Origin of the sequence: Peptoanaerobacter stomatis (assembly GCF_000238115.1) — a bacterium.
In the GTDB taxonomy this organism is placed as follows: Bacteria; Bacillota; Clostridia; order Peptostreptococcales; family Filifactoraceae; genus Peptoanaerobacter; species Peptoanaerobacter stomatis.
The window spans coordinates 1-57,671 of record NZ_JH414551.1; the positions used below are offsets into that span (position 1 = coordinate 1).

The 57,671-nt window shown below is 28.6% G+C and carries 44 protein-coding genes, 1 tRNA gene and 1 pseudogene (1 of these 46 running past the window's edge); 13 read left to right on the forward strand and 33 right to left on the reverse strand.

From position 1 onward, the window contains the following. Positions 1–46: 46 nt before the first annotated feature. The 5 genes from HMPREF9629_RS05030 to HMPREF9629_RS05045 all read right to left on the reverse strand — a co-directional run bounded on the left by HMPREF9629_RS05030 (position 47) and on the right by HMPREF9629_RS05045 (position 4,580). On the reverse strand, positions 47–964 hold the full coding sequence (locus HMPREF9629_RS05030) for a hypothetical protein (RefSeq protein WP_009525281.1): 918 nt from the start codon (positions 962–964) through the stop codon (positions 47–49). A 138-nt stretch (positions 965–1,102) separates the two neighbouring features. After that, positions 1,103–2,050 (reverse strand): hypothetical protein, encoded by a 948-nt coding sequence (locus HMPREF9629_RS05035; protein ID WP_009525282.1) that lies wholly within the window; start codon positions 2,048–2,050, stop codon positions 1,103–1,105. Positions 2,051–2,356: 306 nt separating this feature from the next. Next, a complete protein-coding gene (locus HMPREF9629_RS12745) occupies positions 2,357–2,593 on the reverse strand; it encodes a response regulator transcription factor (protein ID WP_081466040.1) in 237 nt (78 codons plus the stop codon). Then, the gene (locus tag HMPREF9629_RS05040) at positions 2,560–2,988 is read right to left on the reverse strand and encodes a response regulator (RefSeq protein WP_009525283.1); all 429 of its coding nucleotides are present in this window, start codon (positions 2,986–2,988) and stop codon (positions 2,560–2,562) included. The genes HMPREF9629_RS12745 and HMPREF9629_RS05040 overlap by 34 nt, the downstream gene beginning before the upstream one ends. After that, complete coding sequence (locus HMPREF9629_RS05045) at positions 2,985–4,580, reverse strand: sensor histidine kinase (protein ID WP_009525284.1); 1,596 nt, start codon at positions 4,578–4,580, stop codon at positions 2,985–2,987. The genes HMPREF9629_RS05040 and HMPREF9629_RS05045 overlap by 4 nt, the downstream gene beginning before the upstream one ends. A 161-nt stretch (positions 4,581–4,741) precedes the next feature. On the opposite strand from HMPREF9629_RS05045, the gene HMPREF9629_RS05050 reads away from it, so the two are divergent. Then, positions 4,742–5,023: an ArsR/SmtB family transcription factor gene (locus HMPREF9629_RS05050; RefSeq protein WP_009525285.1), complete on the forward strand. Its 282-nt coding sequence runs from the start codon at positions 4,742–4,744 to the stop codon at positions 5,021–5,023. Between the two features lie 30 nt (positions 5,024–5,053). After that, positions 5,054–7,531 carry an FAD-dependent oxidoreductase gene (locus HMPREF9629_RS05055; protein ID WP_009525286.1) on the forward strand — a complete coding sequence of 826 codons (2,478 nt, stop codon included), beginning with the start codon at positions 5,054–5,056 and terminating at the stop codon, positions 7,529–7,531. 280 nt (positions 7,532–7,811) lie between these two features. Here HMPREF9629_RS05055 and ileS read toward each other — a convergent pair whose 3' ends face one another. Continuing rightward, a complete protein-coding gene (gene ileS, locus HMPREF9629_RS05060; RefSeq protein ID WP_009525287.1) occupies positions 7,812–10,919 on the reverse strand; it encodes an isoleucine--tRNA ligase in 3,108 nt (1,035 codons plus the stop codon). Between the two features lie 999 nt (positions 10,920–11,918). On the opposite strand from ileS, the gene HMPREF9629_RS05065 reads away from it, so the two are divergent. Further along, positions 11,919–13,157 carry a uracil-xanthine permease family protein gene (locus HMPREF9629_RS05065; RefSeq protein WP_009525288.1) on the forward strand — a complete coding sequence of 413 codons (1,239 nt, stop codon included), beginning with the start codon at positions 11,919–11,921 and terminating at the stop codon, positions 13,155–13,157. Positions 13,158–13,467: 310 nt separating this feature from the next. Here the strand turns inward: HMPREF9629_RS05065 and HMPREF9629_RS05070 are convergent, their stop codons facing one another. Both HMPREF9629_RS05070 and HMPREF9629_RS05075 read right to left on the reverse strand, forming a co-directional pair. Beyond that, complete coding sequence (locus tag HMPREF9629_RS05070) at positions 13,468–14,043, reverse strand: hypothetical protein (RefSeq protein WP_009525289.1); 576 nt, start codon at positions 14,041–14,043, stop codon at positions 13,468–13,470. Positions 14,044–14,594: 551 nt separating this feature from the next. Beyond that, a complete protein-coding gene (locus tag HMPREF9629_RS05075) occupies positions 14,595–15,302 on the reverse strand; it encodes a lytic transglycosylase domain-containing protein (RefSeq protein ID WP_009525290.1) in 708 nt (235 codons plus the stop codon). A gap of 700 nt (positions 15,303–16,002) precedes the next feature. Here HMPREF9629_RS05075 and clpB point away from each other — a divergent pair. Continuing rightward, a complete protein-coding gene (gene clpB, locus HMPREF9629_RS05080) occupies positions 16,003–18,591 on the forward strand; it encodes an ATP-dependent chaperone ClpB (RefSeq protein ID WP_009525291.1) in 2,589 nt (862 codons plus the stop codon). Between the two features lie 61 nt (positions 18,592–18,652). Here clpB and rpoD read toward each other — a convergent pair whose 3' ends face one another. The 9 genes from rpoD to HMPREF9629_RS05115 all read right to left on the reverse strand — a co-directional run bounded on the left by rpoD (position 18,653) and on the right by HMPREF9629_RS05115 (position 31,214). Further along, positions 18,653–19,951: an RNA polymerase sigma factor RpoD gene (rpoD, locus tag HMPREF9629_RS05085; RefSeq protein ID WP_009525292.1), complete on the reverse strand. Its 1,299-nt coding sequence runs from the start codon at positions 19,949–19,951 to the stop codon at positions 18,653–18,655. Between the two features lie 52 nt (positions 19,952–20,003). Further along, on the reverse strand, positions 20,004–20,129 hold the full coding sequence (locus tag HMPREF9629_RS12445) for a hypothetical protein (RefSeq protein ID WP_278224214.1): 126 nt from the start codon (positions 20,127–20,129) through the stop codon (positions 20,004–20,006). Beyond that, on the reverse strand, positions 20,129–21,853 hold the full coding sequence (dnaG, locus tag HMPREF9629_RS05090) for a DNA primase (protein WP_040012681.1): 1,725 nt from the start codon (positions 21,851–21,853) through the stop codon (positions 20,129–20,131). The genes HMPREF9629_RS12445 and dnaG overlap by 1 nt, the downstream gene beginning before the upstream one ends. A gap of 293 nt (positions 21,854–22,146) precedes the next feature. Next, on the reverse strand, positions 22,147–23,718 hold the full coding sequence (gene cobA, locus HMPREF9629_RS05095) for a uroporphyrinogen-III C-methyltransferase (protein ID WP_009525295.1): 1,572 nt from the start codon (positions 23,716–23,718) through the stop codon (positions 22,147–22,149). Between the two features lie 224 nt (positions 23,719–23,942). Next, positions 23,943–27,350: a PD-(D/E)XK nuclease family protein gene (locus HMPREF9629_RS05100; RefSeq protein ID WP_009525296.1), complete on the reverse strand. Its 3,408-nt coding sequence runs from the start codon at positions 27,348–27,350 to the stop codon at positions 23,943–23,945. 219 nt (positions 27,351–27,569) lie between these two features. Continuing rightward, positions 27,570–29,045 (reverse strand): aminoacyl-histidine dipeptidase, encoded by a 1,476-nt coding sequence (locus HMPREF9629_RS05105; RefSeq protein WP_009525297.1) that lies wholly within the window; start codon positions 29,043–29,045, stop codon positions 27,570–27,572. A gap of 61 nt (positions 29,046–29,106) precedes the next feature. Continuing rightward, positions 29,107–29,201, reverse strand: a tRNA-Sec gene (locus HMPREF9629_RS11775). 29 nt (positions 29,202–29,230) lie between these two features. Beyond that, positions 29,231–29,902 (reverse strand): uracil-DNA glycosylase, encoded by a 672-nt coding sequence (locus tag HMPREF9629_RS05110; protein ID WP_009525298.1) that lies wholly within the window; start codon positions 29,900–29,902, stop codon positions 29,231–29,233. 127 nt (positions 29,903–30,029) lie between these two features. Further along, positions 30,030–31,214, reverse strand: coding sequence for a metallopeptidase TldD-related protein (locus tag HMPREF9629_RS05115; RefSeq protein WP_009525299.1), 1,185 nt, complete (start codon positions 31,212–31,214; stop codon positions 30,030–30,032). 227 nt (positions 31,215–31,441) lie between these two features. Here HMPREF9629_RS05115 and HMPREF9629_RS05120 point away from each other — a divergent pair, with 227 nt between their 5' ends. Continuing rightward, on the forward strand, positions 31,442–31,861 hold the full coding sequence (locus tag HMPREF9629_RS05120) for an RrF2 family transcriptional regulator (protein ID WP_009525300.1): 420 nt from the start codon (positions 31,442–31,444) through the stop codon (positions 31,859–31,861). Positions 31,862–32,133: 272 nt separating this feature from the next. Beyond that, a complete protein-coding gene (nox, locus tag HMPREF9629_RS05125; RefSeq protein ID WP_009525301.1) occupies positions 32,134–33,468 on the forward strand; it encodes a H2O-forming NADH oxidase in 1,335 nt (444 codons plus the stop codon). Positions 33,469–33,641: 173 nt separating this feature from the next. Here nox and murI read toward each other — a convergent pair whose 3' ends face one another. From murI to hpt, 12 genes are all read right to left on the reverse strand, one after another. Further along, positions 33,642–34,466, reverse strand: coding sequence for a glutamate racemase (gene murI, locus HMPREF9629_RS05130; RefSeq protein WP_009525302.1), 825 nt, complete (start codon positions 34,464–34,466; stop codon positions 33,642–33,644). A 353-nt stretch (positions 34,467–34,819) separates the two neighbouring features. After that, positions 34,820–36,118 carry a sodium/glutamate symporter gene (gene gltS / locus HMPREF9629_RS05135; protein ID WP_009525303.1) on the reverse strand — a complete coding sequence of 433 codons (1,299 nt, stop codon included), beginning with the start codon at positions 36,116–36,118 and terminating at the stop codon, positions 34,820–34,822. Positions 36,119–36,627: 509 nt separating this feature from the next. Next, complete coding sequence (gene mutL / locus HMPREF9629_RS05140) at positions 36,628–38,724, reverse strand: DNA mismatch repair endonuclease MutL (RefSeq protein WP_009525304.1); 2,097 nt, start codon at positions 38,722–38,724, stop codon at positions 36,628–36,630. Between the two features lie 12 nt (positions 38,725–38,736). After that, positions 38,737–41,292 carry a DNA mismatch repair protein MutS gene (gene mutS, locus HMPREF9629_RS05145; protein ID WP_009525305.1) on the reverse strand — a complete coding sequence of 852 codons (2,556 nt, stop codon included), beginning with the start codon at positions 41,290–41,292 and terminating at the stop codon, positions 38,737–38,739. 261 nt (positions 41,293–41,553) lie between these two features. After that, complete coding sequence (miaB, locus tag HMPREF9629_RS05150; RefSeq protein ID WP_009525306.1) at positions 41,554–42,981, reverse strand: tRNA (N6-isopentenyl adenosine(37)-C2)-methylthiotransferase MiaB; 1,428 nt, start codon at positions 42,979–42,981, stop codon at positions 41,554–41,556. A 117-nt stretch (positions 42,982–43,098) separates the two neighbouring features. Further along, positions 43,099–43,599 carry a GNAT family N-acetyltransferase gene (locus HMPREF9629_RS05155; RefSeq protein ID WP_009525307.1) on the reverse strand — a complete coding sequence of 167 codons (501 nt, stop codon included), beginning with the start codon at positions 43,597–43,599 and terminating at the stop codon, positions 43,099–43,101. Between the two features lie 11 nt (positions 43,600–43,610). Then, a complete protein-coding gene (gene ispH / locus HMPREF9629_RS05160) occupies positions 43,611–44,444 on the reverse strand; it encodes a 4-hydroxy-3-methylbut-2-enyl diphosphate reductase (protein ID WP_009525308.1) in 834 nt (277 codons plus the stop codon). Between the two features lie 63 nt (positions 44,445–44,507). Beyond that, on the reverse strand, positions 44,508–45,089 hold the full coding sequence (locus HMPREF9629_RS05165; RefSeq protein ID WP_009525309.1) for a lysophospholipid acyltransferase family protein: 582 nt from the start codon (positions 45,087–45,089) through the stop codon (positions 44,508–44,510). Further along, positions 45,079–45,735 carry a (d)CMP kinase gene (gene cmk / locus HMPREF9629_RS05170; RefSeq protein ID WP_009525310.1) on the reverse strand — a complete coding sequence of 219 codons (657 nt, stop codon included), beginning with the start codon at positions 45,733–45,735 and terminating at the stop codon, positions 45,079–45,081. Before cmk ends, HMPREF9629_RS05165 begins: the two co-directional genes overlap by 11 nt. Further along, complete coding sequence (locus tag HMPREF9629_RS05175; RefSeq protein WP_009525311.1) at positions 45,732–46,709, reverse strand: molybdopterin-binding protein; 978 nt, start codon at positions 46,707–46,709, stop codon at positions 45,732–45,734. Before HMPREF9629_RS05175 ends, cmk begins: the two co-directional genes overlap by 4 nt. A 69-nt stretch (positions 46,710–46,778) precedes the next feature. After that, complete coding sequence (locus tag HMPREF9629_RS05180; protein WP_009525312.1) at positions 46,779–48,548, reverse strand: GAF domain-containing SpoIIE family protein phosphatase; 1,770 nt, start codon at positions 48,546–48,548, stop codon at positions 46,779–46,781. Between the two features lie 166 nt (positions 48,549–48,714). After that, entirely contained in the window at positions 48,715–49,233 is a 519-nt protein-coding gene (gene hpt, locus HMPREF9629_RS05185) for a hypoxanthine phosphoribosyltransferase (RefSeq protein ID WP_009525313.1), read from the reverse strand. A 241-nt stretch (positions 49,234–49,474) separates the two neighbouring features. Here hpt and HMPREF9629_RS05190 point away from each other — a divergent pair, with 241 nt between their 5' ends. From HMPREF9629_RS05190 to HMPREF9629_RS05205, 4 genes are read left to right on the forward strand one after another with little or no spacing between them, the layout of a single operon-like run. Next, positions 49,475–49,657 (forward strand): DUF896 domain-containing protein, encoded by a 183-nt coding sequence (locus tag HMPREF9629_RS05190; RefSeq protein ID WP_009525314.1) that lies wholly within the window; start codon positions 49,475–49,477, stop codon positions 49,655–49,657. 26 nt (positions 49,658–49,683) lie between these two features. Next, positions 49,684–50,142: a chemotaxis protein CheW gene (locus tag HMPREF9629_RS05195; RefSeq protein WP_009525315.1), complete on the forward strand. Its 459-nt coding sequence runs from the start codon at positions 49,684–49,686 to the stop codon at positions 50,140–50,142. After that, on the forward strand, positions 50,139–51,278 hold the full coding sequence (locus HMPREF9629_RS05200) for a sensor histidine kinase (RefSeq protein ID WP_009525316.1): 1,140 nt from the start codon (positions 50,139–50,141) through the stop codon (positions 51,276–51,278). The genes HMPREF9629_RS05195 and HMPREF9629_RS05200 overlap by 4 nt, the downstream gene beginning before the upstream one ends. Beyond that, the gene (locus HMPREF9629_RS05205) at positions 51,271–51,933 is read left to right on the forward strand and encodes a response regulator (protein WP_009525317.1); all 663 of its coding nucleotides are present in this window, start codon (positions 51,271–51,273) and stop codon (positions 51,931–51,933) included. The genes HMPREF9629_RS05200 and HMPREF9629_RS05205 overlap by 8 nt, the downstream gene beginning before the upstream one ends. A gap of 94 nt (positions 51,934–52,027) precedes the next feature. On the opposite strand, the gene HMPREF9629_RS05210 is transcribed toward HMPREF9629_RS05205, so the two are convergent. Beyond that, entirely contained in the window at positions 52,028–53,365 is a 1,338-nt protein-coding gene (locus HMPREF9629_RS05210) for a butyryl-CoA:acetate CoA-transferase (RefSeq protein WP_009525318.1), read from the reverse strand. A 522-nt stretch (positions 53,366–53,887) separates the two neighbouring features. Between HMPREF9629_RS05210 and HMPREF9629_RS05215 the strand changes: the two genes are divergently transcribed. Genes HMPREF9629_RS05215 through HMPREF9629_RS05220 form a run of 3 tightly spaced genes read left to right on the forward strand, consistent with a single transcriptional unit; the run spans position 53,888 to position 56,015 of the window. After that, positions 53,888–54,907 carry an HD-GYP domain-containing protein gene (locus HMPREF9629_RS05215; RefSeq protein WP_009525319.1) on the forward strand — a complete coding sequence of 340 codons (1,020 nt, stop codon included), beginning with the start codon at positions 53,888–53,890 and terminating at the stop codon, positions 54,905–54,907. A 30-nt stretch (positions 54,908–54,937) separates the two neighbouring features. Continuing rightward, positions 54,938–55,078 carry a hypothetical protein gene (locus HMPREF9629_RS12150; RefSeq protein ID WP_009525320.1) on the forward strand — a complete coding sequence of 47 codons (141 nt, stop codon included), beginning with the start codon at positions 54,938–54,940 and terminating at the stop codon, positions 55,076–55,078. Further along, positions 55,041–56,015, forward strand: coding sequence for an HD-GYP domain-containing protein (locus tag HMPREF9629_RS05220; protein WP_009525321.1), 975 nt, complete (start codon positions 55,041–55,043; stop codon positions 56,013–56,015). Before HMPREF9629_RS12150 ends, HMPREF9629_RS05220 begins: the two co-directional genes overlap by 38 nt. A 365-nt stretch (positions 56,016–56,380) precedes the next feature. Here HMPREF9629_RS05220 and era (HMPREF9629_RS12155) read toward each other — a convergent pair whose 3' ends face one another. The 3 genes and pseudogenes from era (HMPREF9629_RS12155) to glmS all read right to left on the reverse strand — a co-directional run. Continuing rightward, positions 56,381–56,929 (reverse strand): GTPase Era, encoded by a 549-nt coding sequence (gene era / locus HMPREF9629_RS12155; RefSeq protein ID WP_330367841.1) that lies wholly within the window; start codon positions 56,927–56,929, stop codon positions 56,381–56,383. After that, a complete protein-coding gene (gene era, locus HMPREF9629_RS12160; protein WP_009525323.1) occupies positions 56,913–57,311 on the reverse strand; it encodes a GTPase Era in 399 nt (132 codons plus the stop codon). The genes era (HMPREF9629_RS12155) and era (HMPREF9629_RS12160) overlap by 17 nt, the downstream gene beginning before the upstream one ends. A gap of 57 nt (positions 57,312–57,368) precedes the next feature. Further along, positions 57,369–57,671: pseudogene (gene glmS / locus HMPREF9629_RS05230) on the reverse strand (glutamine--fructose-6-phosphate transaminase (isomerizing)) (it continues 1,531 nt past the right edge of the window).

The following is a 57,671-nucleotide window of genomic DNA, read 5'->3' on the forward strand; positions in this document are numbered from 1 at the left end:
TTTTTATTATATTAAATAAATACATTGTATCACAAATATATTACAATTATTCTATATACGTTTCAGATTTATCTTCAAAATCGTGAATAAAAAATTTTCTTTTTTTATAATCATAATCTACACTTATCCAATAATATGGATCTTCATAATTTTTATCTTTTTTTAAAAAAAATACAAAAAACTTCTTATTGTTTTCTATTACTCTTTCAGGTGAAATAAATAACTCACCATCTTCCAACTTGTAATATTCATCAATATTAATCCCATACTTATATATATCTTTTTTTATAAAGCTTACATACATCATTGTAGGCACATTATTTTTAGCCATTGTGGCTGCTATCTTATATACCACTTCTTTCGGTGTACTGTTTGCCAACATCTCTTCATTAACATAAAAGGTGATATTGCCAATTATATCATCAAACATTTGAGCCGGTATTTTTTCTATAGGTGTATCTTTAGTTATATAAATATCTGTGGCAATAGAAGATATTTTCATCCTATCTAAAGTTACGTTCTCACCGTATTCATCATACAATATTTTTTTGATGTATTTTTCATATTTTGGATATAGATAATACCCTGTATATGTATCTCCATATATGCTGTATGTGTCAAAATCTACCTGTACTTTGAATCTATGTGAATCATCCTGTGTCCTTACCACTACATATTGCTGCAAATCTCCAAACGGTACATCTCCGTCATATTCAGACATTATTACAAATTTTTCTCCGTATTTTTTTTCTAATTTATCAAGTATATCTTTATGAAATTTTTCTTTTCTTCGTTTTCTTATTTCTTTAGCGCTTAGTTTTAGTGTACTTGTTACATAATTAAATATTGTTTGTTTTTCATTACCTGTATATATTTCTATATAAAATGATGATATTAACATTATTATCAGTATCAGATATATTATGTATTTTCTATTTTTTTTATTCTCTTTATTCTCATTCATATATGTGGCTCCTTTTATATATTCAAGCTATTAGTATATATAATTTTCTTTCTTTTTTATCCATTCATATTCGTCCATAAAACAATGATATTTTTTTATTTCAACAGGGTTGCAGTCATTTTTTATATAGCATCTCAATTAATCTATATAAGTTTCATACTTATCTTTATTATCTGTGAAGTCATATTCTTCGTAATCGTGAATAAAAAATTTTCTTTTTTTATAATCATAATCTATATCTATCCAATAATATGGATCTTCATAATCTTTATCTTTTTTTAAAAAAAATACAAAAAACTTCTTATTGTTTTCTATTACTCTTTCAGGTGAAATAAATAACTCACCATCTTCCAACTTGTAATATTCATCAATATTAATCCCATACTTATATATATCTTTTTTTATAAAACCTACATACATCATTGTAGGCACATTATTTTTAGCCATTGTGGCTGCTATCTTATATACCACTTCTTTCGGTGTACTGTTTGCCAACATCTCTTCATTAACATAAAAGGTGATATTGCCAATTATATCATCAAACATTTGAGCCGGTATTTTTTCTATAGGTGTATCTTTAGTTATATAAATATCTGCGGCAATAGGAGATATTTCCATCCTATCTAAAGTTACGTTCTCACCGTATTCATCATACAATATTTTTTTGATGTATTTTTCATATTTTGGATATAGATAATACCCTGTATATGTATCTCCATATATGCTGTACGTATCAAAATCTACCTGTACTTTGAATATATGCGAATCATCCTGTGTCCTTACCACTACATATTGCTGCAAATCTCCAAACGGCACATCTCCGTCATATTCAGACATTATTACAAATTTTTCTCCGTATTTTTTTTCTAATTTATCAAGTATATCTTTATAAAATTTTTCTTTTCTTCGTTTTCTTATTTCTTTCGCACTTAGTTTTAGTGTGCTTGTTACATAATTAAATATTGTTTGTTTTTCATTACCTGTATATATTTCTATATAAAATGATGATATTAACATTATTATCAGTATCAGATATATTATGTATTTTCTATTTTTTTTATTTTTATTCTCTTTATTTTCATTCATATATGTTACCTCCTTTTATATACTTAAGTGATTACCGTAACTTTTTTAATTTATCAAATATTTTATACTAAAAGTTAATAGAACAATGGATATTCTTGTTTTTAAGAATTTATTAGCAAGTAAATTAAATATATTTGAAGGTAAAAACTTATATATATTTTTTATCCATTGATTAAACTGATGGCAGTATTAAAAAATATTTTCTTTAATCGTATTATAGCAAACAGTTGTGTATAAATAAACAAAAAAATCAATGACCAAAGTCACTGATTTTTTTGTTTAAAATATTTTTTTGTGGGTAATAGACTAAATTATATTTTGTTTTATCGCATATACTGCTAATGCTGTTCTATCTACAAGGTTCAGTTCTTTTAATATCTGTGTTATTTTATTTTTTATGCTTCCTATGCTGTAGTGCAGCTCTTCTGCTATTTCTTCATTTTTTTTGCCGTCTACTATCAGTTTTATTATCTTTTTTTGTTCGTCGGTTATATCTATTTTTTCTGATGTTATGTTTTTTGGTTTTTTACTATTTGTTTTAATTTGTTTTGTATTTTTTCTTGCATCAGTGTCATACCGTCATTTACATAATTAATAGTGCTTATTATGGTTTTTGTGTCTATGTCTTTTACGAGGTAGTTGTCTGCTCCGTTTAAAAATGCTTTTGATATGCTTTCATCTTCGTCAAATGTTGTCAGTATTATTACTTTTATGTTTTCGTTGTATTGTTTTATTTTTTTTGTTGCTTGTACTCCGTCAATTATCGGCATTTGTATATCTAATAATATTACGTTCGGATTGTATTTGATACATTTTTCTATTGCTTCTTGTCCGTTTTGTGCTGTGGATACTATATTTATTTGTTTTTCTTGTGACAGGTTGTATTTTATTGCATCTAAAAATTCTATATTATCATCTGCTATTATTAAATCTATCATTTTTTTATACCTTTAATTATTATTTTTGTTATAAATCCGTTGTTTTCGCTTGATATGAAGTTTAATGTGTGTTCATACTTTTTCAGTTTATCTGCAATTGCGTTCAGTCCATTTCCTTTTTTTATTTCTTTTGTGCCTATGCCGTTATCTATTATATGTATGTTCATTGTGTCTGATTTTTTTATTAGTATGGTTATCTTGTCGGCTTTTCCATGTTTTATTGCGTTTGTTATGCTTTCTTGTGATATATTGTATAGTATTTGTGTCAGTTCCCGGTCTATTTCATAATCTTCATATTCGTTGTAAATATCTATTTCTATATTTGCTATTTTGAATGTTTCTTTCAGTGTATTCAGTTTTTGTGACAGTTTGTTTTGATTTTGTATGTTTTTTATGTTTGTTACTGATTGTCTGAGTTTTTTTGTTGCCAATGTGCTTAATTCATAACTTTTTTCTGCTAATTTTATTACTCTTTCAATGTCGTTTTTTTCTATATCTATTATAATACTTTCTTGTATTTTTGATATGGCTGTCAGGTTATTTCCTATATCATCGTGCAAATTTGAAAATATTTGTCTTATTTGATTTTCTTTTTCTTCTTGTATATAGTGGCTTATGTCTGTTAGTGTTATTATGTGAAGTATTGTTTTATTTTTTTCTTTCATCGGGATTTTGCTCAGCATATATGTTTTTGTGTCTATTGTTATTTTTTGTTCTGCGGTTTCTTTGTTTTTTATTTCTTTTATTGTGTCTTTTTCGTTTGATATAAACCATAAAGTGGATATAAAATCATCTATAGTGTTCATATCTTTTTTTAATAGTGCTTTTAATGCTTGATTTTCTTTTATTACTGTCCCTCCGATATCTATTATTACGGTAGGTGATATAAATATATCGAATGCTTTGTTTATTCCTAATGGCAGATAGTCAAAAAATTTATATTTGAATGATAATATTGCAAAAATAGATACTAAAATAGAAAATATTGCTGATGTCAGCTCTATTTTTTGTGTATGGTTTATATTGTGTATGATATTGTATGTAGATACTATTAATGGTAAGGCTATAAGATATATTGATTGGTAGTATTCGTTTTTATTCAGTCTGTTTATTTTTATATATTTTATCATTCTTGCTATGCTTATCAATACTGCTATATGTGTTTGTATAAATAATGTGTAGTACAATATTGCAAATTTATATTCATTTTGTTTGTAGATGTAAAATAAATTATGGTATGGGTTACTCCATATAAAAAGCACTATTATGCTTGATGATATTAAAAGTATTTTTTCTAATTTTTTTGTTATTTTATTGTTATCTGATGTATAGTTTTTTACAAAATTAAAGTAGGCTACACCTAAAAAGCTGACTGCTGTATAAGATATGCTGGTAAAAATCCATATATATTTACTGTTTTTTTGAAAAATTTCAATTATGTATGCAAAATTCCAAAATATCATAAGCACATTAAATACAATAAATGATGATAATATTTTGCTTTTTCTTGCAAAAATTAAAAAATATGTTATTGTAAATAGCTGAATAATTACTGATATTATTAATATTTGTACTCTAATATGTTCACTCATTATATCTCCTATATTATTGACGATTTAATTATATATATTTTGTATTAAAATTATAGTAAATTATATTATAATTTGCAAATATTTTTATTTTATGCTTGACTTTTATATAAGTATATAATAATATTATTATATACTTATATTTTTATATTGGAGGGTGTTATATGATACTAAATCCTGAATTAACAATGGAAAAAGCTGAGTTGCTTAAACTTTTATCCAATCCGTTAAGATTATGTATTGCACATCAGCTTACACAATATGGTGAATGTAATGTAAGTCATTTTGTAAACTGTATGGACGCATCACAACCCGCAATATCACAATCTTTGTCAAAGCTGAAATCTGCAGGAATAGTAAAAATAGACAAAAGAGGCAACGAAGTTTTCTATTCTCTCACAAATGAGGAAGTAAGAAATATTATAAATTTATTATTTAATGAATAATTTTAATTTAAGAAAGGACATTTTTATATTATGAAGATTGTAATCATTGGTGGAGTAGCCGGAGGTGCTACTGCTGCAGCAAGACTTAGAAGACTTGACGAAAAAGCTGAAATCATACTTTTTGAAAAAGGTGCATATGTTTCTTTTGCAAATTGCGGACTACCCTATTATATAGGTGGAGAAATAATGTCGAGAGATGCATTATTTGTATCTACAAAGGAAACCATAACTGCAAAATACAATGTAGATATAAGGGACAGAACCGAAGTTATAAAAATAGATAAAGATAATAAAAAAGTTCTTGCAAAATATATAGAGACAGGTAAAACATATGAAGAAAACTACGATAAATTAATCATATCTACCGGCTCGTCCCCTTTTGTACCTGATTTTGAGGGCAAAGATTTTGACAATGTGTTCACGCTATGGACTATTCCTGATACTGATAGAATATATAATTTTATCAAAAATAATGCTCCTAAAAAAGCTGTGGTTGTAGGCGGAGGATTTATAGGACTCGAAATGGTAGAAAATCTATCAAGAAGAGGAATAGAAGTTACACTTGTAGAAAAAATGAATCAGGTAATGCCACCACTTGATAAAGATATGGCAAAACTTGCTGAAAATCACTTGGTAGCCAAAAGTGTAAATCTTATGCTTGAAAAAGGTCTTGCAAAAATAACATCGAACGGTAGAAATGTTGTTCTCGATGACGGCTCTACAATAGAAACTGATATGGTTATATTGTCAATAGGTGTACGTCCTAACTCATCACTTGCAAAAGATGCATGGCTTAAACTTAATCAAAGAGGCGGTATAATAGTAGATGAATTCGGACAAACATCTGACAGCGATATATATGCTGTAGGTGATGTAATAGAAGTGGAAAATTATTTGACAAGAGACAAAACCATGATTCCTCTTGCCGGACCTGCAAACAAACAAGGTAGAGCTGTATGCGCAAATGTACTTGATTCATATAATAAAGAAGCTTATAAAGGCACAATGGGTACAAGTATTGCTAAAATATTCGACATAACTGTTGCAAGCACAGGTTTAAATGAAAAAATGCTAAATGCCAATGGAAAAATATATAAAAAAGATTATTTCATATCATTGGTACACCCAATGAGTCAAGCCGGATATTATCCCGGAGGTCTTCCAATGACAATAAAACTTATATTTGCAAGCAATAAAAAAATATTAGGTGCACAAATAGTTGGATATACAGGCGTTGACAAGAGAATAGATACCATAGCCACTTCAATACATTATGGAGGAGATATATATGATTTAAGCCAGTTAGAGTTGGCATACGCTCCACCATACTCATCTGCAAAAGACCCTGTAAATTTCGCAGGATTTACAGCTTGCAATATATATGAAGGTTTATCATCACCTATGAGATATGAAGAATACCTGAAAAATACAGACAAATACGTTTTGATAGATGTAAGAGAAAAAATGGAAACTATGGCAGGAACAGTAGAAAACTCAATAAATATACCACTTACTACACTTAGAGAAAGCATAAATACTCTTGATAAAAATAAAGAATATGTCGTACAATGTGCAGTGGGACTAAGAGGATATATAGCTGAAAGAATATTCAAACAAAACGGTTTTACAGCATTCAATCTACTTGGCGGATATAGAACATATTGTGATATAACAATGCCTACAAATTTATCATCTAACAACAATACTTGTTATTGCTCTACATCCAATGACACAAATCAAGATAAATTTGAAAGCGAAAAAACTGAAGATGCTCCCACGAAAATAGAAATCTTAAATGTTTGCGGACTTAGCTGTCCCGGACCTATAATGCAAGTTTCTAAATATATAGATACGATAAAAGATAGTGAATACGTCAAAGTATTATCAACAGATCCCGGATTTGCAAGAGATATAAAAAGCTGGTGCAACAATACGGGCAATACACTTATATCACAAGATATGCAAGAAAATAAATTCATCGCAACAATAAAAAAGGGAACAGATGTAAAACAATCCCAAAATACTGTTATATCGAACAAAAAAGAAAAGACCATGATAATATTTTCAGGTGATTTGGATAAAGCCATTGCGTCTTTCATAATCGCAAACGGTGCCGCATCAATGGGTAACAAAGTAAATATGTTCTTCACTTTTTGGGGACTTAACATACTCAGAAAAAATGAACATGTGCTTACAAAAAAAGATTTTATAAGCACAATATTCTCATCTATGATGCCACAGGGCAGTCAAAAACTCGGACTTTCAAAAATGAATTTTCTTGGCATAGGCGCAAAGATGATAAGAGGTATAATGAATAAACACAATGTTCCATCATTAGAAGAGCTTATACAACAAGCCAAAGAAAACAATATAAAAATATCAGCTTGCCAAATGAGCATGGATCTGATGGGAATAAAATTGGAAGAATTAATCGATGGAGTTGAAGTTGCAGGGGTAGCATCAATGCTTGATGATAATGACAACAGTAATATGAATTTATTTATTTAAGGTTAATACTATTTTCAAGTAAAATCGTGAATAACTTATATAACTATATAACATTAATATAAAATAGTTTATTGGAAAAATTAATTATTATAATTTTCTGTTATTCTATAAGATTTTAATATAATACTAAAATACAATATATTAAAGAAATTTTACTACAAAATAGAAAAAAGTTCCTAAATCATAGTAAACACTATTTTTTAGGAACTTTTTTATTTTATATTCAATCATTTTTAAATATCATAGTAGCATTATGCTAAAACATATTTCAATTAATTCACTATGCTTTTTCTATAAATATTTTTGCATTATGACCGTTTAAAACTTCTTCTTTTGCATCAGCATTTTCTTTAAATTCTACTATATTAGCCAAGGTTTCGTCTTTTATAAACTCTGTATATGCAGTTATTGCATCTTTTACTTCTTCATCTGATGTATAGCTTATAAGTATTTTATCCATCATTTCATAACCGTTATTTTTTCTCATCTGTTGTATCTTTGAGATAAACTCTCTTGCAAAACCTTCTTGTACAAGATCTTTTGTAAGATTGGTATCCAAAACTATGAATAAATCCCCTTCAGCACCTACATCATAACCTTCTTTAGCTTTTACATTTATCAATAAGTCTTCTTTTGTAAGCACAGTGTCTTCTCCATTTAAGTTGAAAGTTATCTGTCCTTCTTTTTCTACTGTATCTACTATATTTTTATGATCTGCTATTTGCAGAGCTTGTCCTAACGGTTTAAGTTTTGCACCCAATTTTTTACCCAATGTCGCAAAATTCGGTTTTATGTCATAATTCATAAAGCTTGTTATGTCTTGTGCAAATTCTACATTTTTAACGTTCAATTCTTCTTTTATAAGCTCTGTAAGCTCTCCTATAACTTCTTTTATATTCTTATCTACAACTACTTTTGATATTGGTTGTCTTACTTTTATCTTAGCTTCTTCTCTCGATGCACGTCCTAATTTTACTAAATTTTTAACCATATCCATTTTATTTTCCAAAGCTAAATCTACTTTACTTTGATCAAATACAGGATAATATGATATATGCACTGATTTTTCGCCTGTTAGTTTAGTATATATCTCATCTGATATGAATGGTGCAAGTGGTGCTATAAGCTGTGATATTCCTTTTAATACTTCATAAGTTGTAAGATATACAGATTTTTTGTCAACTGTCATCTCACTGCCCCAAAATCTTCTTCTGCTTCTTCTTATATACCAATTTGAGAATACGTCATTGACAAAATCTTGTATTTCTCGTGCAACTTTTGTCATATCATATACATCGAATTGTTTTGTTACATAATCTACCAAATTATTGTATTTTGACAATAACCATCTATCAAGCTCACTTCTTTGCTCATAAGGAACATCAAATGATTTTATATCTATATCATCAGTATTTGCATATAATATAAAGAAATTGTATATATTTTTTATAGTGCTGAAAAATTTACTTTGAACTTCTTTTAATCCGTCTATGTCAAATCTTGTAGGTGACCATGCAGGTGATACATATAATAAATACCATCTCAATGCGTCTGCACCATATTGTTCGAACAATTCAAACGGATCTACCGTATTACCTCTTGATTTACTCATTTTTTTGCCGTCTTTGTCTAATATAAGGTCATTTACGAGTACGTTTTTATATGGTGAAACTCCTTCTACATATGTCGATATTGCTATCAATGAGTAAAACCAGCCTCTTGTTTGGTCTATACCCTCACATATAAAGTCTGCAGGAAAATTTTCTTTAAATGTTTCTTTATTTTCAAACGGATAGTGTAATTGTGCATATGGCATTGAACCTGAATCAAACCAGCAGTCTATTACGTCTTTTACTCTCTTCATAGGCTTTTTACAATGTGGACACTCTATTGTAACATCATCTACATACGGTCTGTGAAGTTCTATGTTTTCATCTATATCTTCGATTGCTTTTTGTGCCAATTCAGCTCTTGAACCTATTGATTCTTTATGTCCACATTCATCGCACACCCATATGTTAAGCGGTGTTCCCCAATATCTTGAACGTGATATTGCCCAGTCATTCAGATTTTCAAGCCAGTTTCCAAATCTTTTTTCTCCTACAAATTGTGGAAACCAATTTACCGAATTGTTGTTTTCTATCAATTTTTCTTTGAATTTTGTAACTTCTATATAATAGCTCGGTTTTGCATAATATATAAGCGGAGTTTGGCATCTCCAACAATGCGGATAATTATGCTCCATTTTTTCTTTTGCATATATTTTATTTTCTTTTGCAAGATATTTTATTATATCTACTTGCAACTCATCATCTGTAACATGTCTGCCTTTCCATATCGTATCTGTATATTTTCCGTCATCTCCTACAGGATTTAAAACAGGCATATTGTATTGCTTGCTTACTTTGTAGTCATCTTCACCGAATGCAGGTGCAGTGTGAACTATACCTGTACCGTCTTCTGTGGTTACGAAATCTCCAAGCATTACAAAAAAAGCTTTGTCTTTTGTCTGAACAAAAGGCATTAACTGCTCGTACTCTTGATATTCCAAATCTTTTCCTGTTATTTCTTCAAGCACTTCATAATTTTCTTTTAATACTTTTGGTGCAAGAGTTTTTGACAGGTAATATATTTCATCATCTTGTTTTGCTTTGACATATGTTTCTGTAGGAGAAACAGTAAGCCCTACGTTAGCAGCCAATGTCCATGGAGTTGTTGTCCATGCTAAAAAATATTCGTTATCTGTTCCTTTTTTCTTGAACTTCGCTATCAATGTATTTGTCTTTACCATTTTATAGCCTTGTGCAACTTCGTGTGATGCAAGCCCTGTTCCACATCTTGGACAATACGGTAATATCTTATGTCCTTCATATATCAAACCGTCTTTGAACATTTTATCCAATATCCACCACTCTGACTCTATATAATCATTGTTAAGTGTTATATATGGATTGTCCAAATCTATGAGATATCCCATCCTTGTAGTCATTTTTCTCCAAAGGCTCTCATATTCAAAAACAGACTCTTTACAAGACTCGTTAAATTTTTGTATACCATATTTTTCTATATCTTGTTTTGATGAAAGATTTAATTTTTTTTCTACTTCTATTTCAACAGGCAGACCGTGTGTATCCCAACCTGCCTTTCTTTTTACCTGATAACCTTTCATCGTTTTATATCTGCACACAGAATCTTTTAATGTTCTTGCTATAACGTGGTGTATGCCTGGTTTACCGTTTGCTGTAGGCGGACCTTCATAAAATATAAATTTTTCTTTACCCTCTCTATCCTTGATACTCAAATCTAAGAGATCTATCTCTTCCCATTTTTGTATTATCTTATCTTCATTATTACTTACACTTTTGTCATAAAGACTTTCAAACTTCAAATTATTCTCCTCCTTAAAATTATGTTTTTATATAAAATATTTTTTATTTACTGTTGCAGTATCTTACTTCGTTAGCTTATAAGTTTAAGTTTATATTATACTGCCATATAAAATATTGATAAATACATGAATACTTCCGTTTTAAAAACTGTTAAAGCTCATTATACACAAAAAAAGTCCTGCTCTAATGCAGGACGAATAATCGCTATACCACCTACTGATAGGTATATTACTTGCCATATAATCTATTTAAAAGCAAGCATCTGTTCACTTAACGTAGCGAAAACGGAAAAATCTAATCATTTGAATACAATTTATCAAAATCAATAAGAGAACACGTCATTTTAAAAGTTCATCAAAATTAACATACGATTTGATTAAACAAGATGTAGTAAAATACTCTTATAAAAATTTATATTCAAATTTTCAAAATTTCTGCAAAAAGGTGATTTTCTATAATATTGTGCTGTCCCGTTTTTCAGCTTGTAACAGGCTCTCTGTGCAGCTTAATACTTATATACTCTTCCTTTTTATAGCATTTATATCAATATATTTTTATATTGTACACTACTAAATATAAAAAGTCAATATTGTATACAATATTTTCATTTGAAAGAGTTTATATCAATATAATATGGACTTCCTTAATATAAAAATATGTTTTTGACAATGTTTTATAGAATAAATTATATATAATATTATAAACATTTAAAGTAAATATACAAATTAATTTTTTTTGCATAAAATTTTATAAATTATATTTACAAATAAAAAAAATAATGTTATAATTCAAAAAATTTAGGTTTAAAATATTTTTTAGATAAACCTATTTTTTATGTAATTTGCTAAAGTTAATACCTTTTATTTATATTCAAAAAGTTTATGATATTTTAAAAATCTATTTGTAATTTTTACTTTATTGAATATAAACTTTCAAATATGAAATTTTATTATTTCAGCATATTACATAAATATAAACAATTTAGGAGGATTAATTTTATGTCTGAAAATAATAGTGTCGCTTTGTCTTCTGATTCGTTATTTTCTAAAATGTCTTTTAAAAGGTTAGTATTAGCTCTACAACACCTGATTGCAATGTTTGGTGCTACGGTATTAGTTCCGGTTCTTACAGGTTTTGACACTTCAATTGCTCTTGTAAGTGCAGGCATCGGTACTTTAATTTTTCATATGTGCACAAAGAAAAAAGTTCCCGTTTTTTTAGGTTCAAGTTTCGCATTTATTCCGGTTATTATTACTGTTTCTAAATCTTACGGAGATTTAAGATACGCTCAAGGCGGCATAGTAGTAGCCGGATTTCTTTATGTCTTAATTTCATTTTTGGTTTTAAAAGTTGGGGTTGATAAAATTAAACAATTTTTCCCTCCACAAGTTATAGGTCCAATGATAATTGTTATAGGTCTTAATCTTATACCTACCGCTTTTAATATGGCAAGTTCCAATTTTGTAATATCTATTATTACTCTTGCAACTGCACTTGGAATAAATTTTTTTGCAAAAGGATTTATAAAACAGCTATCTATACTAATAGGTGTTTTTGTAGGCTACGCAGTATCTCTTTCTATGAACGTAGTTGATGTTGCTACAATATCAAGTGCAAAATTTATAGCTGTACCTCATTTTACTTTGCCTAAATTTGATATTGGTGCTATCGCCATAATTACTCCTGTAGTACTTGCAGTTTTTATGGAACATGTAGGAGATATAACTACCAACGGTACAGTAGTAGGTCAAAATTTTCTAAAAGATCCAGGCCTTAACAGAACTCTTTTAGGTGATGGACTTGCAACATTATTCGCAGGTCTTATAGGCGGTCCTGCAAACACTACTTACGGAGAAAATACAGGTGTACTCGCAATAACTAAGAATTACGATCCATCCATAATAAGAATAACTGCCGTACTTGCAATTATACTTGGATTTATAGGAAAAATAGGCGGATTTATGCAAAGTATACCCACTGCTGTAATGGGTGGAATATCTTTAATGCTTTTCAGTATGATTTCATTGATAGGTGTAAGAACTCTAAAAGACAGCAATATAAAATTTGACATAAAAAATATAATAATAATATGTATAATATTAATAATAGGACTTGGCAGCAGTTTAGGATTGAATATAGCAATTCCTATAACTTCCAATGTAAGCCTTTCAGGTTTGAGCTTGGCGGCAATAATAGGTGTGATTATAAACAAAGTTCTATATTTAGGAAAAAAATAAATATAAGAAAAGTTAATTTATTACTAATGAGCTAAAATCTATTTAAAATAGCTATAATAAAAATTTGAATGTATCTGATTAATGGTACCTCTAACATCTGCATAAACAAAAGCATCATTATTCAAATACATTCAATTTAAAATTTTTATTATATATCTATGTATATTAAAAAATAATAGAATAATAGACATTCTCATTTTTAAAAATTTATTACTAATAAAAAAAATATATTTCAAATCATAAGTGTATTATAGATAATAATATATTATATATAAACTACAAAGCAAATATACAAGATATATCACTATTATTAATCTATATCTTCTTTAAATTCTATCATTATTCTTAGCTTTTCTCTAAGAGATACGATTTTATCCTTATCTACTTCAAAAATCTCTTTTGAAGACATATCTACTATTTTTTGAGCCTCTTTTTTTGTCCTTGAGTTTTGGACTGATAGCTCGACATATTTTCTCTGCTTGTCTATATCTTTAGCCTTTGACAGCATATTAGGATAATATTTTTTCATAAGACGCATATCTTCTTCACTTACTACACTACCTGACGCAATTTTTTTGTATACGGATTGAGCTTTTAGTTTTTTTAGCTCTATTTCTCTTAGCTTGTTTTGACGCTCTATTTCCTCAAGCAGTTTTTTTGACAATGATTTTACACCTACTAATTTTTTTGTATAAGAGTTTTTTGCAAGCTCTTCATCAGACATCTCATAAGTTTTTTTATCTTTTTCTTCTTCTTTTGAATCATTTTTCAGTTCTCTTAGTAGAGATGATGTTTTATCATCAAGAGTATTTTCTTTTTTAGGTAAATTATCCTTGCTGTTGTACAATCCCTTGAATATAGTTTTATCAATCATTGATATTTTCAAGAGTATTCACCTCCTTGTGAATAAATATATTGCATCATTATAAAGTAAAATTTATCGTACATCATTCATTTTTTTAATATGTCAGTGTGGTCTATCTGTTCTTTAAGCTGGTATAGCTTACCTAATTGCATCTTCTTAAATCAGTATTTTTAATATATGTGCTTGTAATCTTGATGTAGTTATTTACTTATTTAACTATCACATGTAATTCTGCTGTTTATCTAAAAAACTATAATATTTATAATATAACTCATAATATCATTAAAATTATAAAAACTATATTTTTAGTTAACAATAAATTTTTATTTCCTCTAAAATATATCGGTTTTTTTGTGTCTTATATTTAGAACATTATTGTTAATATATGAAGCAAATAGAAAGTATTAATATTATCATAAATTTATATATGAAATATTGGGACATTCCCTCCATCCGCATAGCAAATGGGTTATTGTTTTGTAAAATCTTTGCATTTACAAAACAAGCTTAAGCCTATAAAAAAAGCAGTTAAGCTCTAAAATCCTAACTGCCTTTTTATAAAAATCATTCTTCTATTTTACTTTTGACTCTATATTTGCCTTTCTTTTCAATACACTGTTTGCATATTTTGTATTATATGTCCCTCTCTTAACATTTCCGGAACCCCAGTTATATGCACTTAATGCTGTAGTATAATTTCCAAACATACTTATATTACCGGATATTTCTTTAACGCCTGCTTTTATGTTTTTATCTATATCATATACTTCATCCATTTTTATACCTAAATAAGGCAATGTTGTATAATATAGTTGCATAAGACCATATGCACCTTGATAGCTTGTATTCGGATTGAACCTACTTTCCTGTTCCATTATAGCAAAAACCAGATATGGATCTGTACCATAAGTTGAAGAGTGTTTGATTACAGAGTTATATATCTTTTGAGCATTTTCTTTAGACAAGCCTGAATTTTTTGACATCATATAGCTTACCATCTTACCGCCTTCTTTACTAAACTCCTGTTTATTATCTGATTTTTTTTGGTTTTGCTCCTGTTTTTGTACCTTTTCTTCTTTTTCTTCTTCAATAACGCCTACCTTGAAAATCTGTATTGCCAAATCTATAGATTCAAGTTCATTGCTATCTTCAAAAATCATAAAATCTCCATCACTCTTACCGCCAAGATCTTGCGCATCATCTTCAGCAAAAACACTCATCGGCATACACAGAATTGATATAAATGCCCCTAAAAATAAAAATTTTTTTATATTAAACATATTAAAACTCCTTTTTCATTTGTTACAATTTGTAATTTATTATACTACAATTTTTTACAAAAAGCAAGTTTTTTATAAAACTATTATTAACATTCTGTTTATAAACATTATAATACATCATTGTAAGCCGGTACAACAATATTGAAATTTAAATATTTTTTACAAAATATTCTTATATAGCTTTTATACTATAAAAATATTTATTTTACATTTTAAAACTTATTAATCTTAACTATTTTTATAAAAATGTAATATTTTGTTGTAATAAAATTTTAGTATTAAAATCTGCTAAAAATATATAAACTTTAAAAATAAAACCATATATTTGAAAAAAATTAATATAACACTAAAAGCTATTTAAAAAAATATCTATTTTTAATTGGATATTAATATAAGTTATATTTAAAAATATATAAAAATATTTTTTTCATATAGTATTGACAATTATAAAAATAAGACTATAATATAATTATTAGCACTCATATATAACGAGTGCTAATAAAAAGAATTTTATTAAGATATCAACATTTTATTAAAAAGAAAATATCATTACTTATTAATTTTATTTGTAAAATATTATTCTATTTATAAATAAATTTTGACATTTTTCATTTTAATATATAGATTAAATTTTAACTTGAAAAAATAATTAAATTATATGAGATTTACTAAAAAATCTTTAATAATAGGAGGTTTTGTTATGAACTTGGAAAAACTTACTCAAAAGTCACAAGAAGCAGTATTGCAAGCACAAAATACTGCATTAAATAATTCTAACCAGGAAATAGACAGTATACATTTATTAAAAGCATTATTAGAACAAGATAACGGTATTATTCCTAAAATATTAAGTCTTATGAATATAAATGTAAGTTCATTAATATCAGATGTTGATGATATGGTGAATAAATTGCCTAAAGTTTCAGGAAGCAGTATAAGCAATGTCTACGCATCAAGAAAATTGAGCGAATTATTATCAAACGCTCAAAATGAAAGTAAGAATTTTGGAGATGAATATGTATCTGTAGAGCATCTATTCCTTGCTATGTTTAAGGAAAAAGGAACAATAATAAGCGATATATTTTCAAAATTCAGCATAAAACGTCAAGATTTTATGCAAAGACTGGAAAAAATCAGAGGAAATCAAAGAGTTACAAATGAAAATCCTGAAGATACCTACAACGTTTTGGAAAAATACGGACGTGATTTAGTTGATATGGCAAGAAATGGAAAATTAGATCCGGTAATAGGCAGAGAAGATGAGATAAGACGTGCAATAAGAATATTATCAAGACGTACTAAAAATAATCCTGTGCTTATCGGTGAACCGGGCGTAGGAAAAACTGCCGTTGTTGAAGGTTTGGCACAAAGGATACTGAAAAATGATGTGCCTGATTCATTGAAAGATAAAACAATATTTGCTCTTGATATGGGTTCATTAATAGCAGGCGCAAAATATAGAGGCGAATTTGAGGAAAGGCTCAAAGCAATATTAAAAGAAATAGAAAAATCTGATGGACGTATAATAATGTTCATAGATGAGATACACACAATAATAGGCGCAGGAAAAACAGAAGGTTCTATGGATGCCGGAAACTTGTTAAAACCAATGCTTGCAAGAGGCGAATTACACTGCATAGGTGCTACAACAATAGATGAATACAGAAAGTATATAGAAAAAGATGCTGCACTCGAAAGAAGATTTCAACCTATTATGGTAGATCAACCAACTGTTGAAGATACAATTTCAATCCTAAGAGGTATTAAAGAAAAATTTGAAATACACCATGGTGTTAGGATTTCAGATTCAGCCATAATAGCATCCGCAGTACTTTCCAATAAATATATAAACGACAGATTCTTACCTGATAAAGCAATAGACCTTATGGATGAAGCCGCTGCAATGATAAGGACACAAATAGATTCAATGCCTACAGACTTAGACGATATGAGCAGAAAAATAATGCAGTTGGAAATAGAACAACAAGCATTAAAGAAAGAAACTGATGAGCAATCTAAAAAACGCCTCGTAGTTTTAGAAGAAGAACTAAGCAAATTAAAAGATGACTATAAAAATAAAAAAGCAACATGGGATGTAGAAAGACAAAGCATAGGAAAAGTAAAAGAACTACAAGAAGAAATAGAAAATATAAAACATCAAATGGATATTGCACAACGCAACTACGATTTGGAAACTCTATCAAGATTGAAATATGGTAAATTGGTAGAATTGGAAAAACAATTACAAGAGCAGATAAAATTACAAGATGAAAAAAAGACCAACTCACTATTAAAAGAAGAAGTTACAGAAGAAGAAATCGCACAAATAGTGTCACAGTGGACTAACATTCCTGTTTCAAAATTGGTAGAAACAGAAAGAGATAAATTATTAAGTTTGGAAACTATATTGCACAAAAGAGTAATAGGACAGGATGAAGCTGTAACTTCTGTTGCAAACAGTATATTAAGAGCAAGATCCGGCTTAAAAGATCCAAGAAAACCTATTGGTTCATTTATATTTTTAGGTCCTACAGGTGTAGGTAAAACAGAACTTGCAAAAGCACTTTCTCAAGCTTTATTCGATAGCGAAGACAATATCATAAGAATTGATATGTCAGAATATCAAGAAAAGCATACTGTTGCAAGATTGATTGGAGCTCCTCCGGGATATGTTGGATACGAAGAAGGCGGACAGCTTACAGAAGCAGTTAGAAGAAAACCGTACAGCATAATATTATTTGATGAAATAGAGAAAGCACATCCTGAAGTATTTAATATTTTATTGCAATTGTTAGATGACGGAAGACTTACAGATTCAAAAGGAAAAACAGTAAACTTCAAAGACACTGTTGTAATAATGACTTCAAATATAGGCTCACAAATATTACTTGACAGTGTGAAAGAAAGCGGAAAAGTAACAGATAAAGCAAAAACAGAAGTAGAAGATATGCTTAAATATTCATTTAAACCGGAATTTTTAAACAGAATAGATGACATAATTATGTTCAATCCGTTAGAGAAAAGTCAAATACTTCAAATAGTAGACCTTTGCTTAAAAGATATACAAAAACGTCTCGAGGACAGAGAGATAGTATTAAATATAACAGACAAAGCAAAAGAACTTATTGCAAACGAAGCTTATACTCCTGAACTCGGTGCAAGACCTGTAAAAAGATACTTGCAAAGAAATGTTGAAACACTTTTAGGTAAAGAAATAATAAAAGGTACAGTAACTGAAGGTTCAAAAGTAACTATTGATGTCGATGGAGATGATATAGTTATAAGATAAGATAAAAAATAATGGGCTGTTGCAAAATGATATAAAATCATAGCAACAACCCATTATTTTTTTAATCTAAGTAATCTTTAAGTTTATTTGATTTTTTTGGTCCTCTTAATTTTCTTAGCGCTTTGGCCTCGATTTGTCTTATTCTTTCTCTTGTAACATCAAACTCTTTTCCAACTTCTTCAAGAGTTCTTGCTCTTCCGTCATCTAATCCGAATCTCAGTTTAAGAACTTTTTTCTCTCTATCAGTAAGAGTTTCAAGCACTTCTTCAATTTGCTCTTTAAGCAACGAATAAGCTGCAGCCTCTGACGGTGCCAATGCATCATCGTCAGGAATAAAATCTCCAAGATGTGAATCTTCTTCTTCTCCTATAGGAGTTTCCAAAGATACAGGTTCTTGTGCAATTTTCATTATTTCCATTATTTTTTCTTGAGGCATATTCATCTGTTCCGCTATTTCATCAGGACGAGGATCTCTTCCAAGCTCTTGTACTAATTGACGGTTTACTCTTATAAGTTTATTTATTGTTTCAACCATATGAACAGGTATTCTTATCGTTCTTGCCTGATCAGCTATAGCTCTTGTTATCGCTTGTCTTATCCACCAAGTAGCATAAGTAGAAAATTTAAATCCTTTTGTATAGTCAAATTTTTCAACTGCTTTTATAAGACCTAAATTTCCTTCTTGTATTAAGTCAAGAAATAACATCCCTCGTCCGACATATCTTTTTGCTATTGATACAACCAATCTCAAATTTGCTTCTACTATTTTCATTTTGGCATATTCATCGCCTTTTACCATTCTTTGAGACAGTTCTACTTCTTCATCCGGATTCAGCAAGGCTATTTTCCCAATCTCTTTTAAATACATTCTGACAGGGTCATCCATATTGCTCTTTGCAATGGACATCTCCAAGCTTTTCAAGTCTAAATCCAACTCATCTTCTTTTTCAGACTCCACTTGCAATTTTATATAGCTTTCTGTAGGCTCTTTTTCAATATCATCCACTATATCTATATTATAATTTGCAAATGTATCATACATATCTTCTATTTTTTCTTTACCTATGTCGTAGCTGTCAAACGTGTCCATTATGGTGTCATATTCTATATATCCGTCTTTTTTCCCACGCTCAATCAGTCTTTGAATAGCTCGCTCATAGTCTTGCGTGGCAATTAATCCGTCTTTATCTCCATAATCATCATCAGTTGAATCTTTTTGAAGTTCTTCCATAAGCTTTTCTTCTGTCAAGTCTTCTACAGAAGGCTCTATATCTTCATCCAAATCATCAAAAATATCATCATCTTCAATTACAGGTTCTTCAAATACTTCATTTTCTTCTTTTACAATTTCTTTTTTCAATTTTTTTTCTTTTTTCTTAACTGCCTTTTCTTCAATATTTACAAGAGCTTTATCAGCTTTTTGTTTTTTTTCTAGTTTTTTTTGTTAATTTTTCTTCTTTGTTTACATTTTTTTTATTTTCTTTTGCTTCTTTATTTTTCAAATTTAATTCCTCATTCTTAGGGTTTTTTGTTTTCATCATATCAGCCCCTTAATATCTTCTTTAAGATTGGATATAAGTTTTATAATTTTTATTTTTTCTTCCATTATAAAACTTATTTCTTCTATGTCCGTATTTTGAGATTGCTCCAGTTTTTTTAATTTTTTTTGTAATACATCTATCTTGGTAAACAATGCCAACTTTCTAAGCATTTTATATTCTTCATTTTTCGGATTAAAGTCTATGCAAACATCACCTGAAAACTGTGAATAATACTCTCTAAAACTGTCATCTGTTATATCATCCGTATTAAGTATATCCATTATATAGCGTATGCAATCAGGTTTTTTTGATATAATATCAATTATTTTTTTTTCATTTGTCTGAGTATCGCTATTTTCTATCTTTGGAAAAACTTTTTTCACTGTTTTTTCATCTGATTTTTGATTTAATTGAAATTGTTTTGGAGAAAAATACTGCCCATATACTTTAACACCTATTGATTTTACGGACATATTCGTAATTTCAGAAAGCCTTTTTGTCTGATATTCCATTTCTACAGCATTATCGCTTGATTTTATAATCTCACAAGCTTTGTCTATAAACTCCAATTTTTGCGAATATATGTTTATATTATACTCAGATTTTATATTATCTATCAAAAAACTTAGTGGAGATATTGCATTTTCAATTTTTGCCATAAAATCCGATGTTTTATTTTTATTAAAAAATTCATCAGGATCTTTATATCCTTCAAGTGATATTATATATGGCTTTACACCTACACTTTGTAATATATCTATGGCTCTAACAGTTGCAACTCTGCCTGCTTTATCGGAATCATAGCATATATATACTTTTTTATTTTGTTTTTTTATTATTTCGCTTTGTTCTTTTGTGAGAGATGTACCGAGAGACGCAACTGCTCCTACTATACCTTTTTGGTTTAGGCGTATAACGTCCATATAACCTTCTACCAAAATTATTCTCTTTGCATTATATTTTCTTACCAAATTCAATCCATAGAGCTGTTCTTTCTTTTTAAATATTATGCTCTCAGGGGAATTGAGATATTTAGGCTCACCACTTCCGGTTATTCTTCCACCAAAGGCTACAACTCTATTCCTGTAATCAAATATTGGATACATAACTCTCGAAAAAAATATTGAGTACAGCTCATCATTTTTCTGTCTGAAAATCATACTGTCCAATAGCTCTTGTTTGGTATAACCATGATTATATAAATATTCTATTGCAGATGACTTTCTTACTTCATATCCAAGTCCGAACTTTCTTACAGTTTTTTCATCAATCCCTCTATTTTTCAAATAATCCATAGAGTTTTCAATATTTTTTTGCATATTATCGAAATAATATCTTGCTAATTCTATATGTAAATCATACATTCTTTGTTTTTTCTCGTAGTTTTTTAGGTTTTCTTCACTGCTTATATTATTTACAGGAAGTTCAATCCTCGCATTTTCACAAAGAAGTTTTATTGCTTCAAAAAAGCTTATGTTTTCTTTTTTCATGAGAAAAGTTATTACATTTCCACCTTCACCGCAACCGAAGCATTTAAAAATCTGCTTATTTTCACTTACCATAAATGACGGTGTCTTTTCATTGTGGAATGGGCAAAGTCCTTTATAACTGTCTCCTGCTCTTTTTAAATCAACATATTTTGATATTATCTCCACTATATCATTGGCATTTTTGACTTCCTCTATAAATCTGTCATCAAAATGAGTGTTATGATTTTCCAAGCCAACCCCCTCACTTACAAAAAAAGTCAAACAATTAATTATCATAAATTTACCATATTGTCTGATATAACTTTTTTATTTTGTTTTAGTATTTTAGATACTACCCATTTATCAAATATTTAAAACAGTTGTATAATTATGATATTTATAATTGAGATATGCTCAAATTGTTTTGAGAGCAAAATTGCTAACGCTTTTATAAATATATGCTTTTCAGATATTTATAAAAAAGTGTATTAGAGCATTATCTCAAAAAATATCTATGTTTAATCAGACAATGTAATTAAAATACATCAAGCATAGTATTTTTCTATACATCTTATAAGCTCCTCTATTGTTGCATTGTCTGACATAACGGTATTAAATCCATATTGTTCAGCTATTTTTTTTGTTTGCTTTCCAATGCAAAATGCAAGTCTCCCTCTAAAATGCTCTTTTTCATATGAATTTACCAAACCTGTTACAGAACTTGAACTTGTAAATACATATATATCATTTGTTTTTTCACGATATATTTTAACTTTTTTTGATTTTTTTTCATATATGTTTATTCGCACACAATCTATATTATTTTCTAAAAGCTGTGTATATAAATCGCTTTGGATATTATGAGGCAATATACAAATAACCTTTTTTGCTCTTTGATTTATTAATTCCTCCGCTAATGATTTTGCATCATATATATTCGGCATGATATCGGACATTATACCGTAAGACTTGAGTTTGTCTGATGTTGCACTTCCTACTACGCATATCTTATAGCCGAATAATTGTCTTATATCTATGCTGTTTTCTTTTAATATGTCAAAAAATATATCCACAGCGTAAGCACTTGTAAAACATATATATACATTATTTATATTTTCTAATTTTTTTAACAATTTATTGGAATTTTTCTCATTGACTTCTTTTATAATTTCTTCTTGCAAAATTTTTAGTTGTCTTTCATTGTTGTTGTCAAAAAAATTTAATATTTCTTTTCTATCATATTTTTTTTCTAAGCAGTTTGTTGATACATTTAATACTTGTGCACCTAAATTATAGAGTTTTTTTTGTAATTTATCTCCTTTTTCTTTTGGAACGTTTATTATAATTCGCTTTCCATTTAATAATTTTTTAGATGATGAATTAAGTTTATCGGAAAGCTTTACAACTTCTCCTACTATCAACATACCCGGTGTATCAAATATACCTGTATCTTCCACTTGAGATAATTCTTCAAGAGTATATTCATATTTTTTGGCATTTGCTAATGTACCATTGCTTATTATAGCAGCTTTTGTATTTTTGTCCTTACCTGCTGAAATGAGATTTTGAGCAATAATATTGACTTTTGCAACAGACATCATAAATACGAGCGTTGTATCTTTTAAGCTTGCAATTCTTTTATAATCATCTTCATTCAAATCAAAATCTCTTTTTTTTCTGCCTGTAACAACATAAAAACTTGACGCAAATTCTCTATGCGTTAAAGGTATTCCCATACTTTCAGGCACGCTTGTTACAGACGACACTCCCTGCATTATTTCAAAATCTACATCATTTTTTAAAAGCACTTCTGCTTCTTCTGCTCCCCTGCCAAAAACAAAAGGAGTTCCACCCTTTAACCTAAGTACAATATCATATTTTTTTGAAAATTCAATTAACAAATTATTTATATCTTCTTGTTTTAATTTATGAAAACTTGCTATTTTACCTACATCTACAAGCACAGCCTTTGGTGATGAAAAAGATAAAATTTCATCTGAAACTAAATTATCATAGAGTATTATATCCGCTTTTTCAATTATATCTTTAACCTTAAGAGTAAGACATCCGACATCTCCTGCTCCTGCTCCCGCTATATAAACTTTACCTTTCTTCATAATTCTCCTGTAAAACATAATAAATTATATTAATCAAAAAGCTATATTTTTTTAAAACAATAATATAGTATGAAATTTAAAAATATTATAATTTGTGATAGTATTTATACTAATTTCTAATAGAACAGTAGATAATTTAATTAAGAAATCTATAAATAGTCTTTTTATTTTATTAGATTTTTATAACACTATTTTATAATTTTAGTTTTAGTATTGAATTGTCATTATAATAAATCTAAAACTTCTTTTTTGTTTAATTTTTTGATTTTTTTATATTCAAATCCATCTATACTTTCGTCAAATTCACATATATTTTTATAATCGCAATATTCACAAGCCTCTTTAACAGGCAATGGCTTTATATTCCCTTTTAATATTTCATTTGCAGATATTTTTATAATATTTATAACGTAATCTATTATTTTTTTCATATCTTCTTCGCTGACAACGCTTTGGCTTGTAACTGTACTTTCTCCTGCTTTGTCTGTTTTCACCCTTACATCCAAAAATTTAGATTTGCCCTCTATATCATTTTCAAATGATTTTATCATATTTATATCATCAGTTATTATTCCAGCCATTTTCATATTTTCTTGTTCTTTTTGTCTTAAATGTTCTTTTTTTATTTTCTCTCCATTTTCACTTTGCTCAAAATCTTCTTCAGATAGAGCTATCTTACTGTCAATCATAGGAAAATACATAGCATAATAAGGATTGGCATCTTTATATTTTTCATCTTTTTTTGTAAGTGCATATAAATAAAATATCATTTGTATATTTATGCCTTGATATACGTCTTTTAATTCAAGTTTTTTAACACTTGATTTGTAATCTACTACGCCTAAATATGTTTTTCCGTCTTTTACCAATTTATCTACTCTGTCTATTATTCCCCTTAGAATTATATGGTTTGTTGTATCATCTTTATCATCATTAATGTCTATTTTTATATCTTTAATCTTATATTCCGCACTTTCTGTGATGAAAGATGTGCATTTTTGTTGCTCCATTATAATCTCTGTTGCTTTTTTTGAGATTTTTTTAAGATTTTTTATTATATGGAATTGCCTTTTTGAATTTGAAGTCACCATTTTCATATCATTATCTAAAAAATCTTCTTCATCATATATTTTATCTACAAAACTGTTTATTTTCTCTTTGCTGTCAAGTATAGAAATATTTTTATCTTCCAAGACTTGTTTAGATAAATTATCCATATATTTATGCAATATATTTCCGGAGTTTAAATTATCAACTTTTTGCTTTTGTCTTTTCTGAGGTCTTATGCCATAGTTCATATAATATGAAAATGGACATTTTACATATGTTTGTATTTGTGAAACAGAAGATTGCAAAGGTAAATTATACAGCTTTTGAACATAAGTTTCTTTTAGATTTTCTATGTCATTTTTCTTGAATAAAGAATTTTTTAAAGCCTTAGTTTCATCAGAAAATTCTTCATCTTGTAAAAAATAATAATATAATTTTAAAATGTCTTCGTCAAAATTTCGGTTACTTATCATATCTCTAAGATCTGTCTTCAATTTTGCAAATGCAACTTTATGCGTTATGTTGTCAAAATAGTTTGAATTTATTTCTTTATTTTGTAAAGTTTCACTTGATATATATCGTGTTTTTAAATTTGGAAATATATTTTCTATTGTATGTAAATATGACGATTTACCTGCACTTTGCTCATTTACATCACTTATATTGTAAGTTAAATACAGCTTTTCTCTCGTCTTTGATAATATTATATAAAGAGCTGTATTTTCTTGTGACAACATATTAACTGATGTAGACATCATATTTATATCATTTTCAAGTAGAATTTTTTTGTCTTGTTCAGCAAAAATCACATCTTGTTTAAATGTCTGCGGTAACAATGTATCATTCATACCTACCGAAAATAAAACTTTATATCCGAGCGATTTGCTGCGTTGTATATCCATTATCATAACACCGTCCATAGTTGGAGGTATAAGTGCTATTTTTTGTGTACTCAAACCTTGATAAAGCATTTTTTTATAATCATCTACGCTTATTTCATAGTCATCCAAAATATTATTTACCTTATCTAATGTAGATAATAAAATATTCCATATCTGAGATATTTCTGATGCTATTTCATAGTTTCCTGTAAGCTTTAACTCTTCTACAAGATTTTCCAATTTTTGTTGGCAATTCAATTCTTTAAAAAATCTGTTCAACTCTTGTGAAAATACTTTTACCTTATTTTTTCTGCTTAAAATCTGTTTATATTTTGAATATAAATTCATTATATAATCTTTTACAAAACATATTCTTTCTCTGTCACAATCTGATATATCATTAAAATATTTTTCACTGTCAAAAAATTTTATATTTATAAATTTTTGGCTGTCCATATTCCATCTTATAAGAAAATTTTCAAATATCTCATAATCTTCTTTTTTTATATCACTCATTCCACTTTTAAAGAAGCTCATTATATTGGAATGATTAGGTGATTTTACGAACATATCCAAAAATGAAAACAACATATTAACAATATTTTCTTGAGTTATATTTCTCTTAGTATCTATGAAATAAGGTATGTCATACATATCAAATATCTCTTTTATAAGAGGTGCGTATCCTACACTATCGGTTACTACTACAGCCATATCTTTATATCTGTATTTTTTCTCATCACTTTCATTTTGCCTTATAAGCATAGTTATTTGATTTGCCAAATACATCATCTCTGTTCTTGCTTTGTCAAATTTTATCAAGCTTATATTTTGCGGTGTTTTACTATATTTTTTAAAATCCAATTTCCCGAAATTTTCTTCTAAATGCTTTAAATCTTCTATTTTATTATAAGATTGGTCAAGATGTATAATTTCAAACTTTGATGATGCTTTGTCAGCAATTTTTATCATGCTTTCAAGTGTTTTTTTTGTTATGTCAAATGAGCTGTCACCTGTATCATCGTAAGTAAGCGTCATAGTTATATCTATGCCATTTGACAACAAACTTTCTATAACATTTAGCTCCAACTGTGTAAAACTCACAAAATTATCAAAATAAACCTTAAATTTCTTATTTTTTGTATATTCAGGTATCTTTTCACATAATAAATTTAATCTTGATTCATTATCAACAAATTTATCTGATATTTTTTCTTCTAATAAATCATAAATTTTAGCAACGTCTTTCAGTTTTTGAGACAATATTTTATCATTTATTTTACTTGACAAAGAAGATAAACTTTTTGAAGATATTTCATATTTTTTTAGCTCAGTTATAATTTTTATAATATTTTCTAAAAATCCTGATTTATTAATTGAATTTTTATAAAAATTGAGCTCTTCTTTATTTTTAAGTAATATGTTTTCTGCAAGCATTATTTTTCCTACATCATCTATATATTCTTTTTTCAAACCTCCTACTCTTGACAACACCTCTGCTGAAAGTCTTTCAAAGCTCATAACTTTGCATAAAAAAATAGGTTTTTTTATAGTATTTATAATCATCTGCTCAGTTTCCAGCGTGAGTTGCTCAGGTGCCATAAGATAACTCAATGTGTTATCATTTATATTTTTCTTTATCTCGTCCATTATATATGTAGTTTTGCCACTATATGCCCTTGCAGTTACTATTTTAAGCATTGCTTTGCTCCTTAAACTGAGAACGGCTACTTTTCAACATATAGTTGACAATAGCCGTTTTTTATAATTTTTATCCTTACTTAAAATAACTTTTTACAGTTATAACAATATAAACTTATTAGTAAATATTTATAATGTGATGTTTTTAATATATTTATACATCTTCTATTTAATAAAATTTTATATAAATAATTTTTATAGAAAAATATATATAAATCATCAATATTTTTCTATATTTATCATATTTTCCAAGCCTTTCAAAAGATATTCATATGTTCTTTTTGTAGAGCTTATACTTAAATGTTCATTTGGAGTGTGTATATCATACATATTCGGACCAAATGATATTATATCCAAATCAGGCATTTTTTTACTCATTATACCGCATTCAAGTCCTGCGTGTATTGCTTCTAATTTCATATCTTTATCATACATTTGTCTGTATGTGTCTGCAAACAGTTTTCTAAGTCTTGAATTTTTATTATATTTCCAACCAGGATATATTGATTCTATAACTATTGTGGCACCTGAAAGATTTGCTATTGCTTCATGTTTTTTGATTATATACTGTACTTGTGAGTCAATACTGCTTCTGATAGCACAATTAAATGTAACGAGTGCATTTTTTTCATCTGTAACTATAACTCCCAAATTGTTTGATGTTTCCACAAGATCCTTTATGTCTAAGCTCATTTGAGTAACTCCGCTTGAATATATAATTAACAGGTCTATAATTTTTTGTTTTGAAATAGTGCTTAAAACTCTATCTATGTGTTTATCTGTATATTCAATTTCCAATCTGAAATCGTCATCTATGCCATTTAATTCTTTTTTTACTATATTTTCAACAATTCTTACTATGTCTTCCAAATCAGCCTTATTTTTTTCATTTATTACTATACTTGTGTCGCATTCTCTTGGAATAGCATTGTTTTTTGCTCCTCCGTTTATGCTTATCATCTCAAAGTTTACTCGGCCGTTTATCTCATAGAGTACTCTACCCATTATTACATTGGCATTACCTCTATTTTTATCTGCATCCATACCTGAATGCCCACCCTTTAAACCTCTCACTTTTATTATTGCATTCAACGAATTACCATGCAACATTGTATATTCTATAGGCAACTTTAAAAGGCTTTTAGCCCCGCCTGCACAGCTTAATAGTAGCTCATCTTCATTTTCCGTATCAAGATTAATCATATACATAGCATCTAAATTCTGTACAGCAAGCTCGTTTGCACCTAACATTGTAGTTTCTTCATCTACCGTAAAAACAGCTTCCAATCTCGGATGTTTTATATTGTCATCTGCAAGTATAGCAAGCCCGAAAGCCAATGCCACACCGTTATCAGCTCCAAGAGTAGTGTTGTTTGCATATATATAATCATCTTTTATAACAAGCTCTATCGGATCAGTATCAAAATTATGATCTATATTGTTGTTTTTCTCACAAACCATATCCATATGACCTTGCAACATCACTGTACCTATATGTTCATATCCTGATGTTGCAGGTTTTCTTATTATTACATTTCCACAATCTTCTTGTATAAAATCCAGTTTATGCTCTTTAGCAAAATCTACTAAATAATCGCTTATTCTTTTTGTATCTCCTGATTTTCTCGGTATATTTGAAATTTCTTCAAAATATCTGAATACTTCTTTAGGTTCAAGACCTTCTACTCTACTCATATCTTCTCCTTTTATAAATTTAATTAATCTATCAAAAATTTACTACTTTTTGCAAATCATATGGCGGGAATATGAAGGAGTCGAACCTCCCGAGGAGTTTTTATATCCCCCTATGATTTTGAAGACCACGAAATGCACCGGCACTTACATATTCCCATATAATTAGCGTTCAACTCTCGTTTATTTTACATATTACACCAATTAATCTCTACTAAACCGTTGTTTTTCAAAAATTCATTAGTTTTAGAAAAGTGTTTGCAGCCGAAAAAACCGTTATTCGCTGAATATGGGCTTGGGTGTGCGCATTTTAGTATAAGATGATTTTTATTTGTGATTAAATTTTCTTTCATCTGGGCATTTCTTCCCCAAAGCAAATATACTACCGGTGTATCTTTGTAATTAAGTTTTTCTATTATACTGTCAGTCAATTTCTCCCAACCTATTTTACTATGAGAATTTGGCTGACCTTTTAATACTGTGAGTGATGCATTCAACATTAGCACTCCTTGATTTGCCCATGATGTCAATTCTCCGTTTGTCTTATCCATTTCTATATTTAAGTCGTTTTCTATTTCTTTGTAAATATTTTTAAGCGAAGGCGGAGGTGTTATACCTTTTTTTACAGAAAAAGATAAACCATGTGCCTGACCTATTCCATGATACGGATCTTGCCCTAATATAACTACTTTTACATCTTCATAAGGTGTGTATTTAAGAGCGTTAAATATATCGTACATACTTGGAAACACAGTTTTTGTGGTATATTCTTTTTTTAAAAACTCTCTTATATTCTTATAATATTGTTTTTCAAATTCATCTTTTAAAATATCATCCCAACTGTTACCTATATTTACCATAATAACCTCTATTTTTTTGATTTATTAATATTTTAAAAATTAATTGTTTTTGTACTGAAAATATACAAACAAAAGATATGCACGTCCAACAAAGTAGATAAGCACTTTTAGATCAAACTTTGATAAATTAAAATATTTGTATGTCTTTAAACACTATCGCTCTTCTTAAATCACTATTAAACAATAAATCTTTGGATGCTCCTGCAAATTTATTACCGAAAAGCCTGAAAGCATTTATAAAAAATGAAAAAGGATTTATTATATTCGTAAGTTCTCCGTTTTCATATAAATAGGCTCTTTTGACTTCAAATTTAAGTTCTTCTTTTTGTAATGTAATATCTGCGCTTTCTATAAATATTGCGGATTTTACCATATCTTCCAATTTATAATCACCTTTTTGTATATATGCTCCAAGGAGTTTGCAAGATGGATAGTCATCTTTTATGGCATAACTGCAACATGTGTTTTCAACTTCATACTCTTTTGCAAGGTCTTTGTTTGAATAAGGTTTTACAACTGTTCCGTTTTCTATAAGTATATTTCTATAATACGGATTATAGCTTCCTTCCCAGTCAAAAAACGGAAGCATACCATATTTACCAGACTTTGTATCTTCAGGAGAAAGTGAAGTATAAAGCGACAATTTTTCCGAAAATATTTCTACATTCATCAATTTATTTGTAATCACGTTTTTACAAGTCAGATATTCTTCAAAGAAATCATAAATATTCAAATCGCTCGGTATTATTAAATTTTTTTCGTTAATTTTTGATATTTCTATATATTTCTTTTGAACAATAGGTTTTAAAAATAATTCCATATCTTGCACAGCTTTTTTGCTGTCAAGTGCTCTATATTCAAATTTGAATTTATTTTCTCCAAGTTTTATATAAAACACATTTCTCTCATCTTCAAAGTTCATATGAAGCTTGTTTATATTGGTAAGATTGTATCTGATATTTACATTTTTATATTCAATTTCTATATCTTTTGATAATTTTTCAAGCTCATTTCCTACTTTATATACTGTATCCGCCACTTCTTTTTCTTTTATATTGCTATGCTTTGCAATGACATTACTCTGAGTGTTGAGCATGGTGGTATGTGAATATGGATACTTCTTATTTTTAGACGCAATAAAATATCCTTCCTCATCGTCTATATCGTTATTTATATAGGCTATGGAAAGAGTTTCGTTTTCAAAATATCTAAAAATAGTGCTTTGCTTATTTATTTTAATCATTTCATCAACAAATGAATTTTTATAAAATGCTTTTTTTTCAGTTTTCCTTATTTCCAGTTTTTCTTTCATAGCTATCCCACCAGTATATAAATATTATAGTAAATATATTACCATTTTTAAAAATAATAATCTATATGTATTTATAAAAATGATTAAATTTTTAATATATACAATTATTTTACTAAATTTTTATGTAGTTATTCTTAAATTAAAAAAACTCTAAGACATATTTATATAAATATGTTATAATTTATATTCAATCAGTAGAATTTTATTTATATATTTAAGGAGTTGTTATGATAGTTTCTACAAAGGGGAGATATGCACTAAAAGCCGTATTTGAACTGGCAATGACTGATATTGACACCCCTATGTCATTAAACACTATATCTGAAAGAACAGATTTATCTGAATTATATTTGGAACAAATTTTCTCCGTATTGAAGAAAAAAGGTATAGTCAAAAGTATCAGAGGTGTTCAAGGTGGATATCTTCTGACAAGAAAACCTGATGAAATATCTGCCGGAGAAATAATAAAAGCCCTTGAAGGTGAGCTTTCTCCATCAAAATGCCTTATAGACGAAGGTTACTGTGATATGCTCGACAGATGTCCTACTTATATGATATGGGACAGAATAAAAAAATCAATTGATGAAGTCATAGACAACACTACTCTTCAAGATATGATAGATGAATATAATAAGAAAAATTTATAATTTTTGAATAATTATATTTTTTTATGGGTATTATTTCATAAAGTTTGTTAAATTATAGACACTTATAAATTTAAAACATATCTTAATATATGCTTAATTTTTATACTTAGAGTATATTAATAAAGGATTATCCTTCTTCATAACTTGTTTAAATTTCTCTTTTCGATTCTCTTCTAAGATATATCCTAAGTTATACAAGTATTTTTTAGTTATTTTAATCTCACAATTAATTTAACTATAATATAAATTAAAATATTATTTGGAGGCGTTAAATGAGTAAAATAGTAGTTGTTGGGGCAAATCACGCAGGTACGGCGGCAATAAATACAATAACAGGTTTTAAGGAAAATAATGAAGTTGTGGTTTTTGATCAAAACTCTAACATAAGTTTTTTAGGTTGTGGAATGGCACTTTGGATTGGCGAACAAATCTCAAAACCTGACGGACTTTTTTATTCAAACAAAGAAAAACTCGAATCACAAGGTGCAAAAATAAATATGAACTCATCTGTTGACAGCGTTGATTTTGACAAAAAAACAGTACATGCTACTTTAGAAAACGGACAAAAAATTGAAGAATCTTATGACAAATTGATACTTGCCACAGGTTCTCTACCTATAGTACCAAATGTAAAAGGAAAAGACCTTGAAAATGTTCAAATGGTAAAATTGTTTCAAAATGCTGAAGATGTCATAGAAAAATTAAAAAATCCTGAAATAAAAACAGTTGCAGTAGTTGGTGCCGGATATATAGGAGTGGAGCTTGCAGAAGCTTTCGAAAGAAAAGGCAAAAAGGTTGTACTTATTGATACAATGAACACTGCTTTATCAAACTATTATGATATAGAATTCAGCACAATGATGGACAAAAATTTAGAAAGCCACGGTATCCAGCTGGCTTATGGAGAAATGGTTAAAGAAATAATCGGTAAAACAAAAGTTGAAGGAATAATAACTGACAAAAATCAATACAAATGCGATATGGTAATACTTGCTGTAGGATTCAGACCTAACACTGCTCTTGGAGGCGGAAAATTAAAAACTCTTGCAAATGGAGCGTATTTAGTTGACGAAACTCAACAAACAAATGTCAAAGATGTGTACGCAATAGGTGATTGCGCAAGCGTATTATTTAATTCAACAGGAGAAAACTCATATATAGCACTTGCTACCAACGCTGTTCGTTCTGGACTTATAGCAGGACATAACGTATGCGGAAAACATATGGAAACAAATGGAGTACAAGGCTCAAACGGTATAGCTATTTATGACTTAAAAATGGTATCAACAGGTCTTTCTGAAGAAAGAGCAAAAAAATTAGGTTTAGAAGTAGAATCAACTTCTTTTGAAGATTTACAAAAAGCTGCTTTTATAGAAACAGAAAATCCTAAAGTAAAAATAAAAATAGTATATGATAAAAATACGAGAGTAGTAATAGGTACTCAAATGGCATCAACTTATGATATGTCTATGGGTATTCATATGTTCTCATTGGCTATACAGGAAAAAGTTACAATAGACAGACTTAAACTGTTGGATATACTTTTCTTACCTCATTTCAATCAACCGTACAATTATATAACTATGGCTGCATTATCAGCAAAATAAAAAATTTTTTATACAATTATTTGATTAAATGAATGTAATAATAAAAATGCTGAATTGAATGTATTTGATTAGGAGAACTTTCATACGATAGTGTCAGCAATCTCCTCAATCAAACACATTCAAACACATTTTTTATATTTTGATTACCATATGATTAAATAGATTTTTATATGTTAAAATCCTTCTGATTTTAATTCTTCTTCTATACTTACTTCATTTATATCATCTATTTTCAAATTGGTCAGATTTTCAGCTATATTTTTAAACATATCAGGATCTCTGGTAACAAAGTATTTTACTGAATATTCATTTTTTTTATCACTGAGCATATCTTTTTTTGCAAGTAATTCTTTCACCCCCAAAGCGGTTTCCATTCCGGGATCTACAATATTCCCATTAAAATACTTTTTAAACAAATCTTCTACAAGCGGATAATGTGTACAGCCTAATATAAGAGTATCTATATCATCAGTAAATCTTGTAGCAAATTCTCTTATAATTTCCTCATTTTGCTCGTTGTATTCAAAACCGTTTTCTATTATATTGGCAAGGTTGCTGCTTCCTTCCTCATATACTGCTATTTCTCTATTATCGTTTTTTTCTTTTAATATTTCATTCAAATATCCGTGTGTTTTAGCTGTAAATACTGTAGAACAAACACCTATTTTATTATTTTTTGTAACCCTTAGAGCCTCTTTTGCTCCCGGATTTATAACTCCGATTATATCTATATCAAATATATCTTTCAAATAGTCAAGTGCCGCAACAGTAGCTGTATTACAAGCTACGACTATAATCTTGACATCATTTTTAATTAAAAAATCCACTATACATTTGCACAGCTTTTTTAGCTGTTCAGAAGTTTTTTGTCCATATGGATTATGTCCGCTGTCGCCGAAATATACATATTTTTCATTGGGCAACACTTCTACCAACTTGTTTAAAACAGAAAATGCTCCGACTCCAGAGTCAAATATACCGATAGGTCTGTTATCCATAGCAATCACACCTCCAAAATTATATATAAAAATAAAAAATTAAAAAGCTTATATCTCTATGAATAAATTTTTCTTTTAATATAAAAATTATAATTCCACATTTTTCTATCAAATATTAGCTTTAACAGTATAATATTCAAATATAGTAGAATTATGTTTATATTTGATAAAAATTTATATGCCAATATAAAAGATAAAAATATATGCTTACATTAAAAGTATAAATTATAACACATAAATAAAACAAATAATTTAAATATTCTTTAGTATAATATTGCAAGTCAATGTTTTACCGACAAATTTATAAAAAAAGTATAGACATCATAAAATGCCTATACTCAAAAATATTATAATTATTTAACAAAGTTTACAAATCCTGTTATAACCATAGCATTAGTGAAGTCTATCAAGAATGCTCCAACTACAGGAAGTATAAAGAATGCTCTTGGAGCAGATCCGAATTCTTCTTGTACCGCTGTCATATTGGCAACACCGTTAGGAGTAGCACCCATACCGAATCCGCAGTGTCCTGCAGATATTGTAGCGGCATCAAAGTCTGAACCCATAACTTTGAATGTTACGAAATAAGCAAATGCAGCCATAACTACTGTTTGTGATATCAATATTACAAACATGGGTCCTGCAACTGCTGCAAGTTCCCAAAGTTTTAATCCTGTAAGAGCGAACGAAAGGAACGCATTAAGACCTATTGTTCCAAGGAAGTCGGATGCTTTTTGGTTAACATGCCACTTACCTGTAGATTCACCTATATTTAGGAATATAGATGCAATAATCATCGCTGTTACATATGAAGGCAATGTTACGCCCGCTTTTTTTAGAGGTATTTCAATTACGGCACCGAGTGCTATCGCAACAACCACATAAGTTAAAGTCTTGAATACTTCATTAAAATCTATTTTTTCTTCTTTTTCCTCCATTTCAATCTTCTTGTCAATATATTCTGATGCCTTGGATTTAAGGTTGTTCTTTCTTATAAGAACAGCACCAAGAGGTCCTCCCATAAGCGAACCCATTACAAGACCGAATGTAGCAGCAGCCATAGCTGTAGCTGTAGCTCCCTCCATGCCTAATTTTTCAAATTCAGGGCCGAATGCTCCACCTGTACCGTGTCCTCCTGTCATAGTAACTGAACCGCATATTAATCCAAGTAGCGGATGTTGTCCCATAAGTTTAGCAACTCCAACACCTACTGCGTCCTGTACAACGCAAAGAAGTGTAGCTAAAACCCAGAATATTAATACTCCTAATCCACCTTTTTTTACGAGTTGTATACTTGCTGTCAAACCTATTGTAGTAAAGAATACCATCATGAATGGTTTTTGGAATGTTGTATCAACGCCTATTGAAAAATTAAGATAATTTCTTGATAATAGATGAAGTAGCGCAAATACTATACCTCCGGCAACTGGTGCAGGTATACAGAATTTTTCTAATGCCAAAATTTTTTTCTTCAAAAATACTCCGATATAATACACACAAAGTGCCAATGCAAAACTTTGCATAAGATCCAATTTCAAAGTAGTAAGTCCGGTATCACTAGTTGAAAGAACCATAGTATTTTGATATGTACTTAATTTCATTCCTTTAAGTAACTCCGTTACTCCTTTAAAATCATTAATAGGATAACTCATAAATAATACCACCTTTCATAAATATTGTTTTGCACCTAATAATTTTAAACAAGATAACTATTGCTTTTATAGTTTGTTTTACAGTAGAACAAAAATATAATGACAAACAAAACAAACATTTAAAACAAAAATATAACCTATTAAAAATTAATTAAGTGTAAAGTTAAAAATATGAAAACATTTTTACATTTAAAATTATAACCTATAATCTTAAAAAAAACAATAAAAATTTTATATTTTTTGAAATATTTTATTATTTTTTTATACAAACGTTTAAATTTCAATAAAAAATGCAAGAAAATTTTGAAATATTTCTTGCATTTTATTTGTTTATATATAAAATTTTACATATTTTTCTAAATAAAAACGTTTGTTAAAACTAATTTTGTATAAATTACATACTATATTGTATAATAAATAAAAAAATATTATTTTATGTCTTAATTTATTCATATTATCAAATATATAGACTTTTAAAAAAATAATCTATGAATTAAAATATTCATAGATTATAATATTCTTTTGAAGAATTTTTCGATCTCATATTTAGATAATCTTGTTATTGTAGGTCTGCCGTGCGGGCAAGCATATTTGTTTTCACAATGTTCCAAGTCGTAGATTAATTTTTCTACTTCTATATCCTTTATTGTACTATCATTACCTTTTATAGCAGCTTTACAGGCTTTTGTAGCTATTTTGTCTTTTATTATGTCATTTGACAAATTTTCTTCAAGATATACGTCAAACACTGCATTTACAAACTTTCTTGCACCATTTTCATCAAAATGTATCGGTATTCCCCTAAGCAACATTATATTGTCACCGAACAAATCACATTCAAAACCGAATTTTTCAAGTTCTTCTATAATATGAACCGATTCATCTACAAGATTTACAGGAATCCCTATCTGTTGCGGCAATATGAGTTGTTGAATTATTATCGCATTTGAATAAAAGTCTTTCAAATACCTCTCATACAAGACTCTTTCGTGTGCAGCATGCTGATCTATCATATACATATCTTCCTCGTCAAAAAGTATTATATATGTATCAAACACTCTACCACTGTATTTTAGTAATGTAAGATCTGCAAATTTTATTTTATTATCACTCAAGTCAATTTTTACATCATTTTTGAATATATCTTTTGGCATAGAAAGAACAGGTTTTTCATCTAATATATTTATATTTGAAATTTCATCTTCATTTTCTTTGTTATTAAAGGTTTTATTATCATATGTTTCTTTGAGTTCTTCTTTACAAGCGTTTTTTGTCTCGTAATTATCCTCATCATTAGTTTCTGCAACTATAATTTTGTTATGATTATTCTCATAGATATTATATTTTGATACTTCTATTTTCTCTTGTTCATGATTTATGAGTATGTCTTTTGTTTTATTCTGAGGCTTTAATTCATAGACAAATGTATCGTCTCTTTCCTGTTTTTTTATTATTTTTATAGATTGTTGCATAAACTCTTTATCATCTTTTTGGGAGTCTTTATTTTTTTTATCTTTTGATTTTTCATAGTTAGAAATTATATTCGAAAAAATTTCGCTATTTTTTGAAACTTCATCATCTTTTGATATTTTTATATCTGGTATCATACTAATATTGTCTAAGATTGATGATATCTTATTTTCAATGAGATTATATACTATTTTTTCATCAGCAAACTTTACTTCCAACTTATTCGGATGTATATTTACATCTACCATATCAGGTTTAATTATTATATTTATAAAAAACATTGGGAAATTGCCTGAAGGAATATATTTTCTATAAGCATTTTCTATATGAGATGTTATTGTCTTATCTTTTATAATTCTTCCATTTATAAATATATATTGCATCTTTCTGCTTGAAAACATCAAAGAATTATTTCCTATAACTCCTTTTACACTTATATATTCGCTTAAAGGCTCCTCCAATGATATCATTCCACTATAATAATCTTCTGCAAATATTATATTTATGACATCTTCTATTTTTCCTGTGCCATATGTTTGAAATACTTGTTTTGAATTATTTATATATTTTAATTTTATACTTGGATTGGCAAGTGCATATCTTATCAAAAAATCACTTATTTTCGAAGATTCCGCTCTGTCTGTTTTTAGAAACTTTTTTCTTGCAGGTATATCGTTGAATAAATCTTCCACTATTACAGTTGTACCATCTTTTGCTCCAACTTTTGTTTTTTCCAATAATTTATCACTACTTATAACCACATTCATAGCGTAGTTGCTGTATGAGGTTTTTGTAGTCATAGAAATCTTTGCAACTGCAGATATACTTGCAAGAGCCTCTCCTCTAAAGCCGTTTGTAGTTATATTTATAAAATCGTCGAATGTTGTAATTTTACTCGTAGTATGTTTTTTAAATGCCTCAAGCACATATTGCTCATCTATTCCTATGCCGTTATCCGTAACTCTTATATAGTCTTTTCCACCGTTTTTTATTTCTACTACTATTGATGTCGCCCCTGAATCTATTGAATTTTCCACAAGTTCTTTTACAACACTGCAAGGGCTTTCTATAACTTCTCCTGCTGATATTAATTTTATTATATTATCATCTAATTTTTTTATGATATTGTCTTGCATAATTCCCTCGTTTTATCTAAGTTCGCTTTTAATCTTATAAAGCAAGTCCATGGCTTGCTTAGGAGTATATTCATCTATGTTCAAATCTTTTATCTTTTGAACTATTCTAAGATTGTTGTCTTTTGAAAAATTTTCTATGCTAACTTGATCCTGTTCGCTCTTTTGATTATATTTTTTAGAAGATTTTTTTTCCGAAGTTTCCAGTTTCGACAATATGATATTTGCTCTCTCCAAAACTTCATACGGCAAATCTGCAAGCTGTGCAACGTGTATTCCATAACTTTTATCAGCTTTGCCGAGTACTATCTTTCTGAGAAATTTTATTTCTTTACTGTCATCCACCAACATACAATAATTTTTAATATTTTTGTATTTGCTTTCTAATGCGGTAAGCTCGTGATAATGAGTAGATACAAGAGTTTTTGCTTTTATATGCTCACATATATATTCAACTATTGAAAATGCAAGGCTCATTCCATCATATGTGCTTGTACCTCTACCTATTTCATCTAATATAATCAATGAGTTTTGAGTTGCATTTTTTAATATGTTGGAAACTTCTGTCATCTCGACCATAAAAGTGGACTGCCCCATAGATAAATCATCACTTGCACCTATACGAGTATATATACTGTCTATAATAGGTATCTGCGCAAAACTTGCAGGTACATATGAGCCTATATGAGCCATTAGCATAATTATGGCAACTTGTCTCATATATGTTGATTTTCCCGCCATATTAGGTCCTGTTATTATATGTGTCTCTGATTTTGTCAAATCTGTATCATTTGGAACATAGTCTTCATTTGGAAGCAATTTTTCTATTACAGGATGTCTGCCATTTTTTATAACTATATTCCCGTCAATTGAAATCATAGGTTTTACATAATCATTTTCTATTGCTGTTTTCGCAAGGGCTGTATATACATCTATTTGCGAAATCATCTCTGCTACTTGCATTATCTTAGGTATGAAGTTTTTCAGTTCTTCTTTTACCTCCTTGTATAATGCACTTTCAAGCTGACTTTCGCCTTGCCTTGCAGTCAACATCTCTTCTTCTATTTTTTTTAGGTTATTGTTTATAAATCTTTCACTTGATACTAATGTCTGTCTTCTCTCATAATCACTCGGCATATTGAAATTTTGCAGTGCAGCTTTTGTTATTTCTATATAATAACCAAAAACTTTATTATAACTTATTTTTAAATTTTTTATACCGGTTTTTTCTCTTTCATCTCTTTCCATTTTTATCAATATGTTTGAAGTGTTTTCGAGCAAATCTCTATAATGCGCTAATTTTTCATCGTATGAAGATTTTATTATATGCTCTTTCTTAAAATCTTCACCTATTTCTTCTATTGAATTTTCTATCAAATTTATTATTGGCATCAAATCATTCTTCGACAAAACTTCGTATAATTCTTCAAATCTTGAGTCATTTTCTCCCTTAAAAATATTTTTTATCTCATTTACTGCCTTTAATGATTTTTTTAAGTTAAGTAAATCTCTGTGAGATACAGTGTCATATACTATACGATTGGATATTCTCTCCAGGTCATAAACTTCTCTTAGTATATGCGATACACCTGTGGATACAGAATAGTGCTCTACAAAAGATGATACTTTATTTAATCTTTGCCTTATTTCATTTTCATCATTTAAAGGTTTTAACAAATATTGTTTCAACAATCTCGATCCCATAGACGTATTTGCTTTATTAAGCACCCAAAAAAGTGTATATGAATTATTTTTTCTTATACTTTCTATAAGCTCTAAATTTTTTATAGTATAGTAATCAAGCGACATATACTTCACTTGATTTTTTTCGTAAAAAAAGTTTATGTCAAAAAATTTCTGCGTATCATACACATATTTATATATCTGTATCAGTGAAGGTATTTTATCTGCAAGATTATTATCAGAAATGAACTCTTCTATATTTTCGTAATTGGCAGTATTTTGGACTACATTATTTTCTATAAGAAAGTTATTTATTATCTTACTGTTTTTAAAAGAATTTTCTTTCAATTTTTTTAAAAATATATCGTCCATTATTATTTCGGATGGCATGACAGAAAAAAATATATTTGACACTTCTTGATATGTTATGATAATATTGTTGACTTCACCTGTTGTAATATCTGCATATGTCATATACACTATGTCTTCATCTGTTATTATAGCCATTATATAGTTGTTTGATGAGCCTTCTATCATATCATCATCAAGTACAGTTCCTGGTGTTATTATCTTTACAACATCACGCTTTACTATGCCTTTGGCATCTTTAGGATCTTCTACTTGCTCGCATATAGCAACTTTTTTACCAAAATTTATAAGTTTTTGTATATATGATTTTGCACTGTGATACGGTACCCCGCACATAGGTGCTTTTTCTCCATTGCCACAAGCCTTTCCTGTCAAAGTTATTTCAAGGAGCCTTGATGTTTCAATTGCGTCATCGAAAAACATCTCATAAAAATCTCCGAGTCTAAAAAATAATATACTGCCTTTATTGTTGTTTTTTATTTCAAGATATTGTTTCATCATAGGTGTTAAATTTTCCAAAACATCACCACCTCTTTTATTCTTATACTAAAATCTTATTAGAACATCATATTCCTTAATTTTATAATTTGTTTATATATCTTTTGCACAATTTATAAATCTATTTTTTATACTAAACTCTATTTGAAAGGCATGTATAAAATACTGCAATAAAATGCATAATAAAAAAATCAAAATTATTATGGTATTTCAAATGGAAAATAATATTAAACGGGTATCTATATTAAAAATGATATACTAAACAAATTTTTTCAATTAATATTATACCTCAACTCCATTTAATGAGAAAGACTTTACATTTGTAATTTTTACATTTACAATCTGTCCTATTTTGCTCTCATCACCCACAAAATTTATGAGCTTATTTTTTCTGTTTCTACCTGATAAGACCGACTCATTTTTTTTGCTGAAGCCTTCTACAAGCACTTGCTCTATCTTATCTTTATATTCTTTATTTTTCTTAGCTGATATTTCATTTGCAGTTTCAAGCAATCTGTTAAACCTGTCTTTTTTAATTTCTTCACTTATATGCCCTGCCATTTTTTCAGCTACTGTACCCTTTCTTGTCGAATACATAAACATAAATGCAGAGTCATATTCAACTTCTTTTACAAGTTTTAGCGTCTGCTTGAAATCTTCTTCTGTTTCTCCCGGAAAACCTACTATTATATCTGTCGTAAGTGCTATATCCGGTGCAACTTTTTTTATTTTTTCAATTTTTTTCATATAATCTTCAGCTGTATATCTTCTGTTCATAAGTTTTAATATATTTGAACTTCCTGATTGTACAGGCAAATGTAGACTTTCACAGAGTTTATCCAGTGTAGCAAATGAATTTATAAGCTCATCTGAAATATCTTTAGGATGAGATGTCATAAATCTTATTCTCTCAATGTTATCTATTTTATTTATATCTTCCAAAAGCATTGGAAATGTATATTTATCTGCAAAATTATTACCATAAGAGTTTACATTTTGACCTAACAAAGTTATCTCTTTTACAGAATTTTGAGAAAGTAATTTTACTTCCTGCAATATATCCTGTGGCAACCTACTGCGTTCTCTACCTCTTGTAAACGGTACTATACAATATGTGCAAAAGTTATTGCAACCATACATTATATTTACAAACGCTTTAAAATCATATCTTCTTACTGAAGGCAAACCTTCTACTATATTTCCGTCTATATCCCATACATCTACAACCGTTTCTTTATCTACCAAAGAAATATAAGTGTACAATAACTCCGGAAATTTATAGATATTGTGTGTTCCAAATATTATATTTACATGTTTATATTTACTTGTAAGCTCCTTGACAATATGAGGTTCTTGCATCATACAACCGCAAGTTGCAATCACTATATCAGGATTTTTCTTCTTAATATTTTTTAATGCGCCAATATTACCAAAAAATCTCGTCTCTGCATTTTCTCTAATTGCACAGGTATTATATATTATAAGGTTCACTTTTTCCATATCTTCTGTTTCTTCATATCCCATATTTGTAAGCATACCTTTTATATTCTCACTGTCATGTTCATTCATCTGACATCCGAAAGTAACTATTATAAACTTTTTAGCGTCTCCTGTTTTTGCATATTCATCATCATTTATATTTTTTACTAAATCCACATAATATTCCTGATTAGAAAAATTCTCTTTATTTATTATATTTACTCTATCCAATGTAACTCCTTTAAAATTATAATATTATCTAATTAAATACATATTTTTTAACATAATACTTGAATTTTTTTAATAACATATATTTATTCTATATACTATCCAAAACCGATAATTTTATTATTCAAATATTTTTGCCATATAATATTCATCTACATATTTTTTGTCAATATACATAGATTTCTTTTTTATTCCTTCTATTTCAAAGCCGTTCTTCTCATATAAATGCTTTGCAATATCATTCTCGCATACAACTGTCAATTCCAATCTTTTTATATGATTTTCTTTAGCCCATAAGTCCAGTCTTTTAAAAAATTCACTACCTATCTTTTTATCTGTATATTCTTTTAAAACACCCACTACTATATAGGCTGTATGTTCAATTCTTTTAAGTTTTCCTTTTTCTGCTGATATATAGCCTGCTATTTTATCTCCATCTTTAGCCAAACACAAAAAATCATTATATTTCAATACATTTTCTATTCTTGACTTTATAATTGAAAAATCCTTTTTTCTTTCTCCTGCCTCAAACAACATATACTTAGTTTCATAGTCAAGATTATTCATCATATTCCACAAAGCTTCTGCGTCTTCCAATTTTACTTTTACAAAATTAATCATATTTTTCCCATTTAATTTAAGTCTTGTATATATTTTATCACTTCATCTATCACAAAATCAGGCGTTGATGCGCCTGCTGTTATACCTACATTTTTGACATTCTCAAACATAGATTGGTCAAGCTCACTACAATCTTCTACAAATATGCTTTTACATCTACTGCTTGCAAGTTCATATAATTTTTTTGAATTGGAGCTTGATTTGTCACCTATTACTACTATCATATCTACTTTTTCTGATATTTCCAATATGGCGTCCTGTCTTTTTTTAGTTGCATTGCATATGGTGTTAAATATCTCTAAGTTTTCAGTTTTTTCAGATATTTTACTCACTATTTCTTCATATTTTTCTATATTGAAGGTTGTTTGAAAAACAAGCACATAATTGCAATTTTTGTCTATTTTTAATTTTTCTACGTCTTTTTCATCTCCAACAAACTGTGCTGTATAGTCACACCATGAGTTTATCCCTATAACTTCAGGATGACTTTTATTGCCTATTATTATTATCTCATTACCCGATTTATATTTGTCAGCAACAATCTGATGTATTTTCTTTACAAATGTACAAGTGGTATCTATTATATTCATACCATGCTCATTTGCAAAATTATAGAATTTCTTTTCTACTCCATGTGAACGAAAGAGTATGTTTTTATAATCTTTATCTATATCATCTACTATTTGAAGTCCTTGATTTTCAAGTTTTTCTACTGCTCTTTTATTGTGTATTATAGAGCCTAATGAATATACTTTACCAAGCTCTCCAATGCTGTTTTGAGCTATTGATATCGCTCTTTTGACACCATAGCAATACCCTGAAAATTTAGAAAGTATTATGTTCATATTTTCTCCTAAAAAATTAAAATTCTATATAAAAATAGAATTTTAACTTTAAAAATTTACTTATTATTTTGATTTTATAATCTTCATTACTTCATTTGAAACTGTTAAATAGCCTTCATTATTTTTTTCTGTCATAAGTTGTTCAGGTACGGTATATAAATCGTGATAAATTATTTTTATTTTTGAAAATGGTTTGTAATTATTTTCAGCTACTATAGACACAGGTATTACAGGTGTATTTGTACGCATCGCAAACATTCCTATTCCTGCTTTTGATGTATCATCTTCTATACTGCTCACCCTTGTACCTTGTGGAAATATACCTAATATCTCTCCATCTTTTAAGACTTTTAACGATTCTTTTAACGCTCCTAAATCATTTTTATTTCTATCTAATGAAATAACATATGTTCTGTCCAAAATGAATTTTAGAATTTTATTTTCAAACAATTCTTTTTTTGCTATATAATGTATTTTTCTCTTATTAAATGTAATTATTACAAGTAAAGGGTCAAGATTATTTCTATGGTTTGATGCGACTATATATGCTTTGTTGCTCTCAACCGTATTATTACCTACCACTTCTATTCTATAAACTATGCGAAGTACTATATTTATGATAAATCTAAGTACACTATATAACATCTTTTTCTCCTACAATATTTATTACTTTGTTTACTACTTCATCTATACTCATATCGCTTGTATCAATTTCAAGTGCATCGTCTGCTTTTTTTAAAGGCGATATTTTTCGATTAGAGTCTATAAAATCTCTATTTTCTATAGATTTTTTTATTTCTTCTATACTGATATTTATATTACCCTTATTTTGTTCTTCTAAATATCTTCTTTTTGCTCTCACATCTACACTTGCAGTTAAATAAAATTTATAATCTGCACTTGGAAAAACTACCGTACCTATATCTCTACCGTCTAACAGAACTGATTTTTTCTTACTCATCAAGCGTTGCATATCTACCATTTTTTCTCTTACAACATCTATTGCTGACACATCTGATACATTTTCATTTACAATTTTACTTTTTATCTGCGAAGTAACATCTTGATTGCATAAATACACTTTATCTCTGTCGAAATCTATGTCTATCTTATCAAGAGAAGATTTTATTTCATCTTTATCATCAAATTTTACATCATTTTGTAAAAAATAATATGTTACCGCTCTGTACATAGCGCCTGTATCTATATACATTATTCCTAATCTGTTTGCTATAAGTTTTGATATTGTACTTTTGCCGGCTCCGGCAGGCCCATCTATCGCTATTATCATAACAGACCTCCATGTCCTAATGACGCAATAAATTCTTTGTCTATCTCTATATCCGCCAACGCTCTTGGCAATATTATATCAAACACAGTCTTAGCACAATACATAACTGAACCCGGCAAACCCATTATAGGTACTTTATCCTCAAAATATGAAAGTGCAAACATAGCTCCCGGTAATACAGGTGTACCGTATGTTACAAATTTATCAGCTGTAAGTGATATAGCTTTAGGAGTTAAATCATCAGGATCTACACTCATACCTCCTGTGCACAATATTATATCACATCCTGCCGATTTCAATTTTTTTATTGCTTCCGTTATCATCTGTGTATCATCTGAAACAGTTTCATGAGCTATCACTTCTACACCAAAATCAGCCAGTTTTTCTTTTACAACAGGTGTAAACTCGTCTTTTATTCTTCCATGATAAACTTCGCTTCCTGTAGTAACTATACCCGCTTTTTTTCTAACAAAAGGTTTTATATCAAAAACTTTTTTTCCATTTATAATTTTTTTTAAATCTTCCATTTTTTGTTTTTCTATAACAAGAGGTATTATTCTCATTCCTGATAGTTTTGTACCCTTTTTTATCGGAGTATCTCCTTTTATAGATGCCATCATTATATCTTTTTGCATATTTATTTCTTTTAACAAGTTCACATCTACTGTAAAATATCCGTCAATATCTGCTACAAGCTCCATTTTCCCTTCTTTTACAGGTGTAAAGCTCATATCTTTGGTTCTTGTCAAATCTATCATAAACTGAGCCGCATCATTTTCGTGCATCATATTATCATCATCTTTTTCCCAAACATATATATGCTCTTTTCCAAGAGATAATAATACCGGTATATCTTCGTCTGTAATAATATGACCTTTTCTGAATCTTGCATCTTTTACTTTGTCTTTAACTATTTGAGTTATATCATGACATAATATATATCCTACAGCGTCCTTGGTATCTATCAATTTCATAAAATTCCTCCAAAAAAGAATTATGTAGTATTAACTTAAAAAGATAATACCACATAAATTCAACTTTTCTTATTTTTTTCTAATTGTAAATATAGTTATATCATCTTCCAACTTTTTCTTATTTGTAAAATCTTCTATCTCTGACAACAAATCTTGACAAGGCTTTTCTTCTCCCTCATCAAGCTTTTTTATAATATATTTTGCCAAATTATCCGCTCCATATTCTTGACCTTGCTCATTTTTTGATTCAATTATCCCATCAGTATAAACAGCAAACAATTCTATGTCGGATATATCAAAAACCTCTTCCTCGTAAACTGTGTTTTCAAATATTCCAAGTGCTATGGATGTACTTCCATTCATTAACTTGTAATTTCTCTTTCCCGTTTCATCCTTATATACTGCTATCGGTACTGTATGTCCTGCATTTGAAGCATAAGCTTTATTATTTTTAAAATCAAAAAATATCATCTTTGAAGTTATGAACACATCCATCTTATCCAACTCTTTAAACAATATATTATTAAGCTGAGCTAATATTGTTGACGGAGATGATGTCATTGTAAGTAACAGATTAATTGCCCCTTTTGTCATCGCAACGAAGTAATTTGACATAATGCCGTGACCCATAACGTCTGCTATAAAAAGTATATACTTATCCTTCTCAACTTTTATAAACTTACAGAAATCACCGCCTATATACTTATAAGGAACATTAAGATAATCTATGTTCAAAAAATCATCTTCACTCATTATCTCATCTTCCATTATGAGTTTTTGCTGTTGATGCACCAACTGCAAGTCTCTATGTATAATAGAGTCTTCCAATACTTTTCTGTTGCTTGTAAACAAATGAACCGATAAAAGCACTTGAGCGGCATATATCCCCAACATTCTAAGATCATCCGTTCTATATTTTTCGGAGTTTATCATTATTATCTGACCTATTTTTTTGTTATCTTTTATTATATTCTCATAAGCTATTGTACTTATTCCATATTTGGACACGCTTGCAGGTATATCTTCGAATATAAATGTCTTTTTCTTGTCATTTTGATTATATTTAAGAAAATTTGTAGTTATTGCAAGTCTTTTACGATTTCCATGACTTTGTATAATTCTTAAATCAGAATCTTCATCATCTATAAATATCATAGCGGATTTAGAGTTTGTTATCTTACAAATATCCCTTGCTATAAGTTTAAAATATGAGGCAAGCCCTTTATTTTCATATAAATTATCTGTAAGTGTTTCAATAGACACTATTGCATCTCTCAATTTTTTAACTATTTCATCTATTTCTTTGTTTCTATTTGTAATATCAACGGAAAGAGCAAGTAGTGATGCAACTGATTCCATAAATTTTATATCATCTTGGGACAATTTTTCTTCAGGCCCCAAAAAACAAGTCATAAATCCTCTTGTTTTATCACCCGAAATTAACGGCACAGCTATTCTACTGACATATCCGTTTAATTCTGCAAAATCTCTTTCACTTTCGCCTCTTTCATCTTCAAACAGATCCTCTATATAATAAGTTTTCTTATTTACAACCGCATCATGTATATATTGCGGAAATTCCTCCATTGTTATCTTTTTTCCTGTAGAAGTTTCTTCGCCATCTATGTATTTAGGTATATCTCCCAAGGTTTCTTTGCACACTAAATATGTATATTCATATGTATCTTGCTTAAATATATTGACACACGCTCTTTTTGGAGGAATAATTTCAAGCATTTTATCAATTACTGAATCTTTGATATCAAAAAAATCTTTAGAAGATGTGACTATTTTTGATATTTCAACCATAGTACTCAAGGTTTTATCTAAATTACTCAAAATACACCCCTTCAAACTTTAAATAAAGATATACTTAAATATTTTTCTCAAAAAATATTTAAGTATATCTATCCATTTCAATAATAGATTTTATCTTTTAAATAATTTTACTACGCCTTTTAGAAAGTGAATTTTCACATTAAATTATAATCAATCTGTCAAAAATTTATTCTTCGACAAATGCAATATATGACAAATTTCTATATTTTTCCTGATAATCTATGCCATATCCAACTATAAATTTATCTTCTATCTCAAAGCCTATATAATCAATATCTATGTCACATTTTCTTCTTGAAGGTTTATCTAATAAAGTGCATATTTTTAAAACTTTTGCATTTTTGTTGCTTAAATAATCTTTCAAATACTTAAGAGTAAGACCTGTATCTATTATATCTTCCACTATTATCACATTTTTTCCGCTTATATCATCATCCAAGTCCTTTAGTATCTTTACAATTCCTGAACTTGTAGTTGACATTCCGTAACTTGACACCGCCATAAAATCAATTTTCACATCTAAGTCTATATTTCTAATCAAGTCGGATAAAAATACACTCGCACCTTTTAAAACCCCGACTAACAGCACTTCTTCACCTTTAAAATCTTTTTCTATGCTTTTTGCAATTTCATAAACCTTATTTTTTATATCATCTTGAGATATAAATACATTAGAAATTCTCATTACATAAACCTCTTTAATAAAAAATAAACTATACTTTAAGTAATTATAACACTAAAATTTAAAATTATCTATAAAAAATAAAAAACATTGCTTTACAATTTACATTAAAAAAAAATTACAATATTAATAAAAAATCTACAAATATATTGAAAATATAAAATTTTGTGTTAAAATAATAAAAAGATATTTATAAATTTTGAAAAATTTACTTTTATAATCTAATTTTAAGAGTTGAAAAATTATGGACGATATAAAAAACTTAAATGAGCAGGAGCTTGTATATGAGATAAATAAACTTGCAAAAAAAGAAAATCTTTCTCAAGAAGAACTTGTTTTACAAAAAATACTTAGAAATGAATATATATCGAGAGTAAAGAAGAATTTAAAATCACATCTTGATAATATAAAACCTCAAAACACATGATTAAAAAACAAGGAGGTGGACGATTAATGGACACTTATGTGGTTTTTAAAATAAATGGACAGAAGTATTGTGTAAATATATTAACCATAAAAGAAATTTGCAGTAATAAAGAAACAACTTTCTTACCAAATACACCGTCATTTATAGAAGGTATTATAAATTTACGTGGAGAAGTTTTAAGCATAATAAATCTTTCAAAAAAATTGGGAATTGTTTCCTCTACTCCATTTCAAGAACAAAAAATACTGGTAGTCATTATTGATGAATTATTACTCGGTTTTTTGGTTGACGAAGTCATAGGTATTATACACACACCTTCAGAAAATATTGATAATAAGCCGAAAATGCTCGAGAATGAGGAAAATTTCATAAGCGGCATAATTAAATCCGGCGATGAGATGATAATATCTATAGATTTAGAACATATTTTAAATAAAGAAGAGTTGTCAAGTGTAGAACAACTTAATAAAGAGCAAGCAATATGATGAGCATAAAAAAACATACAAGCAATATAAATCTTGCCATACAAAACATAATTGACTCCATGCAAAGCGGTAAAGAAGAAATTTTTAATATAACTGAATCCATCAATAAAGAAAATACAACCATTCAATCTGATATAGCAAAAACTAAAAATATAATAAGCGTTTACACTAAAGAAGTTGAAGATTTAAAAGAGCGTGAACTTAACAGCAGAAAAAAACTTTTATTAGTAAGTAGCGATTTTTTACATTATACTCACGAAGATATAAAAAATGCGTATGAAAAAGCACTTGAACTGCAAGAAAAACTGCTTGCAAAAAAAAGTGATGTCACGACAGTTTTACAAACTCTTGAAAATTTGGAAAAGAGAATAGAAAAAAATAGAGAACTTACGGAAAAAGCTGATCGTTTATTGAATAAAATTGAAGTATTAAGTGAATATATAAAAGTAGATATATCTGATAGTGAAGATGATATAAAAGATGCTACAGGAAAATGGATACTTTCTCAAGAGAAAGAAAAAAGTCGAATATCAAGAGACATTCATGACGGACCGGCTCAAACATTGGCATCTATAGTTATGAAATCAGATATAATAAAAAGATTGATAGAAAAAGATTCGCCTAAAAATACTATATATAAAGAAATAGAACAGCTGAAACATCAGCTTAGAAGTGCAATAAAAGAGATAAGAAGAATAATATACGATTTAAGACCGACTTCATTGGATGAATTGGGACTTATTCCGAGTATACAAGGACTTATAGCTAAAGCAAAAGAAGATTATGATATAAATTTTAATTTATCTACCGGAAAAAATGAGCCTATCAAAAGTTCTACTACTAAAATAATATGTTTTAGAGTTTTGCAAGAATCAATAAACAATATTTTAAAACATTCTTATGCTAAAAATGTGGATATAAACATATCCATAGGCTCGAAAGCAATAATATTGAAAGTGGCGGATGACGGAACGGGTTTTAATATAAAAGACGTAGACTCTTCAAAATCATTCGGACTTTCATCTCTTAAAGAAAGAATTTTGTTAGCTGAAGGAGACGTGAAAATAATATCAAAACCTAACTATGGAACACGACTGGAAATAAAAATACCGAACAAGGAGGATGTATATGCATAATGACAGAATAAAAGTGATGATTGCAGATGATCATGAGCTTATAAGAGAGGGAATATCAAGAATATTGGATATGGAAAATGATATAGAAGTTGTCTGCAAAGCAAAATCAGGCCCGGAGGCAATAGAATCATTAAAAAAATGTAAAGTTGATGTGGTACTTTTAGACATAAATATGCCTGATATGACAGGTATAGAAATACTGAAAAAATTAAAATCATCACATTCAAAAGCGAAAGTAATAATGCTCACAGTATATGATGATGTGGAATATGTATCACAAAGTGTAAGTTTAGGGGCAGACGGATATGTGCTGAAAGACTCCGATTCTGAAACTTTGATAAAAACAATAAAAATAGTAAACTCGGGTGGCAGTTATATACAGCCTACTCTTGCTACGAAGTTGATAAAACATATAACAAAAGAAAAACAAGCTTACAAAGAAGAAGTAGATGCCGTTCAATCTCTAACAAGAAAGGAAATAGTCGTTGTAAAAGCTATAGCAAACGGATTAAGTAATAAAGGAATCTCCGAAAAGCTTAAGATAAGCGAAAAAACAGTGAAAAACCACGTATCAAGCATATTAAAAAAATTGGAATTGCAAGATAGAACTCAAGTAGCCATATATGCAATAAAAAATAAAATTGTAGAATTATAATATGTTCTTCAGTTTATTATTAATGTAATTTATTTTTAATTAGATAACAGTATAAAATAAATAACCACCTTTCAGGTGGTTATTTATTTTATACTTATTTATTGCTTTTTCTCCAAATTTTCATCTTATCGGCGTCTTTTATAAGTTCTTCTCTAAAATCAGGATGAGCTATATTTATAAGTGCCTCAGCTCTTTGCCATGTGCTTAAGCCTTTTAAATTTACCTTGCCGTATTCCGTAACCACATAATGAGTATTAGGTCTTGCAACTGTAACGGCAGAACCTTCTTTCAATGTAGGTATTATTCTTGACGCTGTTTTTCCGTTTTTATCTGTAACAGTCGACGATAAACATATAAAGCTCTTTCCTCCGTTTGATAAATATGCACCGAGTACAAAATCAAGCTGACCTCCTGCTCCGCTTATATGTTTTGTTCCTGAAGATTCTGAACTTACCTGACCGAACAAATCAACATCTACCGCATTATTTATAGATATAAAATTGTCTAAAGATGATATAATTCTTGCATCATTTGTATAATCAACAGGAGCGGACATAAGCATAGGATTATCATCCATAAAGTCATACATAGTCTTACTACCTGCACCGAAGGCATAAGTTTGTCTGAATCTGTCTATGTTTTTCTTAGCACCTGTTATTTTACCTTTTTCGGTCATCTCTACAAAGGCATCTACATACATTTCCGTATGAACTCCCAAATCCTTTAAGTCTGAATCAGCTATTACGGAACCGACTGCATTGGGCATACCTCCTATACCTAATTGTAAGCATGCACCGTTAGGTATTTCTTCAACTATCATATTAGCAACTTTTATATCAATATCTGAATATGAGCCGGCTTTCATAGCTGCAATAGGAGTATTACTTCCTTCAATTATATAATCAACTTTAGATATATGAATTTCAGATTCAAAGCCTCCAAGACACCTCGGCATATTTTTGTTTACTTCAACTACAACTTTTTTACTACTTTCTATTAAAGCCATCATATGAGAAGCATTGGGTCCGAAATTGAAAAATCCGTGCTTATCCATAGGTGTGACCTGCATTACGGCAACATCTACAGGAATCGGATTTTCTCTATAATATCTCGGCATTTCAGAATATCTTAGAGGAATATAAAAAGCTCTTTTGTTACTTGCCATTTTTCTTTCTATACCTGAACAATGCCAACTATTCCATGTGAAATGTTCTCCCGTTTCATCAGCCTTAATTATTTCAGGTTCCCAAAAAGCTATTCCACCTCTAACATTTACATCCTTAAGTTCATTTACTCTCTTTGCAAGAGCTTTGTCAAAATCATATGCCGTACCTACACACCAGCCGTAATCTACCCAATCTCCTGATTTTACAAGTTCGGCAGCCTTTTCGGCAGTTACCATTTTTTCCTTATATTGTTGTGAATAATCCATAAATTCCTCCTAAAAATAATTTTATGATAACGATTTAAAAATATTTTTATTACATTATAATCTATTTCATTTTTATTTTCAACTAAAATAGATTGTTTCCCTTATAATTAAGAATATCATTATATTTTATTAAGATTTCACTATTTTAGTGTAGTTATTCGTTTTAAAAAGTTTTTTAGCAAATTATTTTTAAACTTAATTTCATATAAATATCTTAATTCAAAAATTTTACTGTTAATATGAATAGTATAAAATCATTTTTTAACTGAACAATTAGTATCATTTATTGTAAAAATAATGATAAATTTAACAGTAATTTTTATTTTTTTTAAATATATGTTATTAATACTTTACAAATACGTTTGTAACCTTTATAATATCTTATATAGAAAAAGAATTTTATTTAAAATCTAAAAATAAGAGTTTATCGGTTAAAACAACTTCTTATTGATTGACAGACTGTTTAAGATTATAATTATATACATAAGCTGTTATTTTTAATTTTTTAGGAGTGTATTTATTATGAGCAACATATCTGTAAATAAGTTAGAGAGAGGAATGATTATAGATAGCGATATATTCAGCAAGAGAGGTTCGCTATTATTGTACAAAGGTTTTAAAATAGAAAATCCGGATTTGGTTTCAATCGTACTTCGCAGAAACGGTATAAATTCTGTAACGATAAAAGATGATGAGTCTCAAATTTCTTCAGTCGTAAAAGAATCAGATAGAATTTCTCAAAAGATACAGCAGGAAGTCGCAGCTTTTAAAGAAGAGTTTAATAAAATAGTTGAAGATCTGGAAGAAGACATAGAAAATTTCGCTCAAACTAAAGATATTTCAAAAATAAGAGAATTGGATAGAGGTTCTGAGCTTGCAAAAGAATCTGAATCATCTGTCTTAACTATATTCCAATTGGTTGAAAAAATAAAAAATGACGGTTCGGATAAATATTCCGATATACTTCAAGTATCACTTATATCTTATTCAATAGGAAAATGGATAGATTTAAATGATGCTCAATTAAAAGAGCTTTCAGAGTCATCTATGCTAAGTTCCATTTTTGCACTTAGTGATGTTGATTATGAAAATATACACGAAATAAAAGGTGCAGATACTGTTTCTAAAGCTGTTTTACAATCTGCAATAGCATCGAGAGAAAGAAATGACGGTTCAGGTCCTATGGGCTTAACAAATGAACAAATACCTCTTTATGCAAGGATTATAGCTATAGCTGAAATATTTTATGCACTTACTACAAATAATGAGTTTTATGAGAGAATGTCAGTTTTTGACGCTTTAAAAATAATGCAGACAGAATATATGACTCTATTGGATGCAAAAATATTATATATATTCCTTCATAAAGTAGCCAATAAATATATAGGTTCAAGCGTAAAATTGTCAGACGGAACAAGTGGAGTAATTGTTTTCGTTCCTGAAAACGAAGTAGTGCTTCCTTTCATTAAAACCGGAGACGGTCAAATAATAAACCTACAAAGCAGTCAATATAAAAATAATAAGATAATTGAAATTTTATAAAAATATGTCTTTACAAGGAGAGTTAATTAGATGAGAATTTCTGTAGATGACATTAAAAATAATATGATCATTGACGAGGATATATATAATTCTAATGGTAGACTTATTTTATCAAAAGGTTTATCAGTTTCTGATGAAAGTTTTTATCAAAGATTTATTGAAAAAAAATGATATTAATAAAATAAAAGTTTTAATGCTTTTTGATACAATAAAAGAAGAAAATGAAAATGTTCCTTTTGAAGTAATAAAAGAGCAGGAAATCGAAACTTTTATGACTGATTTCAACAATGTTGTAAATAATTTTGAAAAAGAAATTATAAGTACCGTTTCGGGCACATGTAATGCCAAAAGTCTTGAAAATATTCTATCAGAAACTATAAAAACCAATTCCGGTAAAAATACGAACGTGTTTCAATTATTACAAAAGTTTAAAAATTCTGACGACTTGACATTTGTACATTGTAATGCGGTATCTCTCACAGTTCATACTATCGGTAAGTGGATGAAATTATCGGAAAGCGATTTAAAGGATTTATCACTTGCAGGTCTTCTTTTTGATGTTGGAAAATATGCTTTATCAAAAGATTTACTCAGAAAAACCACTCCTCTCACAGATTTTGAAACTGAGATTATAAAATCTCACGTTGAAAAATCATTAGAAATGTTAAAGCCTTATGATTTGAATGATAATATAACGAATGCCATAAAATATCATCATGAAAGATGTGACGGTAGCGGATATCCATATGGCTTAAAAGGTGATGAGATACCTCTTTTTGCAAGAATATTGGCACTTGCTGATGTATTTGTGGCGTTAACTTCTATGAGGCCTTACAGAGATAAAATGACACCGTTTGCGGCTGTAAAATTACTTGAAACTGATTTTATGCAGAAGCTTGATATAGTTATATTATCTGATTTTATTAATAAAATAGCTTCTAATTATATAGGAGCCGATCTCAGATTGTCTGACGGTCATGAAGGCGAAATAATCTTCATAAATGCAAATGCTCCGTTAAGACCTATTGTAAAGTTAAAGCCTACAGGAGATTTATTGGATTTGAGTTCAAAGGCAAATCATGACATAGAAATTGAAGAATTTTTCTAAAAAATTTAATAATACAAAATTGTAAAAGACGATAGAGAAAAACCTATCGTCTTTTTTATGTTATACTGTTTTCTAATAAAATTATAGATAACTTATATAATGATATAACATCAATATAAATAGTTTATTGAAAAATTAATTATTATTATTCCCCATTATTCTATGATATTTTAGTATTAATATTAGTTTATTTTTACTTATCCAACACAAAAATATCCATTATTCTATTAACCTTTAGTGTAAGGGATATGCTCGTATTAATACCAAAACCTCAACTGATTAAAGCTATATTATAATGCCTTTAAAAAGTTATATTTTTAGAAAATAATATGTTATACAATTTAAAAATATTATAATTTGTACAACTATTTTTCTTCTATATACCCGAATTCTCTTATATAATTGGTATTTTCTCTCCAATTCTCTTTAACTTTTACCCAAGTCTCCAAGAATACTTTACAACCAAAAATTTCTTCCAACTCTACTCTTGCCGATTTGCCTATACCTTTTAATTTTCTGCCATTTTTTCCTATTATTATCTTTTTATGGGAATCTCTTTCGCAATATATTACAACTGATATTTCTATCATATTTTTTTGTTTATTGTCAAATATTTTTTCTACTTCTACTGCTGTTCCGTGAGGAATTTCTTTGTCTGTATAATTCAATATTTTTTCTCTTACTATCTCGCTTATCATAACTTTATTACTTTGATCTGTGCTTATGCCGTCCGGAAAATATTTAGGACCGTATACAAGATATTTTTTTATTGTTTCTATCAGCTCTGATACATTTTTTTTCTTAATTGCACTGATTGGAACAATATCATCAAATATACCTATTTCATCATACATTTTTATGAGTTGAAATATTTTTTCCTCGTTAAGTTTGTCTATTTTATTTATCGCAATTATTTTTGGTTGTTTTGATTTTTTTTAAGCTTTCTATTATTGAATTGTCAAGTTTACCGATATTTTCAGACTCATCTACTACATATAATATAACATCTGCTGATGAAGATGACGATTTTACTTCTTTTTCCATATATGAGCCTAATTTATTTTTAGGTTTTTGAACTCCCGGCGTATCAAGAAATACTATCTGAGAATTTTCATCATTGTATATACCTTTTATTCTACTCCTTGTTGTCTGGGGTTTATCACTTGTTATAGCTATCTTTTCTCCTATCATTGCATTTAACAAAGTTGATTTTCCTACATTAGAGCGCCCAACTATACTGACAAAACCAGTTTTGCACACTGCATCTTCACTTAATAAATTTTGTAATTTTTCCAAAAATTCTTCTCCTTAATAAATCTATATATTTATTTTTATTTATAATCTAATGAACTGTTATTCAACTGTAACCGATTTTGCCAAATTTCTCGGCTTATCTACATCATTTCCTTTTTTTATAGATGTGTAATATGCTATGAATTGTGCCGGTATTACTGCTAAAATTGACGAGAATATATCATAAACCTCCGGTATTTGTATAACATCATCTGCATAGTTGTTTATATCCTCTATATGTTTATCAGTTATTATTATGGTGTATGCACCTCTCGCCTTTACTTCTTGTATGTTGGACATTGTCTTGTCGAGTAACTTATCTTGGGTTACTACCGCAATAACAGGAGTATTTTTTTCTATCAA

Bases quoted from the DNA above. Each gene is read 5' to 3' on its own strand.
- HMPREF9629_RS12150 (WP_009525320.1), top strand. From the start codon at position 54,938: ATGAGAATTTCTGTAGATGACATTAAAAATAATATGATCATTGACGAG.
- HMPREF9629_RS05035 (WP_009525282.1), bottom strand. From the start codon at position 2,050: ATGAATGAAAATAAAGAGAATAAAAATAAAAAAAATAGAAAATACATA.
- nox (WP_009525301.1), top strand. From the start codon at position 32,134: ATGAGTAAAATAGTAGTTGTTGGGGCAAATCACGCAGGTACGGCGGCA.
- HMPREF9629_RS05030 (WP_009525281.1), bottom strand. From the start codon at position 964: ATGAATGAGAATAAAGAGAATAAAAAAAATAGAAAATACATAATATAT.
- HMPREF9629_RS05190 (WP_009525314.1), top strand. From the start codon at position 49,475: ATGGACGATATAAAAAACTTAAATGAGCAGGAGCTTGTATATGAGATA.
- murI (WP_009525302.1), bottom strand. From the start codon at position 34,466: ATGGATAACAGACCTATCGGTATATTTGACTCTGGAGTCGGAGCATTT.
- HMPREF9629_RS05165 (WP_009525309.1), bottom strand. From the start codon at position 45,089: ATGTTATATAGTGTACTTAGATTTATCATAAATATAGTACTTCGCATA.
- ispH (WP_009525308.1), bottom strand. From the start codon at position 44,444: ATGAACATAATACTTTCTAAATTTTCAGGGTATTGCTATGGTGTCAAA.
- HMPREF9629_RS05050 (WP_009525285.1), top strand. From the start codon at position 4,742: ATGATACTAAATCCTGAATTAACAATGGAAAAAGCTGAGTTGCTTAAA.
- HMPREF9629_RS05100 (WP_009525296.1), bottom strand. From the start codon at position 27,350: ATGCTTAAAATAGTAACTGCAAGGGCATATAGTGGCAAAACTACATAT.
- HMPREF9629_RS05105 (WP_009525297.1), bottom strand. From the start codon at position 29,045: ATGAGTAGAGTAGAAGGTCTTGAACCTAAAGAAGTATTCAGATATTTT.
- cobA (WP_009525295.1), bottom strand. From the start codon at position 23,718: ATGAAGAAAGGTAAAGTTTATATAGCGGGAGCAGGAGCAGGAGATGTC.
- HMPREF9629_RS05175 (WP_009525311.1), bottom strand. From the start codon at position 46,709: ATGAAATTGATAGATACCAAGGACGCTGTAGGATATATATTATGTCAT.
- cmk (WP_009525310.1), bottom strand. From the start codon at position 45,735: ATGATAATAGCGATAGATGGGCCTGCCGGAGCCGGCAAAAGTACAATA.
- HMPREF9629_RS05195 (WP_009525315.1), top strand. From the start codon at position 49,684: ATGGACACTTATGTGGTTTTTAAAATAAATGGACAGAAGTATTGTGTA.
- clpB (WP_009525291.1), top strand. From the start codon at position 16,003: ATGAACTTGGAAAAACTTACTCAAAAGTCACAAGAAGCAGTATTGCAA.
- HMPREF9629_RS05200 (WP_009525316.1), top strand. From the start codon at position 50,139: ATGATGAGCATAAAAAAACATACAAGCAATATAAATCTTGCCATACAA.
- HMPREF9629_RS05205 (WP_009525317.1), top strand. From the start codon at position 51,271: ATGCATAATGACAGAATAAAAGTGATGATTGCAGATGATCATGAGCTT.
- mutL (WP_009525304.1), bottom strand. From the start codon at position 38,724: ATGCAAGACAATATCATAAAAAAATTAGATGATAATATAATAAAATTA.
- HMPREF9629_RS05115 (WP_009525299.1), bottom strand. From the start codon at position 31,214: ATGAAAGAAAAACTGGAAATAAGGAAAACTGAAAAAAAAGCATTTTAT.
- hpt (WP_009525313.1), bottom strand. From the start codon at position 49,233: ATGAGAATTTCTAATGTATTTATATCTCAAGATGATATAAAAAATAAG.
- HMPREF9629_RS12445 (WP_278224214.1), bottom strand. From the start codon at position 20,129: ATGAAAACAAAAAACCCTAAGAATGAGGAATTAAATTTGAAAAATAAA.
- HMPREF9629_RS05045 (WP_009525284.1), bottom strand. From the start codon at position 4,580: ATGAGTGAACATATTAGAGTACAAATATTAATAATATCAGTAATTATT.
- HMPREF9629_RS05215 (WP_009525319.1), top strand. From the start codon at position 53,888: ATGAGCAACATATCTGTAAATAAGTTAGAGAGAGGAATGATTATAGAT.
- HMPREF9629_RS05210 (WP_009525318.1), bottom strand. From the start codon at position 53,365: ATGGATTATTCACAACAATATAAGGAAAAAATGGTAACTGCCGAAAAG.
- HMPREF9629_RS05075 (WP_009525290.1), bottom strand. From the start codon at position 15,302: ATGTTTAATATAAAAAAATTTTTATTTTTAGGGGCATTTATATCAATT.
- HMPREF9629_RS05040 (WP_009525283.1), bottom strand. From the start codon at position 2,988: ATGATAGATTTAATAATAGCAGATGATAATATAGAATTTTTAGATGCA.
- HMPREF9629_RS05120 (WP_009525300.1), top strand. From the start codon at position 31,442: ATGATAGTTTCTACAAAGGGGAGATATGCACTAAAAGCCGTATTTGAA.
- HMPREF9629_RS05220 (WP_009525321.1), top strand. From the start codon at position 55,041: ATGAAAGTTTTTATCAAAGATTTATTGAAAAAAAATGATATTAATAAA.
- gltS (WP_009525303.1), bottom strand. From the start codon at position 36,118: ATGAGTTATCCTATTAATGATTTTAAAGGAGTAACGGAGTTACTTAAA.
- HMPREF9629_RS05065 (WP_009525288.1), top strand. From the start codon at position 11,919: ATGTCTGAAAATAATAGTGTCGCTTTGTCTTCTGATTCGTTATTTTCT.
- HMPREF9629_RS05110 (WP_009525298.1), bottom strand. From the start codon at position 29,902: ATGGTAAATATAGGTAACAGTTGGGATGATATTTTAAAAGATGAATTT.
- HMPREF9629_RS05055 (WP_009525286.1), top strand. From the start codon at position 5,054: ATGAAGATTGTAATCATTGGTGGAGTAGCCGGAGGTGCTACTGCTGCA.
- HMPREF9629_RS05155 (WP_009525307.1), bottom strand. From the start codon at position 43,599: ATGATTAATTTTGTAAAAGTAAAATTGGAAGACGCAGAAGCTTTGTGG.